Genomic DNA, 47,775 nt, shown 5'->3' on the forward strand with positions numbered 1-47,775 from the left:
ACTGACCCTCAACCTCCTGCGAACCGCCAGACCCGAACTCGCCATCAGCCGAAAACGAAAGCGAGCAGGGTGGTCCGACGCCTTCGCCAGATCAATCATCGGCCAAATGCGATAGCCCTAGATCCAGCGGTATGAACGCTTGCTTGCTCAGAAGATGATTCAGTATGGTCATCGTCTGCTGTACTGTCACCTCATCGCCATCCGGAACCGGGAATTGGCTCTGCACAATCTACTTCCCGATCGCGGCTGATGAGTCTTTCGCGGCACCGCAAAGGAAGCGCCACATATCCGCTCGACACCGGGGCTGATGCCAAGCCGCAGCGCGGCGCCAGCGGTATCGTAAGCTGCATCCGGCAGTTGGTCCTCCGGCTCCTCTCTGCGCAGGCCATTGCAAGGAAGCCAGTGCGCATCCATCTGCGAAAGCAGTTCGGAGCTCAGGTCGCTGCGTCGGACTGGGCTGGAGCGGTCGCGAGCGGAGGTGCTCTGCTTGACCAGTTGCCACCGCTGCGAGGCTGGGACTACGCCACCCGCCGCGTGGTCGAGGCCTTTCTTGCCGCCCCTCCCGATCCAGGGGCAGGGCAAGCCGCCGCCTACGTGCTTCGGCACACCGGGCTCCGCTACCTTGACGCCGTCACCCATAGCGGCGGCCTGCCGCCCGAGGAGACGGGAATCCTGGCAGACCTTCTGCTACGGGAACGCCCTTCAGATCTCAGGCTTCTGCGCCTGTCCATCGCGCTGGGCAACGAGGCCCGCGATGCTGACGCACAGCGGTTGACGGAAGCGCTCGAATCCGGCGCAGCGCCGGATCGATGCGTGGCGCTTGCGCGGGCGGCGAGAGCCGTCCGCGGCGGCAATGTCGCCAGCGCCCATGCCTTGCTGGATTCATGGGAACGAGACTCGGCAAACAGGGAATGGCCAATCGACGACATCACGTTGATCGGGATGATCCTCGCGGGGGCCTGCAGCCATCCATCGCTCGAAACCCTCGCGCGCCGGGTGGCAACATTCCCGACGGCGACAGCCAGATTGCACGCGCTTCTCGTGGAACTGCGCTGCAGTGGGGATGAGGCACGCAAGCTGACATCGGCGCTTCATTCGGCTGGAGCGGATCCGCTCGCGGTCCTCGACGCGCTCCTGGCCTTCGGACCACCGCTGGACCGTGCGACCGCGATGAAGGCGATCGGCCTGATCGAAGCGGACCGTTCGGCCTTGCGGGCTTCCCGCATCCATTCCCTGGCTCAGTCTTTGCTGGACCGCGCCGTGCCAGACCACGAGACGACTGCGGATTTCTGCCGTCGGCATGTGGCGGTCCTGTGCGCGACGGCGTCCGGTGCGACGCTGCATGGTCGGGCCATGCATCTGGTGCAGGATTGGGAAGCCGCCCTTCTCGCCTGGGATACGCGGCTGTCGTTCATCCCCGCAGAAGAGCAGCCGCTGGCGAATGCCTATCTCGCTGCCGCATCCCTTGGTCAATCCGAACGAGCCGAACTCTATCGGTCCCGGATGACCTCGTGGAAGCAGGCAACAGCGCCGACACTGCTGGCCCTTGTGCGCGGCGCATGCCTGCTTGGCGACGTCGATTTCGGCCGTGAGGTTCTCGACCGCCTTCTAAAGCAAGGTGGATTCTCCAATACACGCCGCCAGATCGTTCGATTTCGCGCCCTTTTGAACGGCGACGCTGCCATGGAGCGAGAGTCTCCTCCCAACCTTCAGGCCCTTGCCGCCCCGGCGGTCCTGGTGATCGATCCCGGCTTCTCGTTGGCCGCCGGCCATCACTTCACCTACAACCAGTTCGCGATCCGCTTCTTTGCTGAGGAGATGGCCATCGAAGCCGACCGGATATGGATATGCGCTGGACGAAAGGGGTTGGACGGCAGTTTTCGCGAAGCCGCTCCGTTATCGTCAAGCTTGCACCGCGTCTTCGGCTTCGATCCCTACAGCTACAAGGAATTTCCCGCGGTCCCTAGCTTTCTGAGAAACCTGAACGCCGTCTGGCAGAACGATCTGGCCACGGGGTTGGGTGCAGCCGACCTCTCGACGGTACGATTGATCTATTGCCATTCGATGAAGGCAAACATGGTCGTCGGCTTTGCGAACTGGATCGCGGCAAGATTTCGGCTCCAGAACGTACTCGTCGTGATCGGAGTAATCGAAGTCGATCACATGGCAAAATCGGCATCAGTGCGTGATGCATGCGACGGATTCTATCGTGAAGCGGTTGATGTCTTGCGGGGAACGCCCGGTGTCACTGTCATTGTCTATGCAGAGACCGGTGCGGCGTGCAAGCATCTGCGAGGTGTATTCGGCGACGCCCTGCCCGTGCACAACATTCCCTATCTGGCCGCAGCTCTGGCCGGTCCGGCTGCCGCCGCTCATGTGCCGTTCTCCAGGGACAAGATCACCATCGGCCTGGTAGGTGGAAGCCGCCGCGAAAGAGGGCTGGACCTCTTCCCCGGGTTGATCATGGCGCTTTCATATCGCAGCGATATCCGCTGGATCCTTCAGCTCGACCGCGCCGTCGCCGAGCGGATGAACGCCCTGTTTCCGCTCTACCTGGATTGGGCCGTGTCCCAGGGGATCTGCCAATGGCACGATGGACGCATGGAAGACGAGGCATACTATGATGCCCTGCGCCGGATGGACATCGTGCTGATGCCCTACGGCGATCGCTATGCCGTCTCCGGCTCGGGCGTTTTCTACGAGGCTGCCCAGCTCCAGCGATACCTGATTGTCCCGAAAAAAACCTTCATGAGCGAAGTCCTGGTGGAGTGGGGCTATCCGTGCAGCGTGATGGAGGACACAAGCCTGCAAGGCATATCGAAATGCCTCTACGACGTTCTTGGGAAGCGGACGGACCTCGCACAGGACATGAGCAAACTGCGCGAGCGCGGGACCAACGTCCTCCCCCTGGACCGCTTCCGCACGCTGCTGGCTTCAGAAATGAAAGTGCTGACGAACGATGCGTGCTGATGTCGAAGCCGAGGCGCGTTCGTGCCAGGAGGGAAGGAGTTCCAAAAGCCCGCCACTCCGGTCTTTGCGATCGCGTGATGATGGCGGATCGAAGGACTGGTGCGGGACCGCGCTGCCCATGGAGGGGCTGGCTTTCGCGACACGGGCGCCGTGACGAGGCCCTTTCGACATTCCGGTGGCGGAGCGATGACGGATGTTCGCAACGCCGCGCAAAGACATGGATGAGCATGAGGGAACCTGCCCGGAGCCACCCCGCCAGGCCCCGCTTCTGAGGACCGTCGTGGCGATGCGGGGGGCGGCGTTCCGATCAGGCTCGATGGAGGACGCGGTTCTGTTCGGTCGCTCCATGGCTCGGCAAGGCGGCCAGCCGCTCACGCCCGAGAGAGGGCGTCGAGGTCCAGGTCGCGCAGGTGGCCCAGGATCAGCCGCGACAGCTCGGGATCGCTGGTTCCGAACATGTCGTTCAGCAGGCGGATGGTGTTGAGGATTGCCAGGTTGCGTGCACGGTACCGCTGCGGCTGCGCCGATGGCTTTTCAAGTCCTTGAGGACCCGAACTCAGGCGCTTGACCGCCGTCCCGGTCCACGAAAACAGGTGGCGATTCAGGGAGGGGCCGGGCACCGGCATCCAGGGGGGACGCTTCCAGCGCTGCCATGGGCCCTCGACCTCCAGACGCTTCAGCAGATGCGACTTGTCGTCCAGCCCGTAGGGGAAGGCGAGGTCGAAGGTCTCGCCGGCAAAACGATGCATTGCGAGTTGCGGCTCCTCCTCGCCGGCCGGCAGGTCGTCGCGGAAGAAATCCGCATTGTCGGAGAGCCTCAGCATCGGGACGATGCGGCAGGGCAGGTCGGGCCGGCACGCGCAGCTTTCGGAGAGCGCGTCGTAGGCGGCACGGTCGAAGATGCAGTTCGAATCGAGCGGAACGGTCCAGTCGGCGACCGTCGCGCCCCATTGCAGGGCCAGGTTGCGGGCGCCGTTGACGTTCATCGCATAGCGGACCTGATTGGAGCAGGCCCAGATGCGCGCATGGGTCTGGAGATGCTGGCTCAGCCGATCGAAGCGGTCTGAGCGGAAAAATCCCTGCGTGTCGAAGCCGCTCATGGTCCACCTCGTCGCCGCGTATTCGTCGCCGAGGAAGGGGAGGCGCAGGTAGCGCGCGCCGGCTGCCTCCAGGATGGTCACGATCTCCCGCTCGCGCTCGGGCGCAAACAGGCGGTTGACGACGAAAAGCTTGCGGCAGTTCTCGAAGTCGGGCTCGTTGTCGAGGATGAAGCGGAGGTTCTGCAGCGTCTGGTCGTGCGCGTGGCGCGGCAGGAGATCGTTGCCGAGGATCCGGATCAGCGCGATGGACGGTGGCCGGCCGACGCCTTGGGCCAGGAAGACCGCCCGGGGCGAGTCTCGATGCCGTCGCTGGGTCAGCCGCCGCGACAGGCGTGCCGTGCCCGCCGTCAGCGCCGCCCGCAGGCTTCCCTTCGATCCGAAGGGCGCGGGATCAGCCATCGGCGGCCTCCGCAGGAACGGACTGCGAGCCGAAGGCGTGCCGGTAGGCGGGGCAGGTTTCGAGGAGGTCCTCGTGGCCGCCGATGCCCGCGACCTCGCCCCTGTCGAGGACGATGATGCGTTCGCAGGCGCGGATGGTTGAGAACCGGTGCGAGATGACGATGACGGTCTTCTCCCGGTTGCGCAGGGCGGATGCCTCCTGGAGTTCGAACTCGGTGCCGGAATCCAGTCCCGACGTCGCCTCGTCGAACAGCATGATCGGCGCGTCCTTCAGCAGCGCGCGGGCGAAGGCGATGCGTTGCCGCTGTCCGCCGGAGAGCGTCGGTGCGCCACTGCCCAGCCGCGTGTCGAGGCCCTCGGGGAGGGCGGCCGCGAACTCGGTGACGCGGGCCGCTTCCGCCGCAGCATGAACCTCTGCCTCCGACGCGTCGATGCGGCCGAAGCCTATGTTCTCGGCGATCGTGCCGTCGAAGATCGACACCTCCTGGCTGACATAGGAGACCATGTCGCGCACGATATGCCGCGACAGCCCGGCGATGGGCTGACCGTCGAAGAGGATGGCGCCGGCCCTGGGTTCGGCGAGGCGCAGCAGCAGCCGCGCGAGGGTCGACTTGCCGGAGCCGGACTTGCCGACGATGGCGACCTTGCTGCCGGCATCGATGCGGAAGGAGACGCTGCGCAGTCCGGCGAGCTTCCTCCCGTAGCGGAAGGAGACGTCGCGGAACTCTATGGCAGCCGACGGCGGCAGGGTCTGCGAGGGCGGACCGGCGACGTCGCGCTCGTGATCCCCGGTCTCGATCAGGCGGTAGAGCGCATCGACGGCGACGAGCTGCCGGCTGAGTTCCAGGTTGAACTGCGCAAGCCGGCGCGCCGGCTGGTAGGCGAGCAGGAAGGCGGTGAGGAAGGCGGCAAATTCGCCCGGCGTGCGTCCGAGCTGCATCGCCTCCCACCCGGCATAGACCAGCAGCAGGGCGATCGCCACGCCGCCGAGCCCCTCCATGATCGGGCCGCTCATGGCGACGACCCGGTTGAGCTTGTTGCTGCGACGCTCCAGCTGGTCGACCACCGCCGCGATGCGCGCCTTCATGACCGGTTCGAGGCGGAACGCCTTGATCACGGCGATGCCGGAAAGCGCGTCGGTGAAGGCGGCGGTGGCGCCAGCGGTCAGCTCCGCCTCCTGCCTGGCGATACGCCTGATGCGGCCGGCCATCGACCTGATGGCGAAGAAGGCGGCGGGGGCCACGACGAGCGTGACGGCCGACAGCGTGGGCGCCTGCATGACCATCACCGTGCCGAGCGCCACGAGCGTCAGCAGGTTCTTGATCAGGTTGGTGGTGATGAGCATGAAGGCGCCGGCCGCCGCGCGCGCGCAATGCTGGGTGAAGCCCGCCGCCTTCGCGGCGCTGCGCTTGTCGAATAGCGCCAGCGGCGAATGAACGAGGGCGTCGAACTGGCGCTTTTGAAAATCGGAGACGATCCGGGTGCGGATGGCGCCGAGCCCGGTCTGCTCGAAATAGACCGCCGCCGCACGGACGAGGAAGATCGCCAGCACGGCCCCTGCGATGCCCCAGACCGCCGCAAAGTCGGGTTCGCCGAAGACGAGGTCGACCAGCGCCCGCATCAGCCAGGCGAGAAGAGCGGTGGTGACAGCCCCGACGGCCATCCAGACGAGAGACGGAACGAAGGATCGAATGCGGCCGTGCAACACGTCCAGCATCAGCTTCCAGGCGAGGGCAGGGGCGGCATAGGGCCTTGATGCCGATGCGTCGCCCGGTCCCAGATCCTCGCCCTCTTCGGAGACTGCCATGTCCATCTCCGTAGCGGCGGCAGGGGCGTTTTGCCAGCGGCAAAGCCGATCCTGAGAACACGGCGCGGGGAAGATCGTGGGTATTCCAATCTTCGACTTGACGGGTCTGCGGCGCTCTGGCTCTTCAAGGGAGGCACTGCGGCCAACGGGATCCGGCGATGCGGCGACGCGCGATCTTGCACATCGGAACCGAGAAGACCGGCACCACGGCGATCCAGAACAGGATGCGGACCGCCGCACCGCAGCTCGCGCTTCAGGGCGTGCTCTATCCCGAAGTGCTCGGACCGGGCAACCACACGCACCTCGTCGCGGCCTGCATGGAAGACGATGTGTGGGACAGGGTGAAGGCAAACATCCTCGCCACCCACTCGCTTCAGCCGCAGGCCTTCCGCGAGCGGCTGCGGACGGAGTTCGCGCAGGCGCTGCAGGCGGTTGGCAACTGGCACACCGTCATCGCATCCTCCGAACTCATCCATAGCCGGCTCCTCCTGCCGTCGGAGATCGGCAGGCTGTTCGGGATGGTGCGCCCCCATGTAGACGAGATCGAGGTGGTCCTGTTCCTCCGCCGCCAGGACCGGCTGGCCATCAGCCGGTTCAGCACCGTGCTGCGCGACGGTTTTGGCGAATTCGACGCGGTGTTCGACAGCGTCGCGCCGGCGAACTATTTCCGCCTGCCGCCCGGACGCGCGATCGACGACATGGTCGACTATTACGACTACCGCCGGCTGATCGAACGCTTCCTGCCGCACCTGCCGGTCGGGAAGATCAAGGTGGTGCTGTATCCGGAGGAGGAAGGCGGCGTCAGCGACTCGATGAGCGAATTCGCGAGGCTCGCCGGGCTGGATTCCGCCCTTTTCGAATGCGCGAACGACCGCACGAACCTGCCCATGGCCGTCGAGGCGCAATACGTCATGAGCGAGGTGAACAGGCTCCTGCCGATGAGTTTCCCGTCCGGCCGCCGCAACCGGCATCTCAAGAAGCTGCATGCCCAGATCGAGGCCCGCTTTCGCGGCACGCGCAGGCAGGCGCGGCGCGCCGATGCGGAGGCCTTTGCTGCGCGCTTCGAAGCGAGCAACGAGTGGGTGCGCGCGACCTTTTTCCCGGAACGGCCATCGCTGTTTTCGCACCGTTTCAGCCAGTATCCGGTCGAGGTCGACTACAGCCATTTGCGCACCGAACTGGCGGACGAGGTGCGCCGGTTCGCACGAAAGGCCCTGGACGGGCCGCAGACCGAAGCGCGGCTGCCGGGCCTGCTGAAGCGGGTCAGGGGTTGGCTCAAGCCACGGCGGCTTGCGGCGCGATAGCGCGTGTCTCCCGACAACGTGGAGCCGGATCCGGCTTTCTGACGAGCGCGGAGACCAGTTCCTGCACGCGGAGACGATCCGAACGATCGAGACAGCCCTTGGACGATAAGGGTTGACGAACGGGCAGGCGAGGGCGCTTGCGACCCGGGAGGCGAGGTCTGCTACGCCGCCGGCACGCTCCCCCGTTCAGCGCGGAAGCGCCTGACCCAGTCATGGTTCGTCGCGTCGGCCAGCCTGGCGACGCCGGGAGTGACGCCCCGGGCCGCCTCGGGCGGCAGGCCGAGCGCATTGAGCACCGTGGCAAGCGTGGCGGCGGGATTGGCCGCCAGCGCGTCATAGGTCAGCCGGAGCGGCGAGATGCCCTCGAACTCGAACCAGCCTGCCCACTCCCGGTCGTAGGCCGTCAGTTCCGCCACGGCGGCGGCAATCGCCGCACCGTCGTAGACGGGTTCGCGCGGCGGCGCGGTGCGCTCCAGTTCGGAGCCGTCGGCGGCGCGATGCCAGAGGCCGGTCTGCTCGGCCCGTACCAGCGACACGGCCTGGTCGACCTTGTCGGCGCGCGTCAGGTGGATGAACAGCGTGCGGCCGAAGGCAGCCTCGATCCGCGCGGCATCGCCCGCCGGTTCGGGATGCAGCAGCGCGAGTTTGTCCGAAAAGAACGCGAAGCTGTGCCTTTGCAGCCGCAGGCCGAAGACAGGCGTGCCGCCGCGGCCATGATCGATGGCTGCGGCGAAGACGGCGGCGACCGTGTCGCGCTCCGGCCGGCCGGGCACATCCGGCAGGTCGTAGTCTGCCAGCCATTCGGCGAGCGAGGGTTCGTGGAAGTGCGAGCCCGGATTTCCGGCGATGCCGGTGGCGGCGAGCAGCTTGCACAGAAGCGTGCTGCCACTCCGCGGCGCTGTGCAGAGGACATAGGCATCGTATCGGGCATCGGTGGGCGGCACGGCGGGATCCTGCGATCGGGGCGAGGGGCGTGACCGGCCGTTTACGCCGGCCATGCGCGCTGGCGTAAGCGCAGAGTGCCCAGGCAATGCCGAAAAACCCGCAGGCGTTGCGCGGGCGCCACAGCCGCAACCGGTCAGTCCGTCGCTGCCCGCGAAAGCCCGTGCGCGACCAGCCGGTCGAGCAGGTCCGGATAGGCCACGCCGCTCGCTGCCATTGCCTTGGGATACATACTGATGTCGGTGAAGCCCGGGATGGTGTTGAGCTCGTTGATCATGAGGCCCATGTCGGCGGTGACGAAGAAGTCGACGCGGGCCATGCCGTCGCAACCGACGGCGCGGAAGGCCTGCCCGGCCATCTCGCGCATCCTCGCCTCGACGCCGTCGGGCAGGATGGCCGGCACCATGATCGCCGCCCCGGCTGCATCGGTGTACTTCGCATCGTAGGTGTAGAAGCCGTGGCTCTCGGCCGGGGCGATCTCGCCGGGGCGCGAAACGAAGAGGCTGCCGTCCGGCGCCTCCAGCACGGCGCATTCGACTTCCCGCCCGTCGACGAAGGCTTCCACGAGAAGCTTGCGGTCGTGCCGGAAACCTTCCGTCAACGCAGCTTCGTACGCGCTCTCCGTTGCCGCCTTCGACACGCCGACCGACGATCCCTGGCGCGCCGGCTTGACGAGGACCGGCAGGCCGAGCGCGGCTGCGACCTCGGTGAAGGAAGGCGCGTCATCGGGATGGACGGTGAGCGAACGCGCAACCGCAATGCCGGCCTGCACGAGCAGCCGCTTGGCGACGTCCTTGTCCAGTGCCGTGGCCGAGCCGAGGATGCCGCAACCTACCAGTGGCACGCGCGCCACCTCGGCAAGGCCTTGGACGGAGCCGTCTTCACCGGCAAGACCGTGCAGCACCGGAAACAGGACGTCGATGGCCGGCAGTTCGTAAGGCACGGCATCCGCCGGGATCGCCAGTATTCGTCCTCGACCGCCGGGCAAGAGGCAGATCTCTTCGCCCGACTTGGGCGTTGACAGCACGCCGTCCTCGAACGAGCCGAGCAGCCAGCGCCCGTCGCGCGATACGAAGACCGGCACGACCTCGTAACGCTCCGGCCGCAGCGCCCGCACGACATTGGTGGCCGACATCAGCGACACCGCATGCTCAGAGGAGCGGCCGCCATAGAGTATGCCGATGCGCAGGCGGGGGATCGATGTCGTCATGCAGGGCTCCGTTCAGCGGCCATCGCGTCTCGTTGCCGAGCACTGTGACGCGGCGGCGGGATTGGCAATGCGCCAGCCGGAATGGCGGATGGCCCAGAGGCTGCCTGGAAGGGCGAGCCTGCGGTGGCGGCGTTCCGGGACTTCGGCGCGTGCGCCGCACGGCCAGGCTTGTCAGGCGGACCACGTCCTCAGCCGAATGCATCCGTGCCGCTGCAGGTGTTCCGCAAGCCGTCCTCCAACTGTCAAAGGCGACGGAGACAGCAGCCACCGGCCTTGACCTGAACCAACCTCGGTCCGTCTCGGCACGCGGAAAGTGTGACAAATTTGCAAGTTTTTAACTAATTATTGCTGCTCGCGAACGAAATCGGAGACCGAGCGCCCATTGTACGTGCTAACGTAGTTTCCGGTGGCGTGCAGTTTAAGTTGATGCTTGGGGGTAAGTTTGCGTTCTGGGATCTGTGGGTGCGCGCGCCGTTTGTATGTCGCGCACGTGGTGGTTGTCGGCGTCTTGTCTTTCGCTGCGAACGGGGCATCCGCGCAGACCTTGACGAGCGCAGTCTCCCAGGCGGAGACAGTGGCTCCGTCGGCCGAGGTAGCCGTCGTTCCGCCTGCGGGGTTGAACGGCCAGAACGGCGGAAACGGGTACTACACCTGTTCCGACATGACCTGGGGCAGCGCCTGCGCCCGTCTCGGCTATTCCTTCCCCAGCGCGACCGTTCAGGCCCCCGGCAACGGCGGAGCGGCGCCTTCGAGCGGTACGGTCACCCTTCTCGAATCCAGCGACACGGGCGTGGCGCAGATCGCCGACTACGATGCGAGTTCCTCGGCCTACTCGTTCCTGTCCTCGGCTTCGACGGTGGTGGTGACGCAGGAGGGATACAATTCCGAGACCTCGGTCCTGGCGACGGTGAACACCGGCGTCTCGGCGACGGACTGGGTCAATGGCGGAGCGGCCTTCGAACTGAGCGGCGAGATCGACAACGGATCGGATCCGGCTACCGTTTTCTCCGTCTCCTTCGTTGAGACCGTCGACGGGCTCAACCAGCCGACCGACGGCTGGACCCTTGCCGAGGTCGCCGCGGAGTTCAACGCCCAGTCGACCACCAATTCCTGGGGGCTGACCGCCTCGGTCTTCGACGACGGCACGGACTTCTACCTGAAGATCATCGCCAGCACGGAAGGCGACGACCGCGAGGTCACCGTATCCGTCACCGGTTCGGCGACCGCGACGGCGGTCGGCGTCGGGTCCGGCAATCCGGTCACCGATCTCGACTTCGGCGGCACCTTGGCGACCGGCTACGTCGCCACCAGCGGCACCCAGATCCAGAGCTATCCGTGGCTCTACACGGTGGATGGCGGGGCGCCGCAAAGTTCGGAATCGCCCTACATCGTCATCGACGGGGTCAGCATGAAGCTCGTCGGCGCAGGCTCGACCGATATCGGCGGCACGGTCGAGAACGGCACCGTCCCCGGCGGCACGGCCGGTAACGCCGGTCTCACCGGAACCGACATCACCATCGCCGACGCCTGGGCGTCGGTGACGCTCGGCGGCACCGCCTATACGCTGACGACCACCGGCGGCGCCGCCGGCCAGGCCGGCATCGGCGGCACCGGCGGGCGGGGCGGCGCGGGCGGCGAGGGATACACCGACACCGCGCCGGTGATCATGTTCATGCCCTTCCCGCCGCTGACCATTCCCAACACGCAGTTGCTGAGCGCCCAGGCCGGCATCGGCGGCACGGGCGCGATCGGTGGCGTCGGTGGGACGGGCGCGGCCGGTGGCACCGGCGGGGCGATCGGCTTCACGCTCGCGACGCCGCTGCTGAACGCCGGACAGATCGTCGACGCGACCTCGATCGGCGGCCTGGGTGGGCAGGGCGGCCGGGGGGCAGCGGCGGACAGGGCGGCGACGGCGGCGACGGCATGGCGTCCGTGGAGTCGAGCGGCCTGCTTCCGGCGATCGCGGTCGCCTCGGGCAATATCGGCGGCATCGGCGGCATGGGCGGAACGGGCGGCATCGGCGGCGCAGGCGGTGCGGGCGGCGCGGTCGACCTGAACCTCTCGCTCGGCATCGCCACGGTCGACGACGGCATCGCGGCGCAGAGCCGCGGCGGCGCGGGCGGGGTCGGCGGCACCGGCGGCACCGGGGGCCAGGGCGGGCAGGGCGGTGATGCCGTCTCCTTCGACCCCGAGATCCTCGGCAAGGAAGGCCGCGACGGCTTCACCGGCGGCCTGGCCGGCGTCGGCGGCGTGGGCGGCATCGGCGGCATCGGTGGTGCGGGCAGTCAGGTCCTCGTCACCAGCGAAACGACGCAACTCACCGCTTCCGGCTTCGGCATCTTCGCCGAAAGCGCCGGCGGGCAGGGCGGTACGGGCGGCACGGGCGGCGTCGGCGGCACGGGCGGCCTCGGTGGCAATGGCGCTTCCGACCGGGAGGCCACCTTCACGTCCGACATCGCCAACGCGGCCGGCAATGGCGGCGCGGGCGCGATCGGGGGTGTGGGCGGTCGCGGTGGCCGCGGCGGCGACGGCGGGCTGGTGCATGTCGACAATCTCGGCATCGACAACCGCATCGACGCGGGCGAGGTCGGCATCGTCGCTCGCAGCCTCGGCGGCGTCGGCGGCACGGGCGGCGCAGGCGGCGTCGGCGGTCTCGGCGGCGCGGCCGGCGCCGTCGGCTATGAGTCCCCGGTCTTCCTGGTCCTCTACGGCGGAACGGCCGGCAATGGCGGCAATGGCGGCAATGGTGCCGGCGGCGGCGAGGGCGGCGACGGCGGCAACGGCGGCAATGGCGGTGTCGTCGAGGTGGTCAACGAGGGCATCGTCAGCGTCGGCGACGCCGACGACGGTTCGGCCATCCGCGCCGAGAGCCTCGGCGGCATCGGCGGGCTGGCCGGCGCCGGCGGCGGCGTTGGCGCCGGCGGGAGCGGAAGCGCGGCGGGATCCGCCTTCGATGCCTGCACGCTCGGCGAGATACCCTGCCTGGGCTACGCGCTCGGCACCGGCGGCCAGCGCGGCCTGTTGCTCGAATGGAACGCGGGCCTGGACGGCGCTTCCGGGACGGTCACCGGACTGGCCGGCGAAGCGAGCCTCGTCGGCGGCGCCGGCGGTGCGGTCGACGTCGAGAATTCCGGAACGCTTCTCACGCGCGGCGCCGAAGCCGACGGCATACTGGCGGTCAGCGTCGGCGGCGTGAACGGCCTCAACGAGCGCTTCGGCGCCGGCACCTACAATTCGAACCTGCTCTACTGGACCGGTCTGCCGATCGGCACCCAGATGGGCGGGGCAGGCAATGTCGACGTCGCCAATTCGGGCGGCATCGGCACCAGCGGCAACCGTTCCGCCGGCATGACCGGCCTGTCCTACGCGTCGGGTCAGGTGTCCGGCGACGTCACGATGCTGAACGACGGCGGCGTGATCGAAACGACCGGCGACGAATCGCACGGCATCATCGCCAGGAGCCATGTCGGTACCATCGACGGCTTTGCCGAATCGGCTTCCGGCGACGTCACCGTCTCCAACAATGACGGCTCGATCACCGTCATCGGCACTGGCAGTTCCGCAGTTGTCGCACGCAGTGATTCGGTGATCGGCGATGCCGGGGCTGTCACCGTGGACAATGCCGACGGCACGATGCTCGGATTCGGCGATACGGGCGTCTTCACCGTGACCGCCGCCAGCATCTCGGCTGTGGGGGAGGCCGGTCTCGTCAGCCTCGACAACACCCTCGGATCGATCATCGGCCATTCCAACGAGGGAGCGGCGCTGCTCGAGAGCCGCGCCGCGGACGGTTTCGCGTCCGGCGGCGTCTTCGTGACCTCGAGCGGCGTCGTCGCGGCGACCGGCGCGCAGTCGTTCGGCCTGCGGCTCCTCTCCAGCAGCGGCGACATCGACGTCGCCAACACGGGCCTGCTGCAGGGCGGTTCGGGCGGCACGGCCGTCGCCATCCTGGGCGGGACGTCGAACACGCTGACCAATGGCGGCGCCGGCGAGATCTTCACCCTCGGCGGCCTGGCGGACGTCGTCATCACCGGCGGCGCAGCCTCAGAGGCCGTCGCCAACGAGGTCGGCGGCTGGATGCTCGGCTCCATCGATCTCGACTTCGACAATGCGGACGGAACCGGCAACACCATCGACAATGAGGCGGGCGCCACCTTCGTGATGGGCACGGAGATCGACCTCGGCCACGCGACGGACGCCTCTAACCTGTTCACGAATGCGGGCATCATCTCGATCGGCCTGGCCGGAAACCCGAACGGCAACCTTCAGCTCGAGCCCACCGCGAGCGTCGTGGCCGCGCAGCCCGATGCCTTCCCGCCCAACCTGTTCGCCGCCTTCTTCGCCTCGCCGGCGCAGTTCGAACCCACGCTCGCCGACCTACAGCTGACCACGATCACCGGCAATTTCGTCCAGGCGGCCGGCGGCAACGTGATTGCCGACGTCGCCTTCGACCGCAACGACCAGGGCGTGCCCGGCGACGACGAGATGGACCGCATCTTCGTCACCGGCACGGCCAGCCTGGCCGGAACGCTGCAGCTCAGCCCGATCACCGGGGCGGGGTCGGCAGGCACCTACCTGATCCCGTTCCTCTACGCCGAGGGCGGTGTCACCGACGCCGGAATGACGATCCATCCGACGTTCCTCAACGGCACGTCGTCGACCACGGCGACCTTCTCGGCATCCGTCGACTTTTCCGACCCGAACCTCGCCCAGCTGGCCTACACGATCGACTACTGCCCGGGCGGGCTGACGACCAACCAGGGCTCCTACTGCGGCGCCGTCACGGCCATACAGGCCTATGGCTGGGCCGATTACGAGACCGTCGCGGCCAACATCCTGCGCGTCGTCGACCTCGCCGATCTGAAGACGGTCTATGATTCGCTCGACGGCGAGGGAATGGTCGGCGCGGCCGAAGCGCAGCATGGCGCGACCCGGCAGATGGGCGACGCAATGCACGGCATGGCCGCCCAGGCCGTCGACTGCGCGCTCGATCCCGAAAAGAACCCGGCGCTGCGCTGCGACGACGGCATCCGCTTCTGGAGCAGTTCCGCCTATGGCTTCGAAAAGGCCGCGGGCGACGGCAACAGCGCGTCCTACCGCGGCTACGACCTGTCGGGCTCGCTCGGCGCCATCGTCGCGCGCGAGAACGCCTTCGTGACGCTCGGTGTCGGAACCAGCGCGGTGGACTTCAAGATCCGCGATCGCTGGATGGCCGGCAACGGCATGGGCGCCTGGGCCGGCATCGGTGCGGGCTTCGTCAGCGACGACGGCCTCTACATCGAGGCCAATCTCGGGGCGGGCATGACCGAAAGCGACTACCAGCGAACCGCCTGGGGCTACTCGCTCGACGGCGAACTCGACCCGCATGCCGTCGGCGGCGACTTCCGCACGGCATTGCTGCATGGCGGCGTCAAGGCGGGCGTCCAGGCCGACCTGGGCATCGTCGGCCGCGTCCATCTCTTCGGCGCCTACGACGTCTCCTCCACGCGGCGCGAGGATTTCCGCGAGGACGAGGGCATCTGGGGCAACCACTATCTGGCCGACACCGTGACCGACCAGTACGGAACGCTGGGCGCGACCCTGTCGAACCGCTTCACGCTCGGCGGCGCGATCATAGTCGAACCAAGCGTCACCGCCGCCTGGAAGGAAGCGCTCGTGCTCGACGACCGCACGATCCGCGCGCGGTCGCTCGCCGCGGACGCATACGGCTTCGGCTGGGAGGCGATCGGTGCGACGCCGGATTACTCCCGCCTGGAACTCGGCCTTGGCCTGCGGCTGCGTTCGCCGGAAGGTCTCGTCTGGGACGTCGGCGCGACGACCTGGGAAAGCGATGGGCTTGGCCGCAGCACCGACGTCGACATGAGCCTGTCCTTCAGGTTCTGAGCCGATCTCTCCCGCACCGCCGCGCGGTCACGGGAGAGATCGGCCCGCGGATATCGATCGGGACGTCCGGATGCCTCGCCGGAGATCTTCCGCGCAAGACGCGGACCGGTGCTGCGTGACGAAGCGGAAACGCTACGGCCACCATCTCCGGAGAAGATCGAGCCGCCATGAGACGGAAAGCCAACGTGTTTTCACGCGAAGGGCATCCGCACCATCGGGCAGGACGAGGCACGCCCCGTGCGTGTCCAACCGAACGGGCCGTGGCTCGGCCTCCACCTAAGTCGGCGCATGGTAGGGCCTCGTCCGGCCTTCGGAGTCAGCCAACTCTGCGCCTGTCGGCGGGAACGTCGCGCGGTTCCCGGGGCTGGATGCTGCGCATTCTGCGCTACTCGACCGACTGCTCGCGGACGATGGGCTTGATCGGGCCGAACTTGATGACGTCGCGAAGGGGCTCCGGCTGTTGCCTGACGGGGCGATCGAACGGATAAATGACTGGGGTTTCGATCGATTTGATGAAGCCCTGATCGAGGAAGACGAGCGGGTGACGATACCAGATCATCTCCGTGAGGCATTGCGAGAGGCAGAAGCAGCAGAATGACCAAGGCCACTCACATCAAGCCCCGGGACCGTGATGTCATCCTCCAGGCGCTGGCAGCCGGTGTGGTGCCGCGGACTGGGTTGCGACACGTGCAGGTCGGCCGGGCAGCCGAGGTCGGGGCGCTCGTCAGGGACATTGATCGCCTCGCCGATGGTGGAGCCGCAATCCGTTTCGTCATCGGCGAGTACGGCGCCGGGAAGACCTTCTTCCTGAACTTGATAAGACTTATCGCTCTTGAGCGGAAGTGCGTCACCATCCACGCGGACCTTGCCCCCGACCGCCGTATACACGCATCGGCAGGACAGGCGAGGGGGCTTTACGCTGAGTCCGTCAGGAACATGGCGACGCGGACCAAGCCCGACGGAGGAGCACTGGCCAGCGTGGTCGAGCGTTTCGTCACGGACTGTATGAACGAGGCCGGCCAGAAGGCGCGGCCTGTGGAGACTGTGATCGACGAGCGGCTGGCCCACCTGCAGGAACATATCGGTGGCTACGACTACGCCACCGTGCTGAAGGCTTACTGGCGGGGAAGCGAGGAGGGCGACGAGATCCTCAAGGCGTCAGCGCTCAGATGGCTGCGCGGCGAGTTCTCCACCAAGACGGAGGCGCGCCAGTCGTTGGGAGTGCGCAACATCATCGACGACGACGGTGTCTACGACGCCCTCAAGCTCCTGGCGGCCTTCGTTAAGCTCGCCGGGTACTCCGGACTGCTGGTCGTCTTCGACGAAATGGTGAACCTGTACAAGCTTCAGAGCAGCCAGGCCCGAAACCAGAATTTCGAGCAGATCCTGCGGATGCTGAACGACGTTCTGCAGGGCAATTTCGGAGGGATCGGATTCGTTTTCGGCGGAACGCCCGAGTTCCTCATGGACACGCGCCGCGGGCTTTACAGCTATGCGGCGCTTCAGTCCCGCCTGTCCGAGAATGCCTTCGCGCAGGGTGGGCTGGTTGATCTTTCCGGCCCGGTCCTGCGGCTTCAGAGCCTCACGCCTGAAGATCTGATGATCCTACTATCGAACATCCGCCTTGTGTTCGCATCCGGCGATACCGCTGCTTACCTCGTGCCCGACGAGGCGCTCCCCGCTTTCATGGACCACTGCAACCGCCACGTTGGCGAAGCATACTTCCGGACACCCAGGAACACGATCAAGGCGTTTGTTCAGTTCCTGGCTGTGCTCGAGCAGAACCCAGGGACGCAGTGGCATGACCTGGTCGGACGGGTCGAAATAGCTCCTGACGCCGAGGCGGGCGGGCAGGGGGATGGAGACCAGACGAGTGACGGTGGAGACGACGAACTTGCCTCGATCCGGCTCTGACGCGGCCGGATTCGACAGGCTGCACCCTGAAATCCGGCGCTGGATATGGGAGCAGAAGTGGGAAGAACTGAGGGATGTCCAGGACCGAGCGATCTCCGCGGTCCTCGACACCGACACGGACGTTCTGATCGCCGCCTCGACAGCTGCGGGCAAGACCGAAGCGGCATTCCTGCCCGTGCTTACGAAGGTTGCCGATCGAAAGGGCAGAGGTTTCTCGGTCTTGTACGTCAGCCCGCTGAAGGCCCTCATCAACGATCAATTTCGGCGGCTTGATAAACTCACCGAGCGACTGGAGATCGATACCGTCCGCTGGCACGGCGACGCGCCGCAGTCAGCGAAGCAGCGCGCCCGACGTGATCCCCGTGGGGTGGTCCTGATCACGCCGGAATCCATCGAAGCCATGCTGATCCGGCGGCCCGGAGACGCGAAGGCCATGCTGGGGTCGCTGGACTTCATCGTCATCGACGAGTTGCACGCCTTTCTCAAGGGCCCGCGAGGGCTCCATCTGGCGAGCCTTCTTCGCCGTATCGATGCCCTGTCCGCCAAGCCCGCGCGGCGGATCGGCCTGTCGGCAACCATCGGCGACCTTGCTGTCGCCGCCCGCTGGCTAAATCCCGGTCAGCCGGAAAATGTGAGGGTGGTAGAATCGACCACGGACTCGCCGGAGCTCAGGCTTCAAGTCAGGGCATACAGCGACCCCGAGGAAGTGGAGGACGCCGACGGGCTTGAGGCAGAAGAGCGGCCGGTCGCGCTGGACCTGATTGCCGATCATATGTTCTCGGTCCTCAGGGGGGCGAACAACCTGGTGTTCGCGGGATCGCGAAAACGGGTCGAGGCGCTTGCGGATCGGCTTCGCACGAGATCGGAAAAGACCTCGGTTCCGAACGAGTTCTACCCCCATCACGGCAGCCTCTCCAAGGAGCTTCGCGAAGAACTGGAAGACCGTTTGAAGAAGGGCGACCTGCCGACGACGGGTATCGCGACCACGACGCTGGAGCTGGGTATCGACATCGGGTCCATAAAGTCTGTGGCGCAGGTCGGCGCGCCACGATCTCTATCGTCCCTGCGACAGCGACTTGGCCGAAGCGGCAGAAGACGCGGTGTTCCTGCCGTCCTCAGGATCTATGTGCGGGAGCGCCTTCTGGGCAAGGGGGCCGACCCGGTGGACCATCTGCGCCTTGAGACCGTCCGGGCAGTCGCGGCCGTTCGCCTTCTGGTGGAGCGCTTCGTCGAGCCACCGTCGATCGATGCAGCGGTCGCCACCGTCGCGCTGCATCAGACGCTCTCGGTGATTACGCAGGAGGGGGGAACTACGGCCGGCGCGCTCTACCAGATCCTTTGCTCATCCGGCCCGTTATCGCCACTGACAAAAGCCGACTACGCACAGTTGCTGCGAGGCATGGCTTCCACGGAACATCGCCTCGTCGAGCAAGCTCCCGACGGGACCATCATGCTGGGCGAAGGGGGAGAAAGGCTCACGGCGTCACGCGACTTCTACGCCATCTTCTCTACGGACGAAGAGTGGCGTCTGGTTGCGGCAGGACACCTGCTCGGCACCATTCCGATCTCCAACCCGGTCGGCGTCGGCGTCGTCATCGCCTTCGCGGGACGGCGCTGGCGGATCGAGACGGTCGATGACCGTGGCAAGGTCCTCCAAGTCGTACATCACCGCTCCGGGAAGATTCCCAATTTCGACAACGTTGTGAACGAGCCTGTCCACGATCGGTTGTCGGCGGAGATGCGAGCAGTCCTGCAGGACGCCTCGGACCCCGGCTTCTTGGACAATGCCGCGAAAGAGTACCTTTCGGAGGGCAGGCTGGCGTTTCGCCAGTTTGGACTCGATTCCGGGTGCCTGGTTCCCGCCGGGAAAGACACGCACGCTTTCACGTGGCACGGCAGTGACGTGAACACAGTGCTCGGCTTCGCATTTGCCTCGGCAGGCCTCGACTGCGCAATCCTCGACGTGGGCGTGACTGTCCTTGATACCCAGCCGGACGTGGTGCAGGCCATCATGAGACAAATCTCGAACAGACCGCCTGATATCGATCAGGTCGCGGAGTTCGTCGAGAACCTCCAGTCAGCGAAATTCGATGAGATGGTGCCCGAACAATTGCTCAGGTCATTGTGGGCACGAAGTCGACATGACGTCGCTGAACGCGTCGGAATAGCGGTTCGCATGATGCTGGCGAGCCATCGTGCATAACCGTGCCGGCGGAAGGCTGACATTATATCGCATGGGTATGCCGCATAAGATAGAGTCTGGAATCTCAGCCACTTACTGACACAACAGCGATACGCTGATTTGGGGGGAGGGTGTCAACTGCCGTCGCATTTTTTTCTGTGAGGAGGTCGGGAACCCCTCTTCGAGCGGTTCCCCCCACGGGGGCCCCCCCTCCGCAACGAGAACCTACGGTTCTCCCCCTCGCCTTCGGCGATAGGGTCCCCTCTCCCTTCCAGAGAAGATCGGGCCGGCTCCACTACACTGACGGGCTACGCCGGCCCGATTGATAGGTTAGAGGTTGTCCCCGACCGACGGTTGCCGGATCGGGCGAGCTACGGCGTCTGATGACGCCGGGTCAGCGGTCGCACCATGGGACGAACCTTTTCGCCGTTCCAGAGGCACCGCCTTTGCGCTTGTTGGACTCCGGCCTTTTCTTGCACGTTGGGTAGTCACGCGGCGTAGCCGAATGCCGGTCGGCATGTTCCTTTGTGCTTGATAGGCGGAGGTTTGAGCGTGGCGTGTCCCGTTCCAAGTTCGCAGGCATGCGGGACACAGAGGCGTTGTGTTTTTGGATGAGAGCTTCCCGCCGGCTGTACGCCGGGCCTTTGGAAGCTGTCCGGACCAGAGCGCTACGCAGGAGGGCTGCGCTAGGGGCCGGGAGGAAGGCGAGGGGCGAAGGTAGGGGATTTACTCCCCACAACTTCGCTTGCGATAGCGGTCGCTGGCCGTTGCCGGCTGGGCTTCCGCTTGAGTTTTTCCTTTTTCGCGCCATGTCCATTCTCCTTCATCGTCGCGCAGAAAGTAGAGGCGGGTTTGGCCCACGTCCGACACCCAGCAGTTATCCGTTTCGGACTGCCGGATCGGCGTGCCGCCGGGCGGCGGGGCGAGCGGCTTCACCACGAATGCGCGACCGTTGAACGTCGGCTGGGCGACAGATTCGAGGTAGCGCTTCAGCCCCCGGTGATGAAACTCCCAGATCAATTCGGAAGCGGGCGGGTCGTCGCCGTAGCGCTCCCGCCAGCCCTCGACATAGTAGCGGCAGTAATTCTCTGCCGAGGTTCCGGATAACCGGAACTGGATCGGCCGCGCGGAGTCGCGCAGGCCCTTGGCAGTTTTCGCCCTGGTACCGTGAGGCACCCGGCGAACCTCGGGAAACGAGTAGAACAGATTCTGCAGCGGCAAACCGGCTTCGACATATTGGGCGGCAAGCCGCCGGAAATACTCGTCCCCGAGCGGGGGCATTCGAGAAGGGATCGGGCCAAACACCTGCTTAGCCGGGTCGTCAAAATCCTTCGCAAGATACTTGCAGGCGTAGCGGACCGTTGCCGGTCCGACTTCGTCCCAGTACGACCAGCCATGCGGCCAATGGTCTTCCATGAAGTTCTCGCGGAGCTCGTACGGAGGGACTTCGCCCTGCCAGTAGATGACGATGTGCCAGTGGGCACGGCCCTTACGGGAACCGTGTTCGCCCACGACGAAATAACGCATGGGGAACCCATGGCGGCGCAGAAGCTTGAGATATTTCTGGACATCTGAATAGGTAAGAACCGCCGCCCGAAGGTGATCGATCGTACCGAGCGTCAGATCGCGACCATAGGTCAGCGTTATGAAATTCGAGGCCGTGGCGGTTTTACTTTCGGCAATGTTGCGTCCCACCCAGTCATCGACTTTGCGTTCCTGACATTGCCAGCATTTTCGACACGCAACGAAGCCGACATCTGCGATTTTGGTAGGTTCGAGGCACATGGGCCGTCTCCGGTCTCGTTCCGTGTCAATAAATGCACATTAGGCCAAGGGATGTGTGGGGCGGGCGTCTCGCAATTCTTTGGAATTGCTCGACAGCCCGCAGCGTCCCGCGCGGGCTTTCCCGCGCGAGGCGCTTTGTTTCTGTGGGGCGTTCAGCGCCCGTCGAAGCCGAGGTCTTCGGAGTACCGGGCGCGGATTTCTCGCCAGTTGGCGAGTTCCCAATGGGCTGGGTCGTAGAACTCCCAGTCGCCGCCCCAGACGACGGCGAGGCCGCGCTGGGTGGCGATCTCTTTGCCGAGGTGGCCGATAATCTGCCACTGGCGACGCGTGAGCGCCCACGCCTTGATGCCGTGAACGATGTCCACGGCCGCACCGAAGTTGTGCGGGCTTTCGCCGGCTCGCGCCTTTGATCGGCGGAGCCGGTAGAGCCGGTTTTGCTCAGCGCTCCCCCGGTTCACGCAATGCGCGAACAGGGGGATACCCAGCTTGAAGGCACGCTTGATCAGCGCGCGCTCGAAATCGAGGATTTCGGGCTGTGCGCCGAGGCGATCCGCCCGGCCCTGTTGCTCTCCGTATTTCTCGGAAAAGCAAAAGGGCCGGTCGACCATCCGCAGGACTTCGTCCGCGTACGCGTCCGGGCCGAGGCCCGGAACGGTGGGATGGTCGTAGCCCGGATCAGACAGAACCGGTGGTTCCGTCTCCGTCGTCGCCCGGCTGCTCGCCTCCGTCCTTGCTTCCGCCCTTTTCGGAGCCGGATACGCCGGCGGGCTTCGGTGCGCGTACTTTGCCTGCACGAGACTCATCAGCCGCTCGCGGAGCGTCGGCCGGCTGTTCTGCGGGTCTTCCATGGTCGGACATCCTCTTGATGGCCGCGAGGTGCGCGGCGTGTTCCTCTGCCTGCTGCGCCAGACGCCGTTCAACGTTCAGCTGCATGCGGTACATCATTTCCTCCAACTCCGGATTGCGGTGCCGTCGCTGGGCCAGCTCGGTGAAAATCACCGGGTCCGGCACTTCGAAGAAGGTCGGTTCGGTCTCGGATGTGTGCATCCACACGCCGCCGGTATTCCGAACGTCGACCACGATCCGGAGCGTTCCGGCGGCAGAGAATTCGACCGTCCGGACATCGCCGGGCATGACGCAGGCAAGAAAGCGCTGCTCTTCCGGCTGGAGGAGGTAGACGCGGGTTGGCTCCTCGGGATTGAAATGGAGCCGCACGCGGCGTTCCCGCGTGCCTTCGAGGACGAGCGCCTTTTGCGCGTCGAGCCAGCACCACCGGTTGAGATCGTTCAACTTGATAGTCATCGTTTTTTTCCTCTTCGAGGTTGCCCGTAGTGGCCCGGCCACTACGGGGCAGGGGTTGCGACGAGTTATTCCGGCTGCTCGATGCGCTCCTGCGGAGCGACCTCGATCACCTTCTGGTAATCGTCGGTCGCCTCGATCAGGTGACCGCCGAACACCGTGTTCCCTTCGATGAACACTTCGCCCTGAGTGACCACCTCGAACGGGTCTTGGTTGGTCACCACGAAGGGCTTGGTGTGAATGTTCGTGCACAGATAGAAATCCGTGCCGAGGACCGGGTTGGCCGTCTCGACGGCCCAGATGCGTTGCCGATCCTCGTCAAACGAGGCATCGACTTCGGGGCGGTAGAAACGCCCGCCGACGCGCGGGATGTTGATGTTCCACCGCGCGTTCAGCGGCTCATAGCCGAAGGTTGCATCCGGCGTCGTGTGATCGACGTCGATCCGGCCATTCTTGACGATATCGACTTTTTCCGGGTCGAGGGTGTCGCGCAGGTACTGCGGCAGGTCCGCGACCGACTGGGCCGCGAGGTAGGGGTCTTCCTGCCGCTCGAAAAGCTGATCCGGCGTGATCTCGGCGACGATCATGATGATTCCGCCGACGCCGATCCGCGGAAGCTGAATCGACATGTCCACGAACGTGGCGCCGTTGGTGACGCTTTCGGTCAGGTTGCCGGAGTCCGACGCGTAACGCTTGGACATGCCGAAGATGGTGCTCTTTTCGGCGAGCAGCATGGGCTGCTTGTAGAACTGGTCCGGAATGGTGATCGCATCCATAAGAAGATTGATCACCCAGTCCTCATGTTGGTTGTACTGCTCCCGGAGCCGGGCGAATGCCTGCGTTTTGCGCGCGAGTTCGATGTTGGAGAGGCTCACGGTAATCCCGTTCGTCTGCATCTCCGCAAAAATCTGCGGGATGGTCGCCGTGCTATCGAGTTCGATCGTGATCCGATTGTCGTTGTCGGTGCCCTGATGCTTCGCATAGGTCGGATTGGTCCGGGCGGTTTCCTTCACTACGCCATTGACTTCCGCCGATGGCGAGCCCGGATTAAGCCGACCGATGCCTCGCACCGGCAGGAGGCTGTTCACAACGTTCAGCGGAACTTCGCCATCGATCACGGCTTGGTCGAAGTTCGGCACGATATGCTTGAACATATCATGCGACCAGAAGGCCGGAGCTAGGTCGGTCGCGAGCCGCGCCCGCAGCGTCAGCTTCGGCGAGCGGTTCTTGGCGCGGAAGTTCCATATCTGGTTATAGGCCTCGAGATAGGCCGTGTTCACCAGCTGGGTCGTCCGGCCATGCAGGCCGAGATACTGATAGACCTTGTTCGCGTTGTGCGCGCCGAACGCGGCGGTCTCGATGAAAGGGACGACTGCCTCGCCGTCGAGCGGCGGCTTGCCTTCGTAGGACAGGTTCAACTGGTCCATGGAGCCGTTGAACCGCTCAAGGGCAAGGTTCGGGACGAGATACGCCTTCACGTTGACGTTGATGGCGTTCATCAGGATTTCGGCCGTCTCCATCGACTCAAAGGAGAACCGGAGCCGGCCAGAGCGGACCGCGTCCTCGCGGAGCAGCGGGAACGCGGCGATGGGAACCATCTTGCCGGCGGGGAGGGAGGTAATACCCCGCGCCGTCTGGCGGCGCATGGTGCGGGGCGCGACGAGCGGGTTAACCGCCATGCGGTTGTTCTGGATCGAATTAGGAGCTTTCACTTCGTTGGTCCTTTCTTGAACCGTTTGAGAAACTGTCTAAGTTTCGCGCGGCGGCGCATGCACGCGCCGCACCGCTTTTTGTTGGAGGTCTTCGCCATGATCCGGCTCGCTTTGAACGTCGCAGCGTTCTTGTTTCTGGCTTACGTTTTCCTGATCGGCGGAGCGCTTGTGCTTGCCGCGATAGTGGCAATTGCGGCCTAGTTGGGCCGCAGCCGGTCCCGCTTACCGGTGCCCGTCCACCACTCATAAGGAGTGGGCCAGTCGGCGAGGGCGGGCAGCGCGTATTCTTCGAAATTGCGCTTCCCGTCGGCGTAGACATTCGCGAACGTGCCGGCCACCGATCCGATAAGCTCTCCGTATCGGTCCTCCCAAACGGACGCGTTCGGCGCGTTCGGATCGATGAGCGCCCCGGTGCTGCGATGCCACGGATTCGTTGCTTCGGGCGTCTTAATCTCCGGCGTCAACGGACCGCCAAAGCGGGCCGGATTCGGCGCGGAGAGTTGCCCTGGCGTGCCGGAAGGCCGCCGCTCGACGTTGCCGGCAGTGCGAGCCGGAACGTTGAACGAGCCGGGGCGCGTTAGCGCCGACGTGCTCGCGTCGAGGTTGGCAATCTGGGCTTCGACGAGGCGATATTCCGCCTCGCGCTTCTGATCCGCGAGCGGGTCGAAGTTCTGGAGGAAGTTGCCGACGCCGCCGAGGACTTCGCCGGCAATGCCCATGGGCGACAGGGCAGGGGTTGACGTCGTCGTGAAGCCGGCCGCGCCGCCGTTGCGGAGCGCGGTCAAGGGATTGAATCCGGCCTTTTCGGCATTCTTCACGAGTTGGACGTAATCGACGGTGGACGTCTGCTTTTGCGAACCGCCGCCGAAGATTTTGCCGAGAATCGAGGCCCCGGCACCGATGATAGGAGCCCAAGGGATCGCCATTACTGGCGATCCCCAAGGGCTGCATCACGGTAGACGCGCGCGAGAACGAGGTCCACGCCAAGGAGGATCAGGGCCGTCAGGCCGGCCACGATCTCGTTGATCTGCGCTTCCGTCGCACCATAAGCGACGAGGTAAGTTGCCGCGACCGTTCCCACCCGCGACATAAGCGGATGGAGCAGGTTCACCGCAATTTTCTGTTTCCACGTCATGCGTTTCCCTTTCGACGTTAAAGCGTCGGCAGGGGCTGCGATTCCTGCGGCGTTCCCGGTTCAGTCCCGGTTTGCCGCATAAGATAGATTATGGAACTTGTGCGTTAGTGTCGGTCCTGCCAAACCGGCGCCAGACACGTTCTCCCGTCCGTCGATCGGCCGATCTGTCGGCCCGCTGGACGCTCCAGCCTGTGCCACGCCGCGTCGACAGCTATCGCGGTCCGTGACGCCCTACGCAGCCACGTCCGCCACCGTCGCGCCCGCTGCGGCAAGCAGCGCGTTCGGCTCGGCGGAAAACACCGCGTCATGCGCGCCGGCGGCCGCCCAGACGATGTCGTAGCCGGTCAGCGTCTCGTCGGCGAAGGCGTCGATCGGCTCCAGGTGGCCGAGCGGCGAAACGCCGCCGATGGCGAAGCCGGTGCGGTCGCGGATCTCGCGCGGGTCGGCACGGCCGAGCGTCTCGCCGGTGAGTGCCGCCGCCCGGGCAGCGTCGAGCCGCTTGTCGCCGGACACCAGGAAGAGATACAGCTTGCCGGTCGTTTCGCCCTTGAAGATCAGCGACTTGACGATCTGGCCGACCGATACGCCGCATTGCGCCGCGGCTTCCTCGGCGGTTCGCGTCGATTCGCCCATGCGGCGGATTTCGATGGGCAGGCCCGCCGCTTCGGCCGCCTGGCGGACCCGTTCGATGCTCTTGCTCATGAAATCCCCCGAAATTCGATGTAAATCAACACGTTCAGAGCGCCTGTTCGATCACCAGTCCATCATAGGCCGGCTCCACATGCGCGGGCGTCTCGCGCATCGTCTTCTCGTAGTCGAGCGGAATGTGCATGTGGGTGAGCACGGCGCGGCGCGGCGCGAGCCGCTCGATCCAGGACAGCGCCTGCTGGAGCGACAAATGCGAGGGATGCGGCTTGTGCTGCAGCGCGTCGATGACCAGCGTGTCGACGCCGGCCAGCCGCGCGACCGTCTCGGACGGAAAATCGGACACGTCGGGGCAATAGGCGACGTCGCCGATGCGGTAGCCGAGCGAGAGGATGTCGCCATGGATCTGCGGCAGCGGCTCGAAGGTGAGGGGACCCCCCTCCCCGACGATCGTGAACGGCGTGTCGTGGTCGATGGCGCGCGCGTTGAGAATCGGCGGATAGGAACTGCCCGGCGGCGTGCGGAAGCAGTAGCCGAAGGCGTCGTGCAGGCGGTCGAGCGTCGGCTTGTCGGCATAGACCTCCATCAGCCTGCGCTGCTCCAGCGCATAGCCGCGCAGATCGTCGATGCCGTGGATGTGGTCGGCGTGCGGATGGGTGAAGACGGCGGCGTCGAGCCGGCGCGTCGCCGAGCGGATCATCTGCTCGCGGAAGTCCGGGCCGGTGTCGATCACCACGGTGGTGCGCCGCCCGTCGGCTGCGATGCGCTCCACCAGGGCTGCCGCGCGGGTGCGCAGGTTCTTCGGATTGGCCGGGTCGCAATTGCCCCAGTCGCCGGTGATGCGCGGCACGCCCGGCGACGAGCCGCAGCCGAGGATCGTCAGGCGGACGACGTCGCCCGGCATCAGGCGGCGAAGCCCGCGGGCGGAGCGACCTTGGAAAACAGCCGCAGGAAGTTCTCCGTCGTCTGCCGCGCGAGCGCCTCCGGCGAAAGTCCGACCGTTTCTGCGAGCACGCGGGCGGTGTGCGCGACATAGGCCGGCTCGTTGCGCTGGCCGCGATGCGGCATCGGCGCGAGATAGGGAGAATCGGTCTCGACCAGAAGCCGGTCGAGCGGGATTTTCCTTGCGATCTCGCGCAGTTCGTCGGATTTCCTGAACGTCAGGATGCCGGAGAAGGAGACATAGCCGCCGAGCGCCACCCCGGTCTCGGCCAGCGCCGCGCCCGACGAAAAGCAGTGCAGCACGAAGGGGAAGGCCCCCTTCCCCGTTTCCTCGGTCAGGATCGCCGCCATGTCCTCGTCGGCATCGCGCGAATGGATGACGAGCGGCAACCCGGTCCGGCGGGCCGCCGCGATGTGGCTGCGCAGGCCCTCGGCCTGCGCGTCGTGCGGCGCCTTGTCGTAGAAATAGTCGAGACCGGCCTCCCCGATCGCCACGACCTTCGGATGGGCCGAGAGCCGCACGAGCTCGTCTGTCGTGACGTCGCGCTCTTCGCCCGCATTGTGCGGATGGGTGCCGACCGAGCACCAGACATTCGGATAGGTCTCGGCGATGGCGCGGATCTCGTCGAAGCGCTTCACGCGGGTCGAGATCGTCACCATCATGCCGACGCCGGCCGCCTTCGCACGCGCCACGACGGCGTCGCGTTCCGCGGAAAAATCCGGGAAGTCGAGGTGGCAGTGGCTGTCGACGATCATGGCGTCAGCCACCCGCCATTTCCTGCTCGATATAGCGCGGGAACACGCCAGCGGGCGCCGGCAGCGGCGTGCCAGGGACCAGCGCGTCGGCGTCGCCGGCATGGGCGAACAGGCGTCTGTCGGCCGGAACGGCGAGAAGGTCCAGCAGCTTCGCCGAAGAGCCCGGCACGTAGGGCTGCAGCATCAGCGCGATGCGGCGCACCACCTCGGCCGTCGTCCACAGCACCGTCTCCATGCGCGCGGGATCGGTCTTCTTCAGCCCCCACGGCGCCTGGCCGGCGAAGTAGCGGTCGGCCTCGGCGACGACCGCGATCACCGCCGCCAGCGCCTGGTGGATCGCCTGCGACGCCATCGCCTTGCGCGCCGTCTCAAGCGCTTCCGTAGTGGTGGCGAGGATCGCAGCATCCTCGTCGGCCAGCGTGCCCTTCTGCGGCACCACGCCGCCGCAGTTCTTGGCGATCATCGACAGCGAGCGCTGCGCCAGGTTGCCGATGCCGTTTGCGAGGTCGGCATTGGTGCGGGTGACGATGCCTTCGTGGCTGTAATTGCCGTCCTGCCCGAACGGGATGTCGCGCAGCAGGAAATAGCGCAGCTGGTCGAGCCCGTAATGCTCGGCCAGCGCAAAGGGATCGATGACGTTGCCGACCGACTTCGACATCTTCTCTCCGCGGTTGAAGACGAAGCCGTGGCCGAAGACGCGCTTCGGCAGCGCGACGCCCGCCGACATCAGGAAGGCCGGCCAGTAGATGGCATGGAAGCGCACGATGTCCTTGCCGATGACGTGGATGTCGGCCGGCCAGCGATGCCACAGCGGCGCATCCGCATCCGGATAGCCGACGCCGGTGATGTAGTTGGTCAAGGCGTCGACCCAGACATACATCACATGCTTCTCGTCGCCCGGCACCGGCACGCCCCAGTCGAAGGTGGTGCGCGAGACCGACAGGTCCTTCAGCCCCTGCTTCACGAAGCTCACGACCTCGTTGCGGCGCTCCGGCGGGGCGATGAAGTCGGGATGCTCCTCGTAGAGCTTGAGCAGCCGGTCGCCATAGGCCGAGAGGCGGAAGAAGTAGCTCTCCTCCTCCACCCATTCCACCGGGGTGCCCTGCGGCCCGTAGCGCACGCCGTCGTCGCGGACGTCGGTCTCCTCCTCGCCGTAATAGGCTTCGTCGCGCACAGAGTACCAGCCGGCATAGCTGTCCTTGTAGATGTCGCCATTGGCGGCCATCGCCTTCCAGATCGCCTGGCTGGAGCGATAGTGGCGTTCCTCGGTGGTGCGGATGAAGTCGTCGTTGGAGATGTCGAGCGCAGCCGCCATGCGCTTGAACTCGGCCGCGTTGCGATCGGCGAGTTCGCGCGGGGTCAGGCCTTCCTTGCGCGCCGTCTGCAGCATCTTGATGCCGTGCTCGTCGGTGCCGGTGAGGAAGTACACGTCCTTGCCGTCGCAGCGCTGGAAGCGCGCGATCGCATCCGTCGCGATCATCTCGTAGGCATGGCCGATATGCGGCTTGCCGTTCGGATAGCTGATCGCGGTCGTGATGTAGAACGTGTCCTTGGCCATGAAGCTCGGGTTCCGGGAATGTGCACGGGAATTGTGCGGTGCAGATAGCGCATCGTGCCGGTGAATGCCATCCCCGCGCAACCCCTCGGCACAGCTGCAGGGTGGGCGCGGGCGTTGATCTCGATCAAGGCGCCGGCGCGCCGGTTTCCTAGCATCGCTGCCAAAAAGGAGGATCATCATGTCCGCACAGGCAGCCGTCAGCACCGGAATACGCCACATGCTGGAATCCGTCGCCAGGCGATGGCGCGAACATCGCGACGCGGTGGCCTCGCTACGGGAGATCGACCGGATGGATCCGGCCATGGCCGGCGAGATCGCCGCGGAGGCCGGCCTCTCGATCGCCGACCTCAAGGAGGTCATCTCGCACGGCGCCGGCGCCAACCGGCTGATGCAGCGGATGATGGATGCCTACGGCGTCGACGTGCGCGAACTCGCAGACGACGGCCTTCTGCGCGACGTCTCCGTGCTGTGCTCGCGCTGCAAGGAGAAGGGCCGCTGCGCCGAGGAGCTGGAGGCGGGGACGGCGCGCGAGAACGCGCATCTGTTCTGCCCCAATGCCGATACCTTCGAGAGCTTCGGCCTCGACCCGAGCTGAGCCTCAGTCGTAGCCGAACCAGAGCGTGGCGAGGCCGAGGAAGGCGAAGAAGCCGACGACGTCGGTGACGGTCGTCACGAAGACGGCCGACGCGACGGCGGGGTCGATCTTGAAGCGGTCGAGCATCAGCGGGATCAGGATCCCGCCCAGCGCGGCGACGAACATGTTGACGATCATCGCGGCGCCGATGATGACGCCGATCGAGACCGACTGGAACCATGTGCCCGCCACGGCGCCGATCAGCACCGCGAAGATCGCGCCGTTGATCAGGCCGACCAGCATCTCGCGGCGGATGATGCGCCAGGCATTGTAGATGTCGAGGTCGCGGGTGGCGAGCGCGCGCACCGTCACCGTCATGGTCTGCGACCCCGCATTGCCGCCCATGCCGGCGACGATCGGCATCAGCACGGCAAGCGCCACCACCTTCTCGATCGTGGCGTCGAACAGGCTGATCACCGAGGCGGCCAGGAAGGCGGTCACCAGATTGACGAGCAGCCAGGGCACGCGCGAACGCGAGGTCGACATCACGCTGTCCGACAGTTCCTCGTCGCCGACGCCGCCCATGCGCAGCAGATCCTCTTCCGCCTCCTGCTGGATGACGTCGACCACGTCATCGATGGTGAGCACGCCGACGAGCCGCTCGTTCTCGTCGACGACGGCGGCCGACAGCAGATCGTACTGCTCGAACTCGCGCGCGGCCTCCTCCTGGTCCATCGTGGCCGGGATTGCATGGCGCGTCTCGTGCATCACCTCCTCGATCTTCACCGCGCGCTGGGTGCGCAGGATCTTGTCGAGGTCGACCGAGCCGAGCAGCTTGAAGGTCGGGTCGATGACGAAGATCTGGAAGAAGTGCTCCGGGAGGTTCTGGTCCTCGCGCATGTAGTCGATCGTCTGCCCGACCGTCCAGAACGGCGGCACGGCGACGAACTCGGTCTGCATGCGCCGGCCGGCCGATTCTTCCGGATAGCCCAGCGAGCGGCGCAGACGGATGCGCTCGGTGAAGGGAAGCTGAGCCAGGATCTCGTTCTGGTCGGCCTCGTCGAGGTCCTCCAGAATGTAGACCGCGTCGTCCGAATCGAGCTCCTGGACGCCCTGCGCGATCTGCGCATTGGGCATCGCGTCGACGATCTGCATGCGGATCGCTTCGTCCACCTCGGTGAGCGCGGTGAAGTCGAAGTCGCTGCCGAGCAGTTCAACCAGCGCGCGCCGCTGCTCGGGAAGCAGCGTCTCGAGCAGGTCGCCAAGCTCCGACTGGTGCAGGTTGGCGACATCCTGCTTGAGGATCAGAATGTCCCGGTCGGCGATCGCCGCACCGATATGGGCGACGTAGGACGGACGGATGACGCCTTCTTCGTTGTAGATTTCGGCGTGATCCTCAGTCGGATCCGTGCCGCCGGCGGCGTCTTCGTCCAGTTCGGCCAATGCGACCTCCAAGGCAGCGAGCGATCGGTTTCCCGACCGGTCTAGCCCGCCCGCGTGGCGAACTCAAAGCCTATTGCGCCGCAACATGACGTTTCATTCCTTGACGCGACGCAGGATGGCCAGCCCCTCCTCCCGGTCGAGCGCATCCCGCACGCCGGTGGGAATGCCGCCGCTTCCGGCGGGCGCGTCGATCAGCGCCACGTCACGCACGGTGACGCTCAGCCAGTGCGTGAGCTTGCGGGCGCCGCCGAGCGAAAGGTCGCCGCCGATCAGCGTGAAGCCCGAGGTCGCCAGCGAGATCGTCGGACGAGCTCGCGCGTCACGCGTGACGTCGAAGCTGACATCGTAGGAGTAGGCGGCCGGCGTCTCGTGCACGTTGATCAGCGAGACGGTGGTGTTGAGGATCCACTCCTTCAGCCCCAGCCCGCCGGCAATCCGCTCGGGCGGGTTGGCGATCTGGCCGGAGCATTCGAGCTCCGCGAAGGGATAATAGACCGAGACGGTGGTGCGCACGGAGTTGACGCGGCGGCTGGTGGCGCCGAGGCCTAGACCGGCGACGCCATTGTTGACCGGAATGACGAAACTCGCGTTTCCGGCCGCGTCGAGCACCTTCACGAGATCAAGGCCCGCCGTCACCTTGGCGTACTGGCCTTCGATCGCCACGCCCGCTTCCTGAAGCCTGGCCGAAACTCCTGGTTCGCTCTTGATCAGGGCAAGCGATTCGCAAAGCTCCTGTTCCACCGTGTAGAAGAGCGACTCCATCCTGATGTAGTCGTGCTCGGCGAAATCTGGCAGTGCGGTGCAACCCGCAAGCACCACCCCTACCAAGGCTGCGGCCAGCGTTCCGGCTTTCGCGCCACGCGTTCCAGCCATGCTTGCCTCCCCTTCCCGATCCCTGTCGTCGAACTTCGCGGTTCGGCGCAAGAGAGGCAAGCCGCAAAGCGGGCCGGATCGGCGAATGCGGCGGATATCCCCTGCCCGGCGCGGTCAGCCCTCGGCCTTGAAGCGCTTCGCTTCCTTCTCGAGCTCCGGACTGTCGATCCCGTGCTTGTCGATCAGCTCGCGCGCCTGCCCCTGCGAAAGGTCCGTCGTCTCGGCAAGCTTCAGCGCCTTGCGGTCCTTGGCGTCGTCGGGAAGCGCCCTGGGCTCGTTCCCGCTTGCAGGCGATTTCGGCATGTAGGCCTCCGTTTCGAGGAGAACGGCCGGCGCGTCGCCTCGTTCCACGCCCGGCGTTTCCCGCCCTGTGTCGCCCGACGCAGCCGCTCCGTGCCGCTCGGCACAGGACGGGCCGCCCGCCCTGCCTAGTCTCGCCCTCGTCTCAACACCACAAGCCGGAGCCCCCATGCCTGACATGCACCAGCGTTTCCGCGGCAGCGACGAACTCCTCGCGGAATATGGACTTTCCATCGGACTGCCCGATCTCGCCTTCGACCCCGACGGCGAGGTCGTGATCGAATTCGGCGACGTGCCGGTCTGCATCGTCGCGGGCGACGAGGAGACGGGCTTCGCGGTCAAGGCGCATGTCCATGTGCCGGAGACCCTGCCGCAGGAGGCCTTTGCCGGCTACGTGGCCATGCGCAACGCCGTCATGATGAGCCAGGGCATGGGTATCGTCGCGCTCGACGACGACAGCGGCTGGATCTGGACCGACCGTATCGAACCCGCCCGGCTGACGCCCGCGCGCCTGCACGAGCGCCTCCTGCGCGTGACCCGCAACGCCGCCTACTGGCAGGCGACGATCGACACGCTGGCCCTCGCCGCCGCCAGCGCCGGCACCGAGGCGCCGCCGCCCGCCGATCCCTCCCTGATCATCCGCGCCTGACGCGCCCTGGAACACACCGGAACACGACCATGACCCAGATCACCGACCGCCAGCTCAAGACCATCGTCGACACCACGAACCTGAAAGCCAACATCGGCAAGAGCCGCGACGAGGAAGGCGGAGTCCGCGTCCGCTCCGGCTCGCCGGGCATCGCCTGGCTGAAATCGAAATTCTCGAAGACCGTCCAGAAGGAAAACGTCCAGGCGCGCGAAAACTTCGTCGCAAGGGTGACGAAGGACCTCGGGCTGGACGACAAGATGGCGAAACGGCTTCACCTCGAGATCGTTGGCACCAACGCGATCAACGGGGTCAAAAACATGCCGCTGAAGGTCGGCCAGGCGCAGGAAGCGATCAAGCTGATGATGGAACTCGTCGATAACCTCCGGAACAACGTCAGTTACGATCCGACGGTGCGGTTTTTCCAGGAAAAGTTCGGCAACAAACAGAACGTCCCGGTCAAGCCCGATCCGAAGCCGATCATTGAGATCAAGCAACAGGAAGAGATCGGCCTGGACGAGCTCCTCGAGGACGAACCGACCACCGGCACCGACCGGTCAGACCTCTCCGATCCGGAACTGCTGGACGTGCTGGGCATGTTGTCGGAAAAGGGCACGAAGAAGACGGAGCAGAACGAGCGCAAGCCGTCGAATCTCCAGAGCGACCTCGATCTCCTCGACACGCTGGACGAAATGCTCGACGACTCGGACCGCAAGACCGACAAGCCGCTCGGCGGCGGCCAGAAGCGGGGCACGATCGACGAGAACGCGCTCTTCGCCGACATTGACGGCCTCGTCGACGAGATCGAGAAGAAGCAGAACAACTGAGCCCGCGCCGCTTGCGGCCGAACCGCACGCCGGTTCGGTCGCGTGGCGATGCCCACGCGTGCCGAAAGGCAAGGCCGGCGGAGCCGCTCCGCGGTGGCTGCGGTCGGCAGGTTTCACGCTCTGACGATCGAGGACAGGGACGTCGACGACGGCTGGTCGGGCCGGCAGGCCCGGACGGAGACCGCCATGAGGCACCGGAAGGCGCGTCCGTGAAATCACGAACGAAACCGGCGTCTTCGGGACAGGAGTTCAGCCTCTGGCTGAGAATGGTGCGGTCGAGAAGACTCGAACTTCCACGGGTTGCCCCACAGCGACCTCAACGCTGCGCGTCTACCAATTCCGCCACGACCGCACGTGGTAGGGCCGGTCCTGACCGGCTTGCGGCGTTTAGCAAATCACCTGTCGGGAAACAAGAGCGCCGAAACGAATAAATGCGGCTTTCGACAGCCGCATGACGAAAGCCCTTCCGGCATGGGTGGACGGCGCCCCGCTTTGACGCCATATCTGGCCCCGAAGGACGTTTTCAGATGCTCCAGCGCAATCAGCTCGGCTTCGATTTTCACGCCGCACCGGGCAGCCCGCCGGTGGAGTGGCGGATCGAGCCGGGCCTCGTTCCATATCCGGACGCGCTGGCCCTGATGGAGGCGCGGGCCGCCGCCATCCGCGCGGGCACGGCGGCCGAAATGGTGTGGCTGGTCGCGCACCCGCCGCTCTACACCGCCGGCACCAGCGCCCGGACGGACGACCTTCTGCAGCCCGACCGCTTCCCCGTCTACGCCGCCGGGCGCGGCGGCGAATACACCTATCACGGCCCCGGCCAGCGCGTGGCCTACGTCATGCTCGACCTCAAGCAGCGTCGGGAGGACGTGCGCGTCTTCGTCGGCGCGCTCGAGGAATGGATCATCCGGACCCTCGACCGCTTCAATGTCAGGGGCGAGCGGCGGGAGGATCGGGTCGGTGTCTGGGTGGTGCGGCCCGACAGGCCGCAGCTGGCGCCTGGCGTCCCGGCAGAGGACAAGATCGCCGCGATCGGCATCAGGCTGCGGCGCTGGGTCTCCTTCCACGGCATCGCCATCAACGTCGAGCCCGACCTGTCGCATTTTTCCGGCATCGTGCCATGCGGCATCGCCGGCCATGGCGTCACCAGCCTTGTCGATCTCGGATTGCCGGTTACCATGGCCGATCTGGACGTGGCGCTGAAACAGGGGTTCGAAGAGGTGTTCGGACCGGCTTCGGCCAACTGAGACCGGCCGGCGGATATCCTTCCGCCGCGGCCGCTTTACGAGGGGCTGCTATGATCTTGCGAAGGAACCTCTTGGGCGCGGCCCTGCTTGCGCTGCTGGCCGGACAGACCGCAAGCGCGCTGGCGCAGCAGGCGACCGATGCCGTCGCGCCGGAGGCGCCGACCAGCGTCGAGGCCAAGGCCGCCGTGCGCGCCCGCAGCCAGATGGTGGTGGCCGCCAACCCGATCGCCGCCGAGGCCGGCCTCGCCGTGCTGCGCGACGGCGGCAGCGCGGCCGACGCGCTCGTCGTGGTGCAGACCGTGCTCGGCCTGGTCGAGCCGCAGTCGTCGGGCCTCGGCGGCGGCGGCTTCCTGGTCTGGCTCGACGGCGCGACCGGCAGGCTCACCACCATCGACGGGCGCGAGACCGCGCCGCTCTCCGCCACGCCCGACCTGTTTGTCGGCGCCGACGGCAAGCCGCTGGGCTTCTTCGAGGCGGTCGTCGGCGGCCGTTCGGTCGGAACCCCGGGCATCGTGAGGCTGATGGAGACGATCCACGCTTCCCATGGCCGCAAGCCGTGGGCCGAGCTGTTCGAGCCGGCGGCGCGGCTGGCCGAAACGGGCTTTGCCGTCTCGGCGCGCCTGGCCAGCCTGATCGCCGAGGACGGCGAAAGGCTGGCCGGCCAACCCAGCACCCGCACCTATTTCTTCGACGCCGCCGGTGCGCCGCTGGCCGAAGGCGCGCGCCTCGCCAATCCGGACTATGCCGACACGCTGCGGCTGATAGGTCGCGAAGGGCCGGACGCATTCTACCAGGGGCCGGTCGCCGAGGCGATCGTTGCGGCCGTCGCCTCCCACCCGACCAATCCGGGCCGGCTCACGCGCGCCGATCTCGCCGCCTACGAGGTGCAGGAACGGCCCGCCGTCTGCGCGCCCTATCGGGGCTTCGACGTCTGCGGCATGGGGCCGCCCTCCTCCGGCGCGCTCGCGATCGGTCAGATCCTCGGCATGCTCGAAGGCTTCGATCTCGGCACGCTCGGCCCGTCGGACCCGCAGAGCTGGCGTCTGTTCGGCGACGCTACCCGGCTCGCCTTCGCCGACCGCGGCCGCTACGTCGCCGATTCGGATTTCGTCGACATCCCCGAAGGCCTCCTCGACGCCCGCTATCTCGCATCGCGCGCGGCACTGCTGAAGCGCGACACCGCCCTGCCCGCCGATCTCGCCGGCCCGGGCGAGCCGCCCTGGGACAAGGCGCAGCTGCGCCTCGACGGAGAGAGCCTGGAGGTGCCGGCCACGACGCATTTCGTCATCGTCGATGCCTTCGGCAACGTCGCCTCGATGACGAGTTCGGTGGAAAACGCCTTCGGCGCGCGGCTGATGGCGGCGGGCTTCCTGCTCAACAACCAGTTGACCGACTTCTCCTTCTCGCCCCAGGAAAACGGCACGGCGGTGGCCAACCGGGTCGAGCCCGGCAAGCGGCCGCGCTCGTCGATGTCGCCCACCATCGTCATGAAGGACGGCAGGCCCGCCTTCGCGCTAGGCTCGCCCGGCGGCAGCACGATCATTCCCTATGTCGCGCAGGCGCTGATCGCGCTGATCGACTGGCGCATGGACATCCAGGAGGCCGTGGCGCTGCCTCACCTCGCAAACCGCTTCGGCCGCTACGAGGTCGAAGCCGGGACGATGGCCGAAGCGCTCGCCGACGACCTCGCGGCGCTGGGCTACGAGGTCAAGGCGACCGGCATGAACTCCGGCCTGCACGGCGTCTCCTTCATCGGCGACGGGACGCTGGAAGGCGGCGCCGACCCCCGCCGCGAGGGCGTGGCCGTCGGCGACTGAGGCCGCCGTTCGGGACAAGGCAGCGACGCAATGCCGACGCGGCGCGACCGCCAGGGATTGGCGCGTCGCGAACCCGGAACATCCGAGGCGTCCACATCGGATGCCAGCCAACCCCGCCCTTGTCAGGGGATCTGCGACCTTGCGCGGTTGGCGCTTCGGCGTGCTCCGCGCGACAGCAAGATCGTCGAGACGCCAGCAGATCCCCGCTCCGAACCTGAGGATGACGGCGCTGTGGATCTACGGCGACGGTCAGCCGTCAGAGCCGGCGGTATGAATTATCGCAGGGCAGTTCCCGGGCGGGACTGTGGTCCGGTGGGGAACCGGAGCAACGCCGGGGGCAAGGCGTGGGAACGGGCCGCCTGGCGGGAACTGCCCTGCCTCCCGGACCGCGACAAGGCAGTGCGGCGGCACGGGAAAGCGCAATATGGAGGTCGCGAATGCCGGCGCGTCGACCGCCGGCGTGCGACGACAGAGGGTCCGTCTCAGTAGGCGCCGATCCACATCGCCATCGAGACGATGAACAGGCTGACCGCGACGAGCGAAGCGACATCTTGAAGAAGGTCGGACATGAATCTCTCCCGTTTTCTGTCTATAAAGACATCATGTTCATGTTTTGTTCTTTTCGCAAGCGGATTCGACCGCTACCGTGGCAGGCACTGACGGCTGCTGACATGACGGTAAACGAAAGGTTGAGCCGCGCCGGATATGGTAGCCTTCGTTGCGCCGTGCCCGTGCGGGTCAGCGAGGGGCTCGTCCCGCACGCAGGCCCATGAGCGCTCCGTCCGAGGTGCAGTGTACCCGCGGTCTTCATCGCATGGTGCAGGCCAACCACCATCCCGATCGGGCAGGTGGAGGATGAGGCTCCAGCGACTGCGGCGCCAATCCTCCGACCCGACGACGTGGGGGGAGGTGTCGAGCGAAGCGAGGCGGAGTGGGGACCCCGCCCGAACGAGCCTCAGGCGCCGCTGGCCCGGCCGAACCGCGAAGAAAACGAAGCGCTGCAGTTTCCACAGCCGAGAGACCGTCTCGGCTGCGTCGTCGCAGAGGCCATGCCTATGCGAGCCCCCCTCCGTCGTGGCTGCGCGAGCCCCCCTCCTCCCCACTACGTGGGTCGAGGATGAGGGACCGACGTCATCCCGGAACACCGGTCAAGCGCAGCGGAGACCGACGTATCCGGCAATCCATTATTCGTGGTCGGCCCGGTCGACTACCGGTCCACCTCGCCGAACACGATGTCGAGCGAGCCCAGCACGGCCGAGACGTCGGCCAGCATGTGGCCGCGGCACATGAAATCCATGGCCTGGAGATGCGCGAAGCCCGGTGCGCGCAGCTTGCAGCGATAGGGCTTGTTGGTGCCGTCGGAGACGAGATAGACGCCGAACTCGCCCTTCGGCGCCTCGACTGCTGCATAGACTTCGCCGGCCGGCACCCGGTAGCCCTCGGTGTAGAGCTTGAAATGATGGATCAGGGATTCCATCGAGCGCTTCATGGCGCCCCGCTTCGGCGGTACCACCTTGCCGTCCTGGTTCGACACCGGCCCGGTCCGTTCCGTCGAGAGAAGCCGGTTCACGCATTGCCGCATGATCGCTGCCGACTGCCGCATCTCTTCCATGCGGATCAGGTAGCGGTCGTAGCAGTCGCCGTTCTTGCCGATCGGGATCTGGAAATCCATCTCCGAGTAGCATTCATAGGGCTGCGACTTGCGCAGATCCCAGCGAGCGCCGGAACCCCGCACCATCACGCCCGAGAAACCCCAGGCCCAGGCGTCCTCGAGGCTGACCACGCCGATGTCGACGTTGCGCTGCTTGAAGATGCGGTTCTCGGTCAGGAGTTCGTCGAGATCGGCTACCGTCTGCAGGAACGGGTCGATCCACTTGCCGATGTCCTCGACCAGACTGTCGGGAATGTCCTGGTGCACGCCGCCCGGCCGGAAATAGGCCGCATGCATGCGCGCGCCCGACGCCCGCTCGTAGAACACCATCAGCTTCTCGCGCTCCTCGAAGCCCCATAGCGGCGGCGTCAGCGCGCCGATGTCCAGGGCCTGCGTGGTCACGTTGAGCAGGTGCGAAAGGATACGGCCGATCTCGGAATAAAGCACCCGGATCACCTGCCCGCGCTTCGGAACCTCGATGCCGAGCAACCGCTCGGTGGCGAGTGCGAAGGCATGTTCCTGGTTCATCGGCGCGACATAGTCGAGCCGGTCGAAATAGGGCACGGCCTGCAGGTAGGTCTTCTGCTCGATCAGCTTTTCGGTGCCGCGGTGCAGCAGCCCGATATGCGGATCGACGCGGGTCACCACCTCGCCGTCGAGTTCCAGCACGAGGCGCAGCACGCCGTGTGCGGCCGGATGCTGCGGGCCGAAATTGATGTTGAAATTGCGTACGTTGTGCTCGGTCATTATCCTGCTTCCCGAACCCGCCTCGACGCCCAGGCGTCGATGAATGAAATCGACGCCAGCGCGTCCATCGTCCCGATCATCCCGACAGCAGAGCGCCGCCGCCGAACAGCCAGAAGGCCAGCGCCGCGATGATCAGCGCCACCAGCACCTTGCCCGTCGCGTCGCTGGCGAAAGGTCGGCCCGAGAGCTTCGACACCACGGACCAGATCGCTGCCACGGCCAGCGCGGCCAGCAGCGCAAAGAAGACGAGCCGCAGCACCGGCCGCCGCCACCGCTACTTCGCCTTCTCGTCCCCCGGCAGCACGTAGTCCGTGCCTTCCCAGGGGCTGAGGAAGTCGAAGTTGCGGAATTCCTGCTTCAGTTCCACCGGTTCGTAGACGACGCGCTTCACCTCGTCGTCATAGCGGACCTCGACGAAACCCGTCACCGGAAAGTCCTTGCGCAGCGGGTGTCCTTCGAAGCCGTAATCGGTGAGGATGCGGCGCAGCTCGGGATGCCCGGTAAAGAGGATGCCGTAGAGATCGTAGGCCTCGCGCTCGAACCAGTCGGCGCCCGGAAACACCGACGTTGCCGACGGCACTGGCGTGTCCTCGTCAGTCGCGACCTTCACCCGGATGCGCATGTTCTGGCGCGGCGACAGCAGGTGGTACACCACCTCGAAGCGCTTCTCGCGCATCGGATAGTCGGCGCCGCAGATGTCGATGAACGAGATGAACTGGCACTGCACGTCCCGCTTCAGGAACGACAGCACCTCGACGATGTCTCCCGCCGCCACGGTCAGCGTCAGCTCGGCATGCGCCACGACGGCGGTCTCGATCCGGCCGTCGAGCCGCTCTTCGATATAGCCGGCCAGATCTCTCAGCGCTTCGCTCATGTGTGCGTTTCCAGTTGTCGAACCCGCTCTTCGAGCGCGATGAGTCTCGTCTCCAGGTCGCGGAGACGCTCGGTTTTCGCGAGCCCCGCCGCAACCGATCGGGCAGCGTTTCCGACGGGCTTGGGATCGAGCCCCGCCAGGCGCAACAGTCCGGACTCATAGTCGTCGAGCGACAGGTTCTGCCCCTTAAGACGGCGGACCCTTGACGCGAGCGAAGCTTGGCTCCCCGTCATTTGCCGCGCTCCAGCTCGTCGACCTTGCGCTCGAGCGAACCGATCCGCTCTTCATACTCGCCGATCAGCATTCGGCCCAACACGGTGTCCGCGGCGAGTGCCGAGCGGATGTTGCGCTGTCCGGACTCCAGCGCGGCGAACCGGTCGGCAGCCTCCTTGCGAAAGCTGGCGATCTCGCCCTGGATCTCGCGCAGCAGCGGCAGGATCATGTCGGCCGGCTCTGCCATCGCCCTACCTCTCGATCGTGCCCGTGCGGCGGATCTTCTTCTGCAGGAGCAGGATGCCGTAGAGCAGCGCCTCGGCGGTCGGCGGGCAGCCCGGCACGTAGATGTCGACCGGCACCACCCGGTCGCAGCCGCGCACCACCGAATAGGAATAATGGTAGTAGCCGCCGCCATTGGCGCAAGAGCCCATTGAGATGACGTAGCGCGGCTCCGGCATCTGGTCGTAGACCTTGCGCAGCGCCGGCGCCATCTTGTTGGTCAGCGTGCCAGCGACGATCATCACGTCAGACTGACGCGGCGAAGCGCGCGGTGCGATGCCGAAGCGCTCGGCATCGTAGCGCGGCATCGAGATGTGCATCATCTCCACCGCGCAGCAGGCCAGCCCAAAGGTCATCCACATCAGCGAGCCGGTACGCGCCCAAGTGATCAGCGCCTCCGAAGACGTGACGAGAAAGCCCTTGTCGGCCAGTTCCGAATTGATCTCGCCGTAGAACCGGTCGTCCGACCCGATCGGCTTGCCGGTATTGGGATCGATGATCCCCTTCGGCTTCGGCGCGATCAGGGTCTGCGAACTATCGTTCAATCCCATTCCAGCGCTCCCTTCTTCCACTCATATATGAAGCCGATCGTCAGGACGCCAAGGAAGATCATCATCGACCAGAAACCGAGCATGCCGATTTCGCCGAACGACACCGCCCAGGGAAACAGGAAGGCCACTTCCAGATCGAAGATGATGAACAGGATCGAGACCAGATAGAACCGGATATCGAACTTCATGCGCGCATCGTCGAAGGCGTTGAAGCCGCACTCGTAGGCCGAGAGCTTCTCGGGGTCCGGGTTCTTGTAGGCGATGAGGAAGGGCGCCGCGATCAGCGCGATGCCGACTGCCATCGCCACGCCGACGAAGATCACGATGGGTAGATACGAAACGAGAAGTTCGTTCATGCCTGAACCTTCCGCGGCATGCCGTCCAGTTCGACCGACCGGTCCGCCTCCGGCCACGGCCGAAGCGACGGTACGGGAAATGCGCGCGGCCTGCCCGTGTTGCAACGAGGCGAGGGTTAGCGCAGCACACCGGTCGACGCAAGCCAAAGCTTGGCAATTCTCCCGCTGCGAACGAGGAAGTCCGTCCAGCCCGCTGCGGCGAAACCGCCACGCCCGGCCGCCCCCTCCGGCCGCGCGCATGCAGGCCCGCCGCCTCCCCGCCGCCGCCGATTCGCGGCCGCCGCGTCAGGACGGGCGCAACGCCTCGGATCCAGCGTGGTCGTCGTCGCCGGCGGCCATCCCCAGCGCCAGCACCGCGAGGTCGGCGACCGGCAGCGGATCGACGGCGTGCCCGAGCGATTTCAGCCGGGTGACGTCGGCCACGATGCAGCGTCCCCGCGCGGTTTCGGGCCGCTCCGCCTCCCGGAATTCCACTGCCCGGCCTGAAAAGCGCAGCGTCGCGGCCACGAGCTCGCGCAGCGCAGTAGCCCGTCCGGAGCCGACATTGATCCAGGCCGGAGGCCGTGTCGGCGCCAGCGCCAGCGCAACCGTCAGCCTCGCCACCGCGGCAACCGGCAGGTAGTCGCGCCAGCCGTCCAGCGCGCCGGTCCGAACCACGGTGCGGTCCGGCGCACGCAGCTGCCGAACGACGGAGCCGAGCAGGCTGTGCGTCGGCATATCCGGCCCGATCGCGGCAAACAGGCGCAGCCCCACGGCGTCGCCGCCGGATGACGCTGCCTCGGCGATCATGTCCATCAGCTGCGCCTTGGCCCGGCCGTAGGCCGATGCCGGAAGCCGAAGCGCATCCTCGCCGAGCGGAGCGTCGGTTTCGGCCGAGCCATATTCGGCCGCGCTGCCGATGCCGACGAAACGGCAGCCTTCGACCGTCTGCGCCGCTGCCAGCAGTGCAAGCGCCGCACCCAGCGTCACCGTCTCGTGAATGTCGTCGGCCGCAGGCGGCGGCGCGCTCGCAAGCGCCAGAACCGCACGTGGCCGCAGCCGGTCGACCACCGCCCGCGCCTCGATGGCGTCGCCGATGTCCGCGTCCAGATGCCTGACCCCGTGCAGCGCCGGCACGCTGCGGCCGAGCGAGACGACGGTCGCGCCCGCGGCCACCAGCCGCGCGGCGACCGCGCGGCCGACGAAGCCGCTCGCTCCCGTCATCAGCACAGGCCGGGTCATTCGTCCTGCAGCGGCGAGACGGCGCGCGCGGCGCCGCGATAATCCTCCACCGTCCCGACGTCCAACCACTCCGCCGTCGAGAAGAACTGCCGCACCGGCGCGTCCATGGCGATCATCCGGTCCAGGAGTTCGGGCATGTCGATGCGCCCGCCGGCCGAAGGCATCGCCGCGGCCACGGCCTCGGCGTTCAGCGCATAGGCGCCGAGCAGGATGGTGTGCCGTACCTCCGGCTTCTCGCGCAGCCGCAGCACGCGCCCCTCCGCGTCGGCCTCGACCGTCCCGAATCGCAGCCGCTCGCGCCATTCGCCTGCGGCCACCGTCGCCGCCGCGCCGCTGGCCCGATGGCTCTCGAACAGTGCGCCGAAGTCCAGCACCGTCACGATATCGCAGTTCACCACCAGGAAGTCGGGCGCCAGCCCCGCCACCAGCTGCAGTCCGCCCGCAGTGCCCAGCGGCTCGTCCTCGACGGAGAAGCGCAGCGGTACGCCGCGTCGGTCCGTCCCCAGCGCCTGTGGCAAGAGTTCGCCCATGTGGCCGGCGCAGATCACCGCTTCGGTCATGCCGCAGACGGCGAGGCGATCCAGCAGCGCGCCCACCAGCGTGGTGCCGCCCAGCGGCAGCAGTGCCTTCGGGCGTTCGCTGGTCAGCGGCGACAGCCGCGTCCCCAGCCCGCCCGCCATGATCACCACCTGCACGGACTACACCCGGTAGCGGTCGTCGCGAAAGTCTTCGCGGCGAAGATGCTCGATCGTCATGGCAAGCCCCTCCTCCAGGCTCAGGCGCGGCGACCAGCCGGTCTTGCTGACGAATCGCCCGTTGTCGGCTGTCAGTCGGTCCACCTCGCCGGCCGCCGGGCGGATCCGCTCCGGATCGGTCGCAACCTCGAGCTTGCGGCCGACGAGCCGGCCGACCACGCCGACCAGTTCCTCGATCGAGATCGACCGGCCTGTGCCCAGATTGTAGGGTCCGAGACCGATATCCGGGCCGGTCGCCGCCAGCAGTAGCGCCGCCGCCGTATCGGCAGCGTGGGTGAAGTCACGCTGCGGCCACAGGCTCCCCAGCCGCAACGTGTTTCCCCGCAGCGCCTGCGAGATGATCGTCGGAATCACCGCGCGCCGGCTCTGCCGCGGCCCGAAGGTGTTGAACGGCCGGATGATCGTCACCGGAAGCCCGAAGCTCAGGTGCCAGGCGCGGCCGAGCGCGTCGGCCGCCACCTTGGTCGCCGCATAGGGTGATTGCGGCTTCAGCGGATGCGTCTCGTCTATCGCCGGCGTCTCGGCGTCGCCATAGACCTCCGAGGTCGAGGCCAGCACCACGCGGCCGACCCCGCCCTGCCGCGCCGCCTCCAGCACGTTCAGCGTGCCGGTCACGTTGGTCGCGACATAGCTTTCGGGCGCCGCCAGCGAATAGGGAATGCCGATCAGCGCCGCCAGGTGGATGACGGCCCCCGCCCCCTCCAGGATGCGCGCCAGGCTGCGGCCGTCGGTGACGTCGCCCCATTCCAGCTCTGCCTGCGCGAGCGTCTGCGGGTCGAGATGGACGAGGTTGCCGATGCCGCCATGCGAGGAATAGCGCAGCATCAGGGTCGTCGGCAGGCCGAGCGCCACGGCCGCTTCGGCGACATGGCTGCCGATGAAGCCGCCGGCCCCGGTGATCACGATACGTCCGGGTCCGGTCACCGCTGTGTTCCCCTCATGCCTTGCGCCCCACCCCGATGAACCGCGGTGGATCCATAACCTCAAAGACCCGCCTTTCCTCGCAGCCCTCGAGGAACACCTCCTCCACCGCCGCGCGGCTGAAGCGGTAGTAGTCGCTCGGGTAGCCGTGCAGTCCGAGCGTCGACGTCGACGCCGCCTGCGCGTCGGCGCGGTCCCCGCGGATAGAGGATGCGAGCCGCCCCCACCAGCCCCTCGCCCGGCCACGCATGGCGCCATAGCCCGGCACGCCGAGGATCATGTGCCCGCCCGGCCGCGTCACGCGTCGCATACCGGCCAGGCTCAGCCAGAACCGCGGATCGTGCTCCAGCATCGAATTGCAGAGGACGAGGTCGAACCCCTCCGCGCCGAGGACCGCCAGGTCGTTGGCATTGCCGCGCACCACCGTCACGCCCGGCGGCATCCCGCCCGCCTCGAGCCCGAAAGCCACCCGCTCGCGCGCGCCGGCCAGGGCCGGCAGGTCGATCAGCGCCGCCTCGCCCTCGTGCTGGCCGACCTCGAGAACGCGTCCGGGCGCAGGCAGCGCCGCGATCAGTCCCGCGAATGCCGCGCGGATATCAGGATGCACGCAACCTCCCCAGGATACGGGCGAAGCGTCCGGCACGCGCCGGTGGGGTCGCATAGCCGAATGCCCCGAGCGTCGGCGCGAGCACGCGCAGCGCCTCGCGCACCTGCCACTCCGGCATCGCGCGGTGCTTGCCCACGCTGTCGGCATGCACGCTGCCCGCCGCCGCACGCACGCCGTCTTCGTCCATGGGAAGGCCGAGCCGGTCAAACAGCCCGCGCATCGCGCCCACCGGATCGGCCACGATGTGCTCGTAGCGTATCTCGTGGTAGTTCGCCCCGGCCATCGCCCCGTGCCGTCGGCCGACGGAGACGCTGTTCACCCAGTGCTGCGCGTTGAAGACGTGCGAATGGCGCAGATAGGTGTGGTAAGTGAGCTTCAGTCCGTTCCACCGCCGGATCCGATCGGTGCCGAAGAAGACCTTCTTCCAGAACGCGCTCTCCGGCGCGACATGGTCGCAGAACGCGACGTCGCGCCCGTCGCGCAGCAGGTGCACGACCTGCGCCCGCGGGAAGATGCGCAGCAACAGCGGCAGCGCGTAACCGGTCTCGCAGAGCTTCCAACCCCAGGGAGCGCCGTCCGGCCGCCCGCGCAGATGCCCCGTCAGCACGTCGCGCGCCAGCGCCGATATCTCTTCGTCGCCCTGCGAGAAAAGCCTGGAGAAGTCGGGAAAATGCCGCTCGACCAGCGGCTCCACCAGCCGCAGGATGTCTGCCGAATCCTCCGACTCGTTGCGTCGGTCGCCGAGCCACACGCCGCCGGCCATCACGAGCCGGGCGAGCAGACGGCTTCCCGAGTGCGACTTGCAGTAGAAGACGACCGGCGGCGGAATCATCGAGAGGTCGTGACGCAATTGCGTGATGGTGTCCGGCAGAGCCGTCATCTATGCGTCTTCCGGTGTGCATCCCGCAACCATACGCGAGACTTGGGCATGTCAGCAGATTCCGGCAGGCACGGCAAGATAACCGTCGTCCTCCCGTTTCCCGGCTTCGGCGGCGGCGAGCGCCTGCTGTCGCAGATCTGCCGCTCGCTTCGCCAGGACGGCCATCGTGTCGAGCTGCGCATCGACACCCACAGACCGCTGGACGGGAGTTCGCTCGCTGCGTGGTTCGAAGGCGCGATCGACGGCTGGCGCAGAATTGCGCCCGACGACGCGCCCCTGGCCGTCTCCGCGATCGCCGAGCCCGACACCGGCGCTGTCGTCTGGTGCAATTTTCCGCAGGCACTGTCGCTTGCACCCGCGGTGTCGGCCGCGCGGCGTTCGTTGCGCCAGGTCGCCTTCCTGTTCAATTCCACCGACGGCGGCGACCGCCTGCGCGCCATGGCGCCCTGCATCGACCTCGTCATCGCCGAAAGCCTCGACGCGCTGGCCAGCATCGGCGCGATGCGCCTCGACGCCCCGCCGGCGCGGCTGATCCCCAGCGCTCCCTTCGTGCTGCCGGTCCCGCGCGCCGCGCGAAACGACGGCCGCCTGCTCGTCGGATTCATCGGCCGCATGGACCCGATCAAGGACCCGCATGCCGTGCTGCGCACCGCCGCCCGTCTCCCCGCGGCGGGCTTCTCCTTCGTGATCGCCGGCGGGGGCGAGATGCAGCGCGAAGTGCGCCGCCACGCCCTGATCCTGTCGCTCCGGCGAAGCATCCGCTGGCGCGGCCATCTCGACGACGAAGCGCTCGCCCGGCAGTTCGCCGCGCTCGACGTCCTTCTCGTCCCGTCGCGGATCGATGGCCGCCCGCTCGTCGTCCAGGAGGCGCAGCGGCGCGGCGTGGCCGTGGTAGCGAGCCGCGTCGGCGGCATCCCCGAACTCGTCGAGGACGGCGTCACGGGCCTCCTGTGCGAGGCCGGCGACGACACCGCCTTCACGGCAGCGCTGCTTCGCCTGCGCGACGATCCGGCTCTGCGCCTGGCTTTGGCCGACGCGGCTCGGCGGCGCGCCGAGGCGCAGGAGCCGCTCGCCGAACGACTCGTCCGCTACAAGGAGGCCATTACCGGAACCAAAGCCCCCCACCCCGCCTGATTGCCGTGGCCGCATGGCAGAACCGCCCGGGTCAACCCAGACAGCGGTCAGTGGTGAGAAGCTAGACCACGCGAGGGGACATGACCTGCTTTGCTCACCCCTAGCCAGGCTACCGCCGGTGCCGCGGCGTCGGAGGAAATGCGGGGACAGTTTACTTAATTCGACAAGTATTCACGCCTTCTACAGTAGTTACGTTCCGAATTAAGTAATACCCCGACTCCCCGAACCCCCGAAGAAATGGCGTTGACGATCGTCCCGCGAGCGATTCTGCTGGGTGCATGATTCGCGGTGGTTTTCTGTCGAAGGACGGGCGTGC

The 47,775-nt window shown here is 66.5% G+C and carries 41 protein-coding genes, 1 tRNA gene and 1 pseudogene; 13 read left to right on the plus strand and 30 right to left on the minus strand.

The features are described from left to right. Positions 1–115: pseudogene (locus N1F91_RS25705) on the plus strand (ISAs1 family transposase); the annotation flags it as partial. Positions 116–249: 134 nt separating this feature from the next. Beyond that, entirely contained in the window at positions 250–2,970 is a 2,721-nt protein-coding gene (locus N1F91_RS25710) for a hypothetical protein (RefSeq protein ID WP_289996387.1), read from the plus strand. Positions 2,971–3,341: 371 nt separating this feature from the next. Here N1F91_RS25710 and N1F91_RS25715 read toward each other — a convergent pair whose 3' ends face one another. Then, on the minus strand, positions 3,342–4,469 hold the full coding sequence (locus N1F91_RS25715; protein WP_289996388.1) for a hypothetical protein: 1,128 nt from the start codon (positions 4,467–4,469) through the stop codon (positions 3,342–3,344). Beyond that, entirely contained in the window at positions 4,462–6,276 is a 1,815-nt protein-coding gene (locus N1F91_RS25720) for an ABC transporter ATP-binding protein (RefSeq protein WP_289996389.1), read from the minus strand. Before N1F91_RS25720 ends, N1F91_RS25715 begins: the two co-directional genes overlap by 8 nt. 176 nt (positions 6,277–6,452) lie before the next feature. Between N1F91_RS25720 and N1F91_RS25725 the strand changes: the two genes are divergently transcribed. After that, positions 6,453–7,580, plus strand: a complete 1,128-nt coding sequence (locus tag N1F91_RS25725; RefSeq protein ID WP_289996390.1) for a hypothetical protein — start codon at positions 6,453–6,455, stop codon at positions 7,578–7,580. Positions 7,581–7,741: 161 nt separating this feature from the next. Here the strand turns inward: N1F91_RS25725 and N1F91_RS25730 are convergent, their stop codons facing one another. Both N1F91_RS25730 and N1F91_RS25735 read right to left on the minus strand, forming a co-directional pair. Then, positions 7,742–8,524, minus strand: a complete 783-nt coding sequence (locus tag N1F91_RS25730) for a Stf0 family sulfotransferase (protein WP_289996391.1) — start codon at positions 8,522–8,524, stop codon at positions 7,742–7,744. Between the two features lie 134 nt (positions 8,525–8,658). Then, positions 8,659–9,732: a D-alanine--D-alanine ligase family protein gene (locus tag N1F91_RS25735; protein WP_289996394.1), complete on the minus strand. Its 1,074-nt coding sequence runs from the start codon at positions 9,730–9,732 to the stop codon at positions 8,659–8,661. A gap of 1,923 nt (positions 9,733–11,655) precedes the next feature. On the opposite strand from N1F91_RS25735, the gene N1F91_RS25740 reads away from it, so the two are divergent. The 4 genes from N1F91_RS25740 to N1F91_RS25755 all read left to right on the plus strand — a co-directional run bounded on the left by N1F91_RS25740 (position 11,656) and on the right by N1F91_RS25755 (position 19,732). Then, a complete protein-coding gene (locus N1F91_RS25740; protein ID WP_289996396.1) occupies positions 11,656–15,615 on the plus strand; it encodes a hypothetical protein in 3,960 nt (1,319 codons plus the stop codon). A gap of 364 nt (positions 15,616–15,979) precedes the next feature. Further along, positions 15,980–16,213 (plus strand): tellurite resistance TerB C-terminal domain-containing protein, encoded by a 234-nt coding sequence (locus tag N1F91_RS25745; RefSeq protein WP_289996441.1) that lies wholly within the window; start codon positions 15,980–15,982, stop codon positions 16,211–16,213. Next, positions 16,210–17,529, plus strand: coding sequence for an ATP-binding protein (locus N1F91_RS25750; RefSeq protein ID WP_289996397.1), 1,320 nt, complete (start codon positions 16,210–16,212; stop codon positions 17,527–17,529). Before N1F91_RS25745 ends, N1F91_RS25750 begins: the two co-directional genes overlap by 4 nt. Further along, the gene (locus tag N1F91_RS25755; RefSeq protein WP_289996398.1) at positions 17,489–19,732 is read left to right on the plus strand and encodes a DEAD/DEAH box helicase; all 2,244 of its coding nucleotides are present in this window, start codon (positions 17,489–17,491) and stop codon (positions 19,730–19,732) included. Before N1F91_RS25750 ends, N1F91_RS25755 begins: the two co-directional genes overlap by 41 nt. 705 nt (positions 19,733–20,437) lie before the next feature. Here N1F91_RS25755 and N1F91_RS25760 read toward each other — a convergent pair. The 10 genes from N1F91_RS25760 to metG all read right to left on the minus strand — a co-directional run bounded on the left by N1F91_RS25760 (position 20,438) and on the right by metG (position 29,543). After that, entirely contained in the window at positions 20,438–21,496 is a 1,059-nt protein-coding gene (locus N1F91_RS25760; RefSeq protein ID WP_289996399.1) for a hypothetical protein, read from the minus strand. A gap of 152 nt (positions 21,497–21,648) precedes the next feature. After that, positions 21,649–22,104 carry a M15 family metallopeptidase gene (locus N1F91_RS25765; protein WP_289996400.1) on the minus strand — a complete coding sequence of 152 codons (456 nt, stop codon included), beginning with the start codon at positions 22,102–22,104 and terminating at the stop codon, positions 21,649–21,651. Between the two features lie 67 nt (positions 22,105–22,171). Beyond that, positions 22,172–22,798, minus strand: a complete 627-nt coding sequence (locus tag N1F91_RS25770; RefSeq protein WP_289996401.1) for a hypothetical protein — start codon at positions 22,796–22,798, stop codon at positions 22,172–22,174. Between the two features lie 65 nt (positions 22,799–22,863). Next, on the minus strand, positions 22,864–24,507 hold the full coding sequence (locus tag N1F91_RS25775) for a hypothetical protein (protein ID WP_289996402.1): 1,644 nt from the start codon (positions 24,505–24,507) through the stop codon (positions 22,864–22,866). 197 nt (positions 24,508–24,704) lie between these two features. Beyond that, positions 24,705–25,433, minus strand: coding sequence for a hypothetical protein (locus N1F91_RS25780; protein ID WP_289996403.1), 729 nt, complete (start codon positions 25,431–25,433; stop codon positions 24,705–24,707). Then, a complete protein-coding gene (locus N1F91_RS25785; protein ID WP_289996405.1) occupies positions 25,433–25,642 on the minus strand; it encodes a hypothetical protein in 210 nt (69 codons plus the stop codon). Before N1F91_RS25785 ends, N1F91_RS25780 begins: the two co-directional genes overlap by 1 nt. Before the next feature lie 231 nt (positions 25,643–25,873). After that, the gene (locus N1F91_RS25790) at positions 25,874–26,344 is read right to left on the minus strand and encodes a YbaK/EbsC family protein (RefSeq protein ID WP_289996406.1); all 471 of its coding nucleotides are present in this window, start codon (positions 26,342–26,344) and stop codon (positions 25,874–25,876) included. 34 nt (positions 26,345–26,378) lie between these two features. After that, positions 26,379–27,191, minus strand: a complete 813-nt coding sequence (locus N1F91_RS25795; protein WP_289996408.1) for an MBL fold metallo-hydrolase — start codon at positions 27,189–27,191, stop codon at positions 26,379–26,381. Continuing rightward, positions 27,191–27,985: a TatD family hydrolase gene (locus tag N1F91_RS25800; RefSeq protein WP_289996444.1), complete on the minus strand. Its 795-nt coding sequence runs from the start codon at positions 27,983–27,985 to the stop codon at positions 27,191–27,193. Before N1F91_RS25800 ends, N1F91_RS25795 begins: the two co-directional genes overlap by 1 nt. A gap of 4 nt (positions 27,986–27,989) precedes the next feature. After that, a complete protein-coding gene (gene metG, locus N1F91_RS25805) occupies positions 27,990–29,543 on the minus strand; it encodes a methionine--tRNA ligase (RefSeq protein WP_289996409.1) in 1,554 nt (517 codons plus the stop codon). Between the two features lie 178 nt (positions 29,544–29,721). Between metG and N1F91_RS25810 the strand changes: the two genes are divergently transcribed. Further along, positions 29,722–30,138: a DUF6455 family protein gene (locus N1F91_RS25810; protein WP_289996410.1), complete on the plus strand. Its 417-nt coding sequence runs from the start codon at positions 29,722–29,724 to the stop codon at positions 30,136–30,138. 3 nt (positions 30,139–30,141) lie between these two features. On the opposite strand, the gene mgtE is transcribed toward N1F91_RS25810, so the two are convergent. The 3 genes from mgtE to N1F91_RS25825 form a co-directional block, all read right to left on the minus strand. After that, positions 30,142–31,560: a magnesium transporter gene (gene mgtE / locus N1F91_RS25815; protein ID WP_289996412.1), complete on the minus strand. Its 1,419-nt coding sequence runs from the start codon at positions 31,558–31,560 to the stop codon at positions 30,142–30,144. A 93-nt stretch (positions 31,561–31,653) separates the two neighbouring features. Further along, the gene (locus N1F91_RS25820) at positions 31,654–32,433 is read right to left on the minus strand and encodes a hypothetical protein (RefSeq protein ID WP_289996414.1); all 780 of its coding nucleotides are present in this window, start codon (positions 32,431–32,433) and stop codon (positions 31,654–31,656) included. Between the two features lie 114 nt (positions 32,434–32,547). Further along, the gene (locus N1F91_RS25825) at positions 32,548–32,784 is read right to left on the minus strand and encodes a hypothetical protein (protein WP_289996416.1); all 237 of its coding nucleotides are present in this window, start codon (positions 32,782–32,784) and stop codon (positions 32,548–32,550) included. 118 nt (positions 32,785–32,902) lie between these two features. Between N1F91_RS25825 and N1F91_RS25830 the strand changes: the two genes are divergently transcribed. Together N1F91_RS25830 and N1F91_RS25835 are read left to right on the plus strand one after the other, a co-directional pair. Next, entirely contained in the window at positions 32,903–33,382 is a 480-nt protein-coding gene (locus N1F91_RS25830; RefSeq protein WP_289996417.1) for a type III secretion system chaperone, read from the plus strand. A 29-nt stretch (positions 33,383–33,411) separates the two neighbouring features. Next, positions 33,412–34,206, plus strand: a complete 795-nt coding sequence (locus tag N1F91_RS25835) for a hypothetical protein (protein WP_289996418.1) — start codon at positions 33,412–33,414, stop codon at positions 34,204–34,206. A gap of 267 nt (positions 34,207–34,473) precedes the next feature. Here the strand turns inward: N1F91_RS25835 and N1F91_RS25840 are convergent. Next, a tRNA-Leu gene (locus N1F91_RS25840) sits at positions 34,474–34,558 on the minus strand. 175 nt (positions 34,559–34,733) lie between these two features. On the opposite strand from N1F91_RS25840, the gene lipB reads away from it, so the two are divergent. Beyond that, entirely contained in the window at positions 34,734–35,450 is a 717-nt protein-coding gene (gene lipB, locus N1F91_RS25845; RefSeq protein WP_289996419.1) for a lipoyl(octanoyl) transferase LipB, read from the plus strand. A gap of 50 nt (positions 35,451–35,500) precedes the next feature. Further along, complete coding sequence (gene ggt / locus N1F91_RS25850; protein ID WP_289996420.1) at positions 35,501–37,267, plus strand: gamma-glutamyltransferase; 1,767 nt, start codon at positions 35,501–35,503, stop codon at positions 37,265–37,267. 1,207 nt (positions 37,268–38,474) lie between these two features. On the opposite strand, the gene N1F91_RS25855 is transcribed toward ggt, so the two are convergent. From N1F91_RS25855 to N1F91_RS25910, 12 genes are all read right to left on the minus strand, one after another. Beyond that, the gene (locus N1F91_RS25855) at positions 38,475–39,665 is read right to left on the minus strand and encodes an NADH-quinone oxidoreductase subunit D (protein WP_289996421.1); all 1,191 of its coding nucleotides are present in this window, start codon (positions 39,663–39,665) and stop codon (positions 38,475–38,477) included. Between the two features lie 76 nt (positions 39,666–39,741). Then, positions 39,742–39,924 carry a hypothetical protein gene (locus N1F91_RS25860; RefSeq protein ID WP_289996422.1) on the minus strand — a complete coding sequence of 61 codons (183 nt, stop codon included), beginning with the start codon at positions 39,922–39,924 and terminating at the stop codon, positions 39,742–39,744. Between the two features lie 15 nt (positions 39,925–39,939). Further along, positions 39,940–40,539: an NADH-quinone oxidoreductase subunit C gene (locus N1F91_RS25865; protein WP_289996424.1), complete on the minus strand. Its 600-nt coding sequence runs from the start codon at positions 40,537–40,539 to the stop codon at positions 39,940–39,942. After that, the gene (locus tag N1F91_RS25870; RefSeq protein WP_289996426.1) at positions 40,536–40,772 is read right to left on the minus strand and encodes a hypothetical protein; all 237 of its coding nucleotides are present in this window, start codon (positions 40,770–40,772) and stop codon (positions 40,536–40,538) included. Before N1F91_RS25870 ends, N1F91_RS25865 begins: the two co-directional genes overlap by 4 nt. Continuing rightward, positions 40,769–40,999, minus strand: a complete 231-nt coding sequence (locus N1F91_RS25875; protein ID WP_289996427.1) for a hypothetical protein — start codon at positions 40,997–40,999, stop codon at positions 40,769–40,771. The genes N1F91_RS25870 and N1F91_RS25875 overlap by 4 nt, the downstream gene beginning before the upstream one ends. A gap of 4 nt (positions 41,000–41,003) precedes the next feature. Continuing rightward, complete coding sequence (locus N1F91_RS25880) at positions 41,004–41,585, minus strand: NADH-quinone oxidoreductase subunit B (protein ID WP_289996428.1); 582 nt, start codon at positions 41,583–41,585, stop codon at positions 41,004–41,006. Beyond that, on the minus strand, positions 41,576–41,941 hold the full coding sequence (locus N1F91_RS25885) for an NADH-quinone oxidoreductase subunit A (RefSeq protein ID WP_289996429.1): 366 nt from the start codon (positions 41,939–41,941) through the stop codon (positions 41,576–41,578). Before N1F91_RS25885 ends, N1F91_RS25880 begins: the two co-directional genes overlap by 10 nt. Positions 41,942–42,226: 285 nt before the next feature. Beyond that, positions 42,227–43,162 carry an NAD(P)-dependent oxidoreductase gene (locus tag N1F91_RS25890; protein WP_289996430.1) on the minus strand — a complete coding sequence of 312 codons (936 nt, stop codon included), beginning with the start codon at positions 43,160–43,162 and terminating at the stop codon, positions 42,227–42,229. Next, a complete protein-coding gene (locus N1F91_RS25895) occupies positions 43,159–43,857 on the minus strand; it encodes a nucleotidyltransferase family protein (protein ID WP_289996431.1) in 699 nt (232 codons plus the stop codon). The genes N1F91_RS25890 and N1F91_RS25895 overlap by 4 nt, the downstream gene beginning before the upstream one ends. 3 nt (positions 43,858–43,860) lie before the next feature. Then, entirely contained in the window at positions 43,861–44,841 is a 981-nt protein-coding gene (locus N1F91_RS25900; protein WP_289996434.1) for a GDP-mannose 4,6-dehydratase, read from the minus strand. A 13-nt stretch (positions 44,842–44,854) separates the two neighbouring features. Then, positions 44,855–45,445, minus strand: coding sequence for a methyltransferase domain-containing protein (locus N1F91_RS25905; protein WP_289996436.1), 591 nt, complete (start codon positions 45,443–45,445; stop codon positions 44,855–44,857). Then, the gene (locus tag N1F91_RS25910; RefSeq protein ID WP_289996437.1) at positions 45,435–46,325 is read right to left on the minus strand and encodes a sulfotransferase; all 891 of its coding nucleotides are present in this window, start codon (positions 46,323–46,325) and stop codon (positions 45,435–45,437) included. The genes N1F91_RS25905 and N1F91_RS25910 overlap by 11 nt, the downstream gene beginning before the upstream one ends. Positions 46,326–46,373: 48 nt before the next feature. Here N1F91_RS25910 and N1F91_RS25915 point away from each other — a divergent pair, with 48 nt between their 5' ends. Then, positions 46,374–47,459: a glycosyltransferase family 4 protein gene (locus N1F91_RS25915; protein ID WP_289996439.1), complete on the plus strand. Its 1,086-nt coding sequence runs from the start codon at positions 46,374–46,376 to the stop codon at positions 47,457–47,459. Positions 47,460–47,775: the final 316 nt, after the last annotated feature.

This window comes from Aquibium sp. ELW1220 (assembly GCF_030398385.1).
Lineage (GTDB): Bacteria > Pseudomonadota > Alphaproteobacteria > Rhizobiales > Rhizobiaceae > Aquibium.

What these genes read in the sequence shown, in the direction of transcription:
- lipB (WP_289996419.1), top strand. Translation starts at nt 34,734, where the DNA reads ATGCTCCAGCGCAATCAGCTCGGCTTCGATTTTCACGCCGCACCGGGC.
- N1F91_RS25810 (WP_289996410.1), top strand. Translation starts at nt 29,722, where the DNA reads ATGTCCGCACAGGCAGCCGTCAGCACCGGAATACGCCACATGCTGGAA.
- N1F91_RS25785 (WP_289996405.1), bottom strand. Translation starts at nt 25,642, where the DNA reads ATGACGTGGAAACAGAAAATTGCGGTGAACCTGCTCCATCCGCTTATG.
- N1F91_RS25800 (WP_289996444.1), bottom strand. Translation starts at nt 27,985, where the DNA reads ATGATCGTCGACAGCCACTGCCACCTCGACTTCCCGGATTTTTCCGCG.
- N1F91_RS25735 (WP_289996394.1), bottom strand. Translation starts at nt 9,732, where the DNA reads ATGACGACATCGATCCCCCGCCTGCGCATCGGCATACTCTATGGCGGC.
- ggt (WP_289996420.1), top strand. Translation starts at nt 35,501, where the DNA reads ATGATCTTGCGAAGGAACCTCTTGGGCGCGGCCCTGCTTGCGCTGCTG.
- N1F91_RS25790 (WP_289996406.1), bottom strand. Translation starts at nt 26,344, where the DNA reads ATGAGCAAGAGCATCGAACGGGTCCGCCAGGCGGCCGAAGCGGCGGGC.
- N1F91_RS25910 (WP_289996437.1), bottom strand. Translation starts at nt 46,325, where the DNA reads ATGACGGCTCTGCCGGACACCATCACGCAATTGCGTCACGACCTCTCG.
- N1F91_RS25870 (WP_289996426.1), bottom strand. Translation starts at nt 40,772, where the DNA reads ATGACGGGGAGCCAAGCTTCGCTCGCGTCAAGGGTCCGCCGTCTTAAG.
- N1F91_RS25765 (WP_289996400.1), bottom strand. Translation starts at nt 22,104, where the DNA reads ATGGTCGACCGGCCCTTTTGCTTTTCCGAGAAATACGGAGAGCAACAG.
- N1F91_RS25830 (WP_289996417.1), top strand. Translation starts at nt 32,903, where the DNA reads ATGCCTGACATGCACCAGCGTTTCCGCGGCAGCGACGAACTCCTCGCG.
- N1F91_RS25795 (WP_289996408.1), bottom strand. Translation starts at nt 27,191, where the DNA reads ATGCCGGGCGACGTCGTCCGCCTGACGATCCTCGGCTGCGGCTCGTCG.
- N1F91_RS25820 (WP_289996414.1), bottom strand. Translation starts at nt 32,433, where the DNA reads ATGGCTGGAACGCGTGGCGCGAAAGCCGGAACGCTGGCCGCAGCCTTG.
- N1F91_RS25760 (WP_289996399.1), bottom strand. Translation starts at nt 21,496, where the DNA reads ATGTGCCTCGAACCTACCAAAATCGCAGATGTCGGCTTCGTTGCGTGT.
- N1F91_RS25865 (WP_289996424.1), bottom strand. Translation starts at nt 40,539, where the DNA reads ATGAGCGAAGCGCTGAGAGATCTGGCCGGCTATATCGAAGAGCGGCTC.
- N1F91_RS25715 (WP_289996388.1), bottom strand. Translation starts at nt 4,469, where the DNA reads ATGGCTGATCCCGCGCCCTTCGGATCGAAGGGAAGCCTGCGGGCGGCG.
- metG (WP_289996409.1), bottom strand. Translation starts at nt 29,543, where the DNA reads ATGGCCAAGGACACGTTCTACATCACGACCGCGATCAGCTATCCGAAC.
- N1F91_RS25770 (WP_289996401.1), bottom strand. Translation starts at nt 22,798, where the DNA reads ATGACTATCAAGTTGAACGATCTCAACCGGTGGTGCTGGCTCGACGCG.
- N1F91_RS25780 (WP_289996403.1), bottom strand. Translation starts at nt 25,433, where the DNA reads ATGGCGATCCCTTGGGCTCCTATCATCGGTGCCGGGGCCTCGATTCTC.
- N1F91_RS25880 (WP_289996428.1), bottom strand. Translation starts at nt 41,585, where the DNA reads ATGGGATTGAACGATAGTTCGCAGACCCTGATCGCGCCGAAGCCGAAG.
- N1F91_RS25720 (WP_289996389.1), bottom strand. Translation starts at nt 6,276, where the DNA reads ATGGCAGTCTCCGAAGAGGGCGAGGATCTGGGACCGGGCGACGCATCG.
- N1F91_RS25885 (WP_289996429.1), bottom strand. Translation starts at nt 41,941, where the DNA reads ATGAACGAACTTCTCGTTTCGTATCTACCCATCGTGATCTTCGTCGGC.
- N1F91_RS25890 (WP_289996430.1), bottom strand. Translation starts at nt 43,162, where the DNA reads ATGACCCGGCCTGTGCTGATGACGGGAGCGAGCGGCTTCGTCGGCCGC.
- N1F91_RS25750 (WP_289996397.1), top strand. Translation starts at nt 16,210, where the DNA reads ATGACCAAGGCCACTCACATCAAGCCCCGGGACCGTGATGTCATCCTC.
- N1F91_RS25710 (WP_289996387.1), top strand. Translation starts at nt 250, where the DNA reads ATGAGTCTTTCGCGGCACCGCAAAGGAAGCGCCACATATCCGCTCGAC.
- N1F91_RS25740 (WP_289996396.1), top strand. Translation starts at nt 11,656, where the DNA reads ATGGCGTCCGTGGAGTCGAGCGGCCTGCTTCCGGCGATCGCGGTCGCC.
- N1F91_RS25835 (WP_289996418.1), top strand. Translation starts at nt 33,412, where the DNA reads ATGACCCAGATCACCGACCGCCAGCTCAAGACCATCGTCGACACCACG.
- N1F91_RS25875 (WP_289996427.1), bottom strand. Translation starts at nt 40,999, where the DNA reads ATGGCAGAGCCGGCCGACATGATCCTGCCGCTGCTGCGCGAGATCCAG.
- N1F91_RS25915 (WP_289996439.1), top strand. Translation starts at nt 46,374, where the DNA reads ATGTCAGCAGATTCCGGCAGGCACGGCAAGATAACCGTCGTCCTCCCG.
- N1F91_RS25855 (WP_289996421.1), bottom strand. Translation starts at nt 39,665, where the DNA reads ATGACCGAGCACAACGTACGCAATTTCAACATCAATTTCGGCCCGCAG.